General features: G+C 56.7%; 54 protein-coding genes and 2 pseudogenes (1 of these 56 running past the window's edge). 31 read left to right on the forward strand and 25 right to left on the reverse strand.

Annotation, left to right across the window (positions count from 1 at the left end; all coding sequences use genetic code 11):
• The first annotated feature begins 70 nt into the window (after positions 1-70).
• The 3 genes from ACIQV9_RS23420 to ACIQV9_RS23430 all read left to right on the forward strand — a co-directional run bounded on the left by ACIQV9_RS23420 (position 71) and on the right by ACIQV9_RS23430 (position 3,322).
• Positions 71-1,321 (forward strand): lipoprotein-releasing ABC transporter permease subunit, encoded by a 1,251-nt coding sequence (locus tag ACIQV9_RS23420; RefSeq protein ID WP_403106512.1) that lies wholly within the window; start codon positions 71-73, stop codon positions 1,319-1,321.
• 7 nt (positions 1,322-1,328) lie between these two features.
• Positions 1,329-2,012 carry a lipoprotein-releasing ABC transporter ATP-binding protein LolD gene (lolD, locus tag ACIQV9_RS23425; RefSeq protein WP_403106515.1) on the forward strand — a complete coding sequence of 228 codons (684 nt, stop codon included), beginning with the start codon at positions 1,329-1,331 and terminating at the stop codon, positions 2,010-2,012.
• Positions 2,013-2,077: 65 nt separating this feature from the next.
• Entirely contained in the window at positions 2,078-3,322 is a 1,245-nt protein-coding gene (locus ACIQV9_RS23430; protein ID WP_403106518.1) for a lipoprotein-releasing ABC transporter permease subunit, read from the forward strand.
• Positions 3,323-3,366: 44 nt separating this feature from the next.
• Here the strand turns inward: ACIQV9_RS23430 and ACIQV9_RS23435 are convergent, their stop codons facing one another.
• Together ACIQV9_RS23435 and ACIQV9_RS23440 are read right to left on the reverse strand one after the other, a co-directional pair.
• Entirely contained in the window at positions 3,367-4,716 is a 1,350-nt protein-coding gene (locus tag ACIQV9_RS23435) for a heavy metal sensor histidine kinase (protein ID WP_403106520.1), read from the reverse strand.
• Positions 4,716-5,396, reverse strand: a complete 681-nt coding sequence (locus ACIQV9_RS23440) for a heavy metal response regulator transcription factor (RefSeq protein ID WP_403106523.1) — start codon at positions 5,394-5,396, stop codon at positions 4,716-4,718. Before ACIQV9_RS23440 ends, ACIQV9_RS23435 begins: the two co-directional genes overlap by 1 nt.
• A gap of 155 nt (positions 5,397-5,551) precedes the next feature.
• On the opposite strand from ACIQV9_RS23440, the gene ACIQV9_RS23445 reads away from it, so the two are divergent.
• Together ACIQV9_RS23445 and queF are read left to right on the forward strand one after the other, a co-directional pair.
• Entirely contained in the window at positions 5,552-6,076 is a 525-nt protein-coding gene (locus ACIQV9_RS23445; RefSeq protein WP_403106526.1) for a plastocyanin/azurin family copper-binding protein, read from the forward strand.
• Between the two features lie 61 nt (positions 6,077-6,137).
• On the forward strand, positions 6,138-6,968 hold the full coding sequence (gene queF, locus ACIQV9_RS23450) for an NADPH-dependent 7-cyano-7-deazaguanine reductase QueF (protein WP_403106529.1): 831 nt from the start codon (positions 6,138-6,140) through the stop codon (positions 6,966-6,968).
• A gap of 172 nt (positions 6,969-7,140) precedes the next feature.
• Here queF and ACIQV9_RS23455 read toward each other — a convergent pair whose 3' ends face one another.
• Together ACIQV9_RS23455 and ACIQV9_RS23460 are read right to left on the reverse strand one after the other, a co-directional pair.
• Positions 7,141-7,404: a DUF4404 family protein gene (locus ACIQV9_RS23455; protein WP_403106532.1), complete on the reverse strand. Its 264-nt coding sequence runs from the start codon at positions 7,402-7,404 to the stop codon at positions 7,141-7,143.
• Positions 7,405-7,513: 109 nt separating this feature from the next.
• Positions 7,514-8,134 (reverse strand): HAD family phosphatase, encoded by a 621-nt coding sequence (locus ACIQV9_RS23460; RefSeq protein ID WP_403106535.1) that lies wholly within the window; start codon positions 8,132-8,134, stop codon positions 7,514-7,516.
• 201 nt (positions 8,135-8,335) lie between these two features.
• Here ACIQV9_RS23460 and ACIQV9_RS23465 point away from each other — a divergent pair, with 201 nt between their 5' ends.
• Entirely contained in the window at positions 8,336-9,025 is a 690-nt protein-coding gene (locus ACIQV9_RS23465; protein ID WP_403106538.1) for a VacJ family lipoprotein, read from the forward strand.
• 61 nt (positions 9,026-9,086) lie between these two features.
• On the opposite strand, the gene ACIQV9_RS23470 is transcribed toward ACIQV9_RS23465, so the two are convergent.
• Complete coding sequence (locus ACIQV9_RS23470) at positions 9,087-9,386, reverse strand: PilZ domain-containing protein (RefSeq protein ID WP_403106541.1); 300 nt, start codon at positions 9,384-9,386, stop codon at positions 9,087-9,089.
• 276 nt (positions 9,387-9,662) lie between these two features.
• On the opposite strand from ACIQV9_RS23470, the gene rssB reads away from it, so the two are divergent.
• Positions 9,663-10,844 (forward strand): two-component system response regulator RssB, encoded by a 1,182-nt coding sequence (gene rssB / locus ACIQV9_RS23475; RefSeq protein ID WP_010456296.1) that lies wholly within the window; start codon positions 9,663-9,665, stop codon positions 10,842-10,844.
• A complete protein-coding gene (gene rssC / locus ACIQV9_RS23480; RefSeq protein WP_007935262.1) occupies positions 10,844-11,326 on the forward strand; it encodes an anti-sigma factor antagonist RssC in 483 nt (160 codons plus the stop codon). The genes rssB and rssC overlap by 1 nt, the downstream gene beginning before the upstream one ends.
• Positions 11,327-11,399: 73 nt before the next feature.
• Here rssC and tal read toward each other — a convergent pair whose 3' ends face one another.
• The gene (tal, locus tag ACIQV9_RS23485) at positions 11,400-12,326 is read right to left on the reverse strand and encodes a transaldolase (protein ID WP_403106544.1); all 927 of its coding nucleotides are present in this window, start codon (positions 12,324-12,326) and stop codon (positions 11,400-11,402) included.
• Between the two features lie 340 nt (positions 12,327-12,666).
• Here tal and ACIQV9_RS23490 point away from each other — a divergent pair, with 340 nt between their 5' ends.
• A complete protein-coding gene (locus tag ACIQV9_RS23490) occupies positions 12,667-13,050 on the forward strand; it encodes a hypothetical protein (RefSeq protein WP_403106547.1) in 384 nt (127 codons plus the stop codon).
• 25 nt (positions 13,051-13,075) lie between these two features.
• Here ACIQV9_RS23490 and ACIQV9_RS23495 read toward each other — a convergent pair whose 3' ends face one another.
• Positions 13,076-14,041 carry a glycosyl hydrolase family 5 gene (locus ACIQV9_RS23495; protein ID WP_403106550.1) on the reverse strand — a complete coding sequence of 322 codons (966 nt, stop codon included), beginning with the start codon at positions 14,039-14,041 and terminating at the stop codon, positions 13,076-13,078.
• A gap of 308 nt (positions 14,042-14,349) precedes the next feature.
• Between ACIQV9_RS23495 and ACIQV9_RS23500 the strand changes: the two genes are divergently transcribed.
• The 8 genes from ACIQV9_RS23500 to ACIQV9_RS23535 all read left to right on the forward strand — a co-directional run bounded on the left by ACIQV9_RS23500 (position 14,350) and on the right by ACIQV9_RS23535 (position 23,941).
• On the forward strand, positions 14,350-14,790 hold the full coding sequence (locus ACIQV9_RS23500; protein ID WP_403106553.1) for a low molecular weight protein-tyrosine-phosphatase: 441 nt from the start codon (positions 14,350-14,352) through the stop codon (positions 14,788-14,790).
• Between the two features lie 44 nt (positions 14,791-14,834).
• Complete coding sequence (locus ACIQV9_RS23505; protein ID WP_403106678.1) at positions 14,835-17,063, forward strand: polysaccharide biosynthesis tyrosine autokinase; 2,229 nt, start codon at positions 14,835-14,837, stop codon at positions 17,061-17,063.
• Between the two features lie 107 nt (positions 17,064-17,170).
• A complete protein-coding gene (locus ACIQV9_RS23510) occupies positions 17,171-18,253 on the forward strand; it encodes a glycosyltransferase (RefSeq protein WP_403106555.1) in 1,083 nt (360 codons plus the stop codon).
• A gap of 14 nt (positions 18,254-18,267) precedes the next feature.
• Positions 18,268-19,380: a polysaccharide pyruvyl transferase family protein gene (locus ACIQV9_RS23515; protein ID WP_403106558.1), complete on the forward strand. Its 1,113-nt coding sequence runs from the start codon at positions 18,268-18,270 to the stop codon at positions 19,378-19,380.
• The gene (locus ACIQV9_RS23520) at positions 19,377-20,597 is read left to right on the forward strand and encodes a polysaccharide biosynthesis C-terminal domain-containing protein (RefSeq protein WP_403106561.1); all 1,221 of its coding nucleotides are present in this window, start codon (positions 19,377-19,379) and stop codon (positions 20,595-20,597) included. Before ACIQV9_RS23515 ends, ACIQV9_RS23520 begins: the two co-directional genes overlap by 4 nt.
• Positions 20,597-21,694 carry a hypothetical protein gene (locus ACIQV9_RS23525; protein WP_403106563.1) on the forward strand — a complete coding sequence of 366 codons (1,098 nt, stop codon included), beginning with the start codon at positions 20,597-20,599 and terminating at the stop codon, positions 21,692-21,694. The genes ACIQV9_RS23520 and ACIQV9_RS23525 overlap by 1 nt, the downstream gene beginning before the upstream one ends.
• A gap of 18 nt (positions 21,695-21,712) precedes the next feature.
• Positions 21,713-22,750 (forward strand): acyltransferase family protein, encoded by a 1,038-nt coding sequence (locus ACIQV9_RS23530; RefSeq protein ID WP_403106566.1) that lies wholly within the window; start codon positions 21,713-21,715, stop codon positions 22,748-22,750.
• 39 nt (positions 22,751-22,789) lie between these two features.
• Entirely contained in the window at positions 22,790-23,941 is a 1,152-nt protein-coding gene (locus ACIQV9_RS23535) for an SGNH/GDSL hydrolase family protein (RefSeq protein WP_403106681.1), read from the forward strand.
• A 4-nt stretch (positions 23,942-23,945) separates the two neighbouring features.
• Here the strand turns inward: ACIQV9_RS23535 and ACIQV9_RS23540 are convergent, their stop codons facing one another.
• On the reverse strand, positions 23,946-24,353 hold the full coding sequence (locus ACIQV9_RS23540; protein WP_403106568.1) for a mannose-1-phosphate guanylyltransferase: 408 nt from the start codon (positions 24,351-24,353) through the stop codon (positions 23,946-23,948).
• Between the two features lie 27 nt (positions 24,354-24,380).
• Positions 24,381-25,214, reverse strand: coding sequence for a UTP--glucose-1-phosphate uridylyltransferase GalU (gene galU, locus ACIQV9_RS23545; protein ID WP_090182155.1), 834 nt, complete (start codon positions 25,212-25,214; stop codon positions 24,381-24,383).
• Positions 25,215-25,525: 311 nt separating this feature from the next.
• On the opposite strand from galU, the gene galE reads away from it, so the two are divergent.
• The 6 genes from galE to ACIQV9_RS23575 all read left to right on the forward strand — a co-directional run bounded on the left by galE (position 25,526) and on the right by ACIQV9_RS23575 (position 31,633).
• Entirely contained in the window at positions 25,526-26,542 is a 1,017-nt protein-coding gene (galE, locus tag ACIQV9_RS23550; protein WP_403106571.1) for a UDP-glucose 4-epimerase GalE, read from the forward strand.
• Positions 26,543-26,681: 139 nt separating this feature from the next.
• Positions 26,682-26,924, forward strand: a complete 243-nt coding sequence (locus ACIQV9_RS23555; protein WP_403106574.1) for a hypothetical protein — start codon at positions 26,682-26,684, stop codon at positions 26,922-26,924.
• Between the two features lie 140 nt (positions 26,925-27,064).
• Positions 27,065-28,120, forward strand: a complete 1,056-nt coding sequence (locus ACIQV9_RS23560) for a polysaccharide biosynthesis/export family protein (RefSeq protein ID WP_403106684.1) — start codon at positions 27,065-27,067, stop codon at positions 28,118-28,120.
• A 14-nt stretch (positions 28,121-28,134) separates the two neighbouring features.
• Positions 28,135-28,800: a YjbF family lipoprotein gene (locus tag ACIQV9_RS23565; RefSeq protein WP_403106578.1), complete on the forward strand. Its 666-nt coding sequence runs from the start codon at positions 28,135-28,137 to the stop codon at positions 28,798-28,800.
• Between the two features lie 32 nt (positions 28,801-28,832).
• Positions 28,833-29,558 carry a capsule biosynthesis GfcC family protein gene (locus ACIQV9_RS23570; RefSeq protein ID WP_403106687.1) on the forward strand — a complete coding sequence of 242 codons (726 nt, stop codon included), beginning with the start codon at positions 28,833-28,835 and terminating at the stop codon, positions 29,556-29,558.
• Positions 29,555-31,633 (forward strand): YjbH domain-containing protein, encoded by a 2,079-nt coding sequence (locus tag ACIQV9_RS23575; RefSeq protein WP_403106580.1) that lies wholly within the window; start codon positions 29,555-29,557, stop codon positions 31,631-31,633. The genes ACIQV9_RS23570 and ACIQV9_RS23575 overlap by 4 nt, the downstream gene beginning before the upstream one ends.
• A gap of 300 nt (positions 31,634-31,933) precedes the next feature.
• Here ACIQV9_RS23575 and ACIQV9_RS23580 read toward each other — a convergent pair whose 3' ends face one another.
• The 4 genes from ACIQV9_RS23580 to ACIQV9_RS23595 form a co-directional block, all read right to left on the reverse strand.
• Positions 31,934-33,328, reverse strand: a complete 1,395-nt coding sequence (locus tag ACIQV9_RS23580) for an undecaprenyl-phosphate glucose phosphotransferase (RefSeq protein WP_403106582.1) — start codon at positions 33,326-33,328, stop codon at positions 31,934-31,936.
• A gap of 365 nt (positions 33,329-33,693) precedes the next feature.
• Positions 33,694-34,377 carry a transcriptional regulator gene (locus ACIQV9_RS23585; RefSeq protein ID WP_403106585.1) on the reverse strand — a complete coding sequence of 228 codons (684 nt, stop codon included), beginning with the start codon at positions 34,375-34,377 and terminating at the stop codon, positions 33,694-33,696.
• 31 nt (positions 34,378-34,408) lie between these two features.
• A complete protein-coding gene (locus ACIQV9_RS23590) occupies positions 34,409-35,158 on the reverse strand; it encodes an EAL domain-containing protein (protein WP_403106588.1) in 750 nt (249 codons plus the stop codon).
• A 28-nt stretch (positions 35,159-35,186) separates the two neighbouring features.
• Positions 35,187-35,927: a winged helix-turn-helix domain-containing protein gene (locus tag ACIQV9_RS23595; RefSeq protein WP_403106591.1), complete on the reverse strand. Its 741-nt coding sequence runs from the start codon at positions 35,925-35,927 to the stop codon at positions 35,187-35,189.
• A 499-nt stretch (positions 35,928-36,426) separates the two neighbouring features.
• On the opposite strand from ACIQV9_RS23595, the gene ACIQV9_RS23600 reads away from it, so the two are divergent.
• Positions 36,427-37,260, forward strand: coding sequence for an undecaprenyl-diphosphate phosphatase (locus ACIQV9_RS23600; RefSeq protein ID WP_403106594.1), 834 nt, complete (start codon positions 36,427-36,429; stop codon positions 37,258-37,260).
• Positions 37,261-37,313: 53 nt separating this feature from the next.
• Here ACIQV9_RS23600 and dusA read toward each other — a convergent pair whose 3' ends face one another.
• The 10 genes and pseudogenes from dusA to ACIQV9_RS23650 form a co-directional block, all read right to left on the reverse strand.
• Complete coding sequence (dusA, locus tag ACIQV9_RS23605; RefSeq protein ID WP_403106597.1) at positions 37,314-38,309, reverse strand: tRNA dihydrouridine(20/20a) synthase DusA; 996 nt, start codon at positions 38,307-38,309, stop codon at positions 37,314-37,316.
• A 283-nt stretch (positions 38,310-38,592) separates the two neighbouring features.
• Positions 38,593-38,916: pseudogene (locus tag ACIQV9_RS23610) on the reverse strand (ArtI protein); the annotation flags it as partial.
• 154 nt (positions 38,917-39,070) lie between these two features.
• A complete protein-coding gene (locus ACIQV9_RS23615; RefSeq protein WP_403106600.1) occupies positions 39,071-39,340 on the reverse strand; it encodes a heavy-metal-associated domain-containing protein in 270 nt (89 codons plus the stop codon).
• Between the two features lie 99 nt (positions 39,341-39,439).
• Complete coding sequence (locus ACIQV9_RS23620) at positions 39,440-39,841, reverse strand: hypothetical protein (RefSeq protein ID WP_403106603.1); 402 nt, start codon at positions 39,839-39,841, stop codon at positions 39,440-39,442.
• Positions 39,842-39,939: 98 nt separating this feature from the next.
• On the reverse strand, positions 39,940-40,332 hold the full coding sequence (locus ACIQV9_RS23625; protein ID WP_403106605.1) for a hypothetical protein: 393 nt from the start codon (positions 40,330-40,332) through the stop codon (positions 39,940-39,942).
• Positions 40,333-40,418: 86 nt separating this feature from the next.
• Positions 40,419-41,354, reverse strand: coding sequence for a copper homeostasis membrane protein CopD (gene copD, locus ACIQV9_RS23630; RefSeq protein WP_403106608.1), 936 nt, complete (start codon positions 41,352-41,354; stop codon positions 40,419-40,421).
• A 3-nt stretch (positions 41,355-41,357) separates the two neighbouring features.
• A complete protein-coding gene (copC, locus tag ACIQV9_RS23635) occupies positions 41,358-41,729 on the reverse strand; it encodes a copper homeostasis periplasmic binding protein CopC (RefSeq protein ID WP_403106611.1) in 372 nt (123 codons plus the stop codon).
• Positions 41,730-41,783: 54 nt separating this feature from the next.
• Positions 41,784-42,671 (reverse strand): copper resistance protein B, encoded by an 888-nt coding sequence (locus tag ACIQV9_RS23640; protein ID WP_403106614.1) that lies wholly within the window; start codon positions 42,669-42,671, stop codon positions 41,784-41,786.
• Between the two features lie 10 nt (positions 42,672-42,681).
• Positions 42,682-44,382 carry a copper resistance system multicopper oxidase gene (locus tag ACIQV9_RS23645; RefSeq protein WP_403106617.1) on the reverse strand — a complete coding sequence of 567 codons (1,701 nt, stop codon included), beginning with the start codon at positions 44,380-44,382 and terminating at the stop codon, positions 42,682-42,684.
• A 159-nt stretch (positions 44,383-44,541) separates the two neighbouring features.
• The gene (locus ACIQV9_RS23650) at positions 44,542-45,246 is read right to left on the reverse strand and encodes a murein L,D-transpeptidase catalytic domain family protein (RefSeq protein WP_403106620.1); all 705 of its coding nucleotides are present in this window, start codon (positions 45,244-45,246) and stop codon (positions 44,542-44,544) included.
• An 81-nt stretch (positions 45,247-45,327) separates the two neighbouring features.
• Between ACIQV9_RS23650 and ACIQV9_RS23655 the strand changes: the two genes are divergently transcribed.
• A complete protein-coding gene (locus tag ACIQV9_RS23655; RefSeq protein WP_403106622.1) occupies positions 45,328-47,067 on the forward strand; it encodes a murein L,D-transpeptidase in 1,740 nt (579 codons plus the stop codon).
• A gap of 88 nt (positions 47,068-47,155) precedes the next feature.
• On the opposite strand, the gene ACIQV9_RS23660 is transcribed toward ACIQV9_RS23655, so the two are convergent.
• On the reverse strand, positions 47,156-47,926 hold the full coding sequence (locus ACIQV9_RS23660) for a LysR substrate-binding domain-containing protein (protein ID WP_403106625.1): 771 nt from the start codon (positions 47,924-47,926) through the stop codon (positions 47,156-47,158).
• On the opposite strand from ACIQV9_RS23660, the gene ACIQV9_RS23665 reads away from it, so the two are divergent.
• The 3 genes and pseudogenes from ACIQV9_RS23665 to ACIQV9_RS23675 all read left to right on the forward strand — a co-directional run.
• Positions 47,870-48,136 (forward strand): hypothetical protein, encoded by a 267-nt coding sequence (locus ACIQV9_RS23665; RefSeq protein WP_403106628.1) that lies wholly within the window; start codon positions 47,870-47,872, stop codon positions 48,134-48,136. The genes ACIQV9_RS23660 and ACIQV9_RS23665 overlap by 57 nt on opposite strands.
• Positions 48,137-48,222: 86 nt before the next feature.
• Entirely contained in the window at positions 48,223-49,794 is a 1,572-nt protein-coding gene (locus ACIQV9_RS23670) for a sensor domain-containing diguanylate cyclase (RefSeq protein WP_403106631.1), read from the forward strand.
• A 141-nt stretch (positions 49,795-49,935) separates the two neighbouring features.
• Positions 49,936-50,475: pseudogene (locus tag ACIQV9_RS23675) on the forward strand (DUF1254 domain-containing protein); the annotation flags it as partial.
• Between the two features lie 688 nt (positions 50,476-51,163).
• On the opposite strand, the gene ACIQV9_RS23680 reads toward ACIQV9_RS23675, so the two are convergent.
• Positions 51,164-51,748, reverse strand: coding sequence for a GNAT family N-acetyltransferase (locus ACIQV9_RS23680; RefSeq protein WP_403106690.1), 585 nt, complete (start codon positions 51,746-51,748; stop codon positions 51,164-51,166).
• A 149-nt stretch (positions 51,749-51,897) separates the two neighbouring features.
• Here ACIQV9_RS23680 and ACIQV9_RS23685 point away from each other — a divergent pair, with 149 nt between their 5' ends.
• From ACIQV9_RS23685 to ACIQV9_RS23695, 3 genes are all read left to right on the forward strand, one after another.
• Complete coding sequence (locus tag ACIQV9_RS23685; protein ID WP_403106634.1) at positions 51,898-54,468, forward strand: EAL domain-containing protein; 2,571 nt, start codon at positions 51,898-51,900, stop codon at positions 54,466-54,468.
• A 97-nt stretch (positions 54,469-54,565) separates the two neighbouring features.
• A complete protein-coding gene (locus tag ACIQV9_RS23690; protein ID WP_403106637.1) occupies positions 54,566-55,360 on the forward strand; it encodes an exodeoxyribonuclease III in 795 nt (264 codons plus the stop codon).
• Positions 55,361-55,472: 112 nt separating this feature from the next.
• Positions 55,473-56,150 carry the 5' portion of an arylamine N-acetyltransferase gene (locus ACIQV9_RS23695; protein WP_403106640.1) on the forward strand. It continues 150 nt past the right edge of the window, so 678 of the gene's 828 nt are visible here — the first part of the coding sequence; it begins with the start codon at positions 55,473-55,475; its stop codon lies off the right edge, out of view.

The following is a 56,150-nucleotide window of genomic DNA, read 5'->3' on the forward strand; positions in this document are numbered from 1 at the left end:
AAATAAAAGTAAACCACCTAAAACAACACAAACACAAACACTATAAAAATACAACACAAAAATCCCATAAATGTTAATAAAAATCTTCGTATTTATTGGCACGCGTTATACCCGTGCAAAGCGTCGCAATCATTTTGTGTCGTTCATTTCCCTGACCTCGATGATCGGACTCGCCCTCGGCGTGGTCGTGATGATTGTCGTGCTTTCGGTCATGAACGGCTTCGATCATGAGATGCGCACCCGCGTGCTGGGCATGGTGCCCCACGCGACCATCGAGTCCGGTGAACCGATCAGCGACTGGCAAAGCCTGGCCACCAAGGTCAAGCAGAACCCGCAGGTGACGGCCGTGGCGCCGTTCACCCAGATGCAGGGCTTGCTGACCAACAACGGCAAGGTCTCCAAAGTCCTGCTCAATGCCATCGACCCTGCGCTGGAACGCCAGGTCTCGATCATTGATAACTTCATGCAGCAGGGCAAACTCGACGACCTCACGCCGGGCAGTTTCGGCATCGTCATCGGTGACAAGGCGGCCGCTAAACTCGGCGCCGCGGTCGGCGACAAGCTGACGTTCGTGGCACCGGAAGTCACGGTGACCCCGGCCGGGATGTTCCCGCGCATGAAACGCTTTACCGTGGTCGGCATTTTTCATGTCGGCGCTGGTGAGATCGACGGGTATCTGGGCGTGACCAACCTGCAGGACCTGGCGAAGCTGCATCGCTGGAAGCCGGATCAGGTCCAGGGCATCCGCCTGAAGTTCGACGACCTGTTCCAGGCCCCGCGCACGGCGTGGAATATCGCCCAGCAACTCGGCGAAGACCATTTCTACGCCCGCGACTGGACGCGCACCCACGGCAATCTGTATCAGGCGATCCGCATGGAAAAAGCCATGATCGGCCTGCTGTTGCTGCTGATTGTCGCTGTGGCCGCGTTCAACATCATTTCCACGCTGGTGATGGTGGTGAATGACAAGAAGGGCGACATCGCGATTCTGCGCACCCTGGGCTCCACGCCGGGGCAGATCATGGCGATCTTCATGGTCCAGGGCACGGTCATTGGCGTGATCGGCACGTTGATCGGCGCGGTGGTCGGGATCTTCGCCGCGCTGAACGTCAGCGCCGCGATCTCTGCCCTCGAAGGGTTGATCGGCCACAAATTCCTGAACGCCGACGTGTATTTCATCGATTACCTGCCGTCGCAAGTGCAGAGCCAGGACGTATTGATGGTCTGCGCCGCCGCGTTGGTCCTGAGTTTCCTCGCCACCCTGTATCCAGCCTGGCGTGCCGCGCGCACCCAGCCTGCGGAGGCGCTACGTTATGAGTGAGTTGGGTATGAGTGATAAAGCAATCTTGAGCTGCCGCGACCTGGGCAAATCCTACGAGGAAGGCCCGGAGTCGGTAGAAGTGCTGGCCGGTCTGCAACTGGAGTTGCACCCGGGTGAGCGCGTGGCGATTGTCGGCACTTCAGGTTCGGGCAAAAGTACCTTGCTCAACCTGTTGGGCGGTCTCGACACGCCAACCAAGGGCAGCGTCTGGCTCGACGGCGAGGAGTTGTCGGCCCTGAGCGAGAGGAATCGCGGCCTTTTGCGCAACCGGTCACTGGGTTTCGTCTACCAGTTCCACCATTTGCTGCCTGAGTTCACCGCCCTGGAAAACGTCTGCATGCCGCTGCTGATCGGCAAGACCGCGATCCCGGAAGCGCGTCAGCGTGCGACCGCGTTGCTGGAGCGGGTAGGGCTGGGTCATCGCCTTGAGCACAAACCGGCCGAACTGTCCGGCGGCGAACGTCAGCGCGTGGCCATCGCCCGCGCCCTGGTGAACAAGCCAGGCCTGGTGATGCTCGACGAGCCGACCGGCAACCTCGACTCCCATACCGCCCAGGGCATTCAGGATTTGATGCTCGAACTCAGCACCTCGATGCGCACGGCGTTCCTGGTGGTGACTCACGACATGAACCTGGCTCGCCAGATGGATCGCGTCCTGCATTTGCAGGAAGGTTGCCTGACGCCCATCTGATTGGCCGAAACCCGGCGTACTGAACAGTACGCCGGGTCTTTTATTTTTATACGGTGCCCCAGCGAATGTTCAGACCGTTATCGATCTTTATCGGCACGCGCTATACCCGCGCCAAGCGCCGCAATCGCTTTGTTTCCTTCATCTCGATGACCTCGATGATCGGCCTCGCCCTCGGCGTGCTGGCGATGATCGTAGTGCTGTCGGTGATGAACGGCTTCCAGCGCGAAATGAGCTCGCGCATCCTCGGCATGGTGCCGCACGCGACCATCGTCGGCGTGAACCCTATCGACGATTGGCAGCCGGTGGCCGCCGCGGCGATGAACAATCCTGAAGTGACGGCGGCGGTGCCGTTCACCGAGATGGAAGGCATGCTGTCCTACAAGGGCACGATGCAGCCGATCCAGGTCAGCGGTGTCGACCCGGCGCTGGAAGGCAAGGTGTCGATCGTTGCCCAGCACATCGTTCAGGGCCGTCTCGATGCATTGAAGCCGGGCGAGTTCGGCGTGGTAATCGGCGAGATCACCGCGCGACGTTTCCGCTTGAATGTCGGTGACAAGATCACCCTGATCGTGCCGGAAGTCAGCACCGCACCGGGCGGCATTACCCCGCGCATGCAGCGGCTGAACGTGGTGGGCGTGTTCAAGGTCGGTGCCGAGCTGGATGGCTCGATGGCGCTGATCCACGTCGCCGATGCCGCGCAGATGCAGCACTGGGAACCGAACCAGGTGCAGAGCGTGCGTCTGGCCGTGAAGGATTTGTACGCGGCGCCGAAGGTGTCGAGCGATGTGGCTTCGGGTCTTGGCACCGCTTACCGGGCCGACGACTGGACCCACACCCAGGGCAGTCTGTTCAGTGCGATGAAGATGGAAAAAACCATGATCGGCCTGCTGTTGCTGATGATCGTCGCCGTGGCGGCGTTCAACATCATCGCAACGTTGATCATGGTGGTGAACGACAAGGGCGCGGACATCGCGATCCTGCGCACCATCGGCGCGACACCGCGGCAGATCATGGCGATCTTCATGGTGCAGGGCACGGTGATCGGGGTTGTCGGTACCTTGATCGGTGGCGTGCTCGGCGTGATTGCGGCGTTGAACGTCAGTGAGCTGGTGGGGTGGGTGGAGCGGGTCAGTGGCCAGCACATCTTCAGTTCGGATGTGTATTTCGTCAGTAACTTGCCGTCGGAATTGCAGGGTGGGGATGTGTTGTTGATCTGCTCCGCCGGGTTCGTCCTGAGCTTCCTTGCCACGGTTTACCCGGCGTGGCGTGCGGCGAAGATCGAGCCGGCTCACGCGTTGCGGTATTCGTAAGCCGTTACACCGACTTGCCCGCGATGGGGCCAGACCTGCTGGCCTCAATCCCCCTTCGGCAACTCAATCACAAACCTTGTCCATCCTCCATCCGATTCACACCGAATCTGCCCGCCATGGGCACGAATGATCGACTGGGTTATCGCCAATCCCAACCCCGCATGTTCATTGCTGCCTTCCTGACGCGCCGGATCAGCCCGGTAGAAGCGATCAAACACACGCGGTAGCAACGCCTCGTCAATTTCTTCACCACTGTTTTCGACGGTCAGGCTCAAGCCTTTGACCTGATCAACAATCCGCACTCGCACTGCGCCATCGACAGGCGTAAACCGCAACGCGTTATCCAGCAAATTGGACAGCGCCCGCCGCAACATGCTGCGGTCACCCTCCAGTTGCGCGCTGCCCTCACGGCTCAGCGTCACTCGGGCGTCTTCGGCCAGCGGCGCAAAAAACTCCAGCAACACATCCACTTCTGCGGCCAGCTCCAGGGATTCCCGCTTGGGCGTCAGCAACCCATGGTCAGCCTTGGCCAGGTACAGCATGTCGTTGACCAGTTGCGCCATCCATTGCAGTTCTTCGAGGTTGCTGTGCAGCGCTTCGCGGTAGTCCTCGATAGGTCGAGGGCGGGTGAGGGTGACCTGGGTGTGGGTCAGCAGGTTCGACAGCGGCGTGCGCAGTTCATGGGCGATGTCAGCGGAAAACGCCGAGAGTCGCTGAAAAGAGTCGTCGAGGCGTCCGAGCATGGCGTTGAAGCTGTGGGCCAGTTCGGTGAGTTCCGACGGCATATTCTCTTCGGGCAGTCGGGCATTGAGCGATTGCGCCGAAACACCGCTGGCGATCGCACTCATGCGCCGCAACGGACGCAAACCACTGCGCGCCGCCCACGCACCGAGCAACGCGGTGGCCAGGGCTGACAAGCCGACGGTCAGCCAGATCAGGCGCTGCATGCGTTGCAGAAAGTGCTGGTGATGGGTGATGTCCAGCAGCAAGGTCAGTTGCGGTGAGTCTGGCCGGTCGACAAATAACGGCGCATTCAGCACGCGATAATCGGTGCCGTCGTCGTTCATCGTGGATAAGCCGGGTTTTTGCGGGAGCTTTTCCGGCAGGCGTGTCGAGCTGTCATACCAGCGCTGGCCATCGCTGCCGGTGATGCGCAGCGACAGGTCCGCCTGCCGACTCAGTTCATCCGCCAGTCTGACTTCGCTTTCACTCGACTGAACGTCGTGCAGCGCGCGGCGCAAACCCATCAATTTACCGTCCAGCAACTGCTGATCGAGTTCGATGAAATGCGCCTCGCTGCCGCGACTGAACAACACCCCGGCAAACAATGAAACCACGGCGGTACAGGCCGCAAACAGCAGCGCCAGACGACTGCTCAGCGAAAGTCCACGCATCAGACAGGACGCTCTTCAAGGACATAACCCATGCCGCGCACGGTATGAATCAGCTTGTTGGGGAACTCATCGTCGATCTTCAGGCGCAAACGGCGGATCGCGACCTCGATGACATTGGTGTCGCTGTGGAAATTCATGTCCCAGACCTGGGAGGCGATCAGTGATTTGGGCAGCACCTCACCCTGGCGCCGCAGGAGCATTTCCAGCAGCGCGAACTCCTTGGCAGTCAGGTCGATGCGCTGACCGCCGCGTTCCACCCGGCGGCGGATCAAATCCAGGCGCAAATCGGCCAGTTGCAGGCTGGTTTCCTGAGACGAAGCACTGCCGCGTCGCAGCAGACTGCGGACCCGCGCCAGTAACTCGGAGAAGGCGAACGGCTTGACCAGGTAATCGTCGGCGCCGAGTTCGAGGCCGTGGACTCTGTCCTCCACCGCATCTCGCGCCGTCAGAAAAAGGACCGGCGTATCGAGACCGGCGCCCCGCACCGCTTGCAGGATTTGCCAGCCATCGCGACCGGGTAGCATTACATCCAGGATCAACAGCGCGTATTCACCACTCAATGCCAGTTGCTGGCCGGTGTTACCGTCGGCCGCCAGTTCGGTGTTGAAACCGGCCTCGGTCAGGCCCTGGCGCAAGTAGTGGCCGGTTTTCGGTTGGTCTTCGACGATCAGCAGTTTCATGGGCAACTCGAGGCAAGTGGAACGAACGCTTTATACCGTGGGCAGCGTGAATACAAGTCAACCTGACAACGTTGTAATCTGGCTGTCAGGTTGCGGGCAGTGGCGACAGTTTAGAGTTTTCCACAGGCTGAACCTTATCTTGTTGGAGTACGACTATGTTTTTGCGCAAATCTCTGGGGCTGGCCGCGTGTTTGTTGGCGCTAGGCTCGCCGGTGGGGGCAGTGCCGGCGCATACCTACGATTTCGGTCAACCGGCCCCGGCGGCCAAGGCTACCCGCAGTGTCGAGGTGGTGATGGGTGACATGTCGTTTACCCCTAAGGCGATCGATTTCAAGGCCGGTGAGACGGTTCGTTTTGTGCTGGTGAATAAAGGCCAGTTGTTGCACGAATTCAACCTGGGCGATGCGGCGATGCATGCCAGGCATCAACAGGAAATGATGAAGATGCAGCAGAGTGGCATGCTCACGCCTACAGGCATGAAGGAAATGGACCACGGTTCGATGGCTGCCATGGATCACGGCATGATGAAACACGACGACCCGAACAGCGTCCTCGTCGAACCGGGAAAAACGGCCGAGCTGACCTGGACCTTCACCAAGGCCACCAACCTGGAATTTGCCTGCAACATTCCTGGCCATTATCAGGCGGGCATGGTCGGCAAACTGACTGTCAGTCAGTAAGCACTCAAAGGCCGACGCAAAGGCTGGTAGAATCCGCTGATTCTTCAGTCAGGTTTCCGCCATGCATCCCGCAGCCGAACACTCGCCGCTGGGCAAATCCAGCGAATACATCGCCACTTATACGCCGTCCTTGCTGTTCCCGATCCCGCGCACCGCGAAATGGGCCGAGTTGGGCCTGACGGCGCAGACCCTGCCTTACAAGGGTGTGGACTTCTGGAATTGCTTCGAGCTGTCGTGGCTGTTGCCGTCCGGCAAGCCGGTGGTGGCGATTGGCGAATTCAGCATCCCGGCGGATTCGCCGAACATCATCGAATCGAAGTCGTTCAAGCTGTACCTGAACTCGTTGAATCAGACGCCGTTTGCCGATACCGAGACCCTTGAAGCGACGCTGGTGAAAGACCTGTCGGCCGCTGCCGGCAAGCCGGTTGGCGTGCGGATTCGCAGCCTCAAGGATGTCGAAGCTGAAGGCGTCGTGGCGTTGCCGGGTGTATGCATCGACGATCTGGAGATCAGCGTCAGCAACTACGAGCATCCGCGCCCGGAGCTGCTGCGTTGCGATGATTCGCGGATTGTCGAAGAGAGCGTGCACAGCCATCTGCTCAAATCCAACTGCCCGGTCACCAGCCAGCCGGACTGGGGCAGCGTGGCGGTGGAATACCGTGGCGCGGCGCTGGATCACGCGAGTCTGCTGGAATACATCGTGAGCTTCCGCCAGCACTCGGACTTCCATGAACAGTGCGTGGAGCGGATTTTCCTCGACTTGCAGCGGTTGCTGAAACCGGAGAAGTTGACGGTGTATGCGCGGTACGTGCGGCGCGGTGGGTTGGACATCAATCCGTATCGCAGCACTGAAACCGTTCAACTGCCGAACCACCGCCTGGTCCGTCAATGAAGATCTAATGTAGGAGCGAGCCTGCTCGCGATAAGAACGGTACATCCAACATCAATGTTGTCTGATATTCCGCCATCGCGAGCATGCTCACTCCCACAGGTGGATTGCATTTCAAATTGCGGATATGAAAAAGCCCCGCCATCACTGGCGGGGCTTTTTGCATCTGGCGGTTTCAGATCCCCATGTTGGCCAAGGCTTGCACGATGTTGCGCAAGGTGCCAGCAAGGGTAGGGTGTTCAATTTCGAAGCGCTCGACGGCCAGGTTCACATTGTCGGCGAGGTTGGTGTCCTGGGTTTTGGTTTCGAGCTCGAGCTCCAGTTCTATCTGTTGCATCAGCGCGTGCAGGTCTTCGCGCTCGGCTTCGGTCAGCGGTGGATTCTGTTCCAATTGCTCGCGCAGAGTATTGAGCTGTTGTTGCAGTTCGCGGGCAGGCATGGCGTTCTTCCTTTTATCGATAGGCACTGGCATAGACCGCAGCAGCGCGCCAAAGGTCTATGGCTTGCCTTTAGATTAATCCACTCCTGCGTTGCCTGCATGATCTCGATCAGGGCTTTTCGCCCTTGAGCCGGCGCAGGCTGATGTCGGCCAGGCACGTGTCGAGTTCACCCAAATGATCGATCACCGAATGCACGCCCAGACTGAACAGCTGCACCGTCGCTTTGCCGCGCAGGTGTTCGCGCTCCTTTTGACTCAAGGCTTGCCATTCAATGGGCGCCAGGCCGCAGAGCGAGCCGCAGGACGCGAGGCCGATCGTCCACAGCCCGGCATTCAGTCCCGATTGCAGCAATCGCGGTTCGCCGCTGACCAGCACGCAACCATCGAGTTGATCGACATTCAATGCCATCAAGGCTTGCCAGCAGGCGTTCGGCGCCGGCCACGGATTTGTTGTTGCGGGGTGTTGCGAAGGTTTGATCCACGCAGGCAGGGCGCCGGCCAGGGAATGGGTGAGGGCGGGGGGCAACTCGTCGAGCCAGGCACAAGGAATCTGCTGGCGTTGCAAGCTGTTCAGACTGTCCAGCGCGCCGGGCGTGACCTCGGCGTGCTCGGCCGTGCGAGTGTCGTGCTGGCGCATCCGGGCGCCGAAATCCACCAGGCAACCACTGAGCCCGAACAGTACGGCGGTCAGGCTGGGTGCTGCGAGGGGCAAGGCTTCGGCGTGCGGCATATCGACATCCCTGAAATAACGACAAGGCTATAAGCTGCCGGTGACAGTTGAATGACACTGATGTGAAGCGCTCTCAGTCAGGACGAATCATCCGTAGGTCATCACGAGCGAGGCTGCCCTAAACCGGCTTTTCCGTCTTATACTAGCCAGCTTATCGCCTGGGCCAAGCGCCCTCGCCAGTACAATCCAAGGAGTTTCTCTATGCGCTGGAGCAATCGTCTAGCTCAGCTTTGTGTGTGTGCCAGCGTATTGCTGGTTCCGTTCGCAGCCCAGGCTGCCACGGAAGAAGACCCTTGGGAAAGCGTCAACCGTCCAATCTTCCAGTTTAACGACTTCGTCGACACTTACGCACTCAAGCCAATCGCTCAAGGCTACGAGTTCGTGACGCCGCAGTTTCTGGAAGACGGCATTCACAACATGTTCCGCAACGTCGGTGATGTCACCAACCTTGCGAACAACGTCTTGCAGGTCAAACCTGCTGCCGCGGGCGTAGACACTGCGCGTCTGATCTTCAACACCACCTTCGGCCTGCTGGGCTTCTTCGACGTCGGCACTAAAATGGGCCTGAATCGTAGCGACGAAGACTTCGGCCAGACGCTCGGTTACTGGGGCGTGGGCAGCGGCCCGTACGTCATGCTGCCGCTGTTGGGTCCAAGCACGTTGCGTGATGCGCCATCGAAGTACGTCGACGGCTACACCGGCCCGTACCGCTATATCCACGATGTGCCGGTACGTAACTCCATCTTCGGCCTGAACATCGTCGACACCCGCGCCAGCTTGCTGTCGAGCGAGAAATTGATCAGCGGCGACAAATACACCTTCATCCGCAATGCGTATTTGCAGAACCGCGAGTTCAAAGTCAAAGACGGCCAGGTCGAAGACGATTTTTGATCTCGACCGGTAAAATGAAGAAGGCGGCCAATCGGCCGCCTTCTTTCGTTTGGGTCCGGGCTTATTTCATCTTCAAGATTGTAAGCCCGAGTTTCTGACTGCCGCCGTCCTGTTCCCTTACCCATACCACTTCGGTGTCGGCTTCAAGGCCTTTGAGCGCTGCGTGATCGGAATCGATACGCACGCTGAGCCGGTCACCGACCTTGAACAGGCGGGGTGCCTCAACCTGCATGCCACTGCTGGAAAGGTCGATGCAGACGGCTGGCACCTCATCGCCTTCGTGAATCAGCGACACATCGGCATCGACCCGCATGCGGATGAAATCGCGCTTTTCGCTGTAGTCCCGATCGGTTTGGCTCATGGGCTTCATCCTTCCATTGGGTTACGGATTTGCCTGTTCTTATAACTCCCGGTGATTTGACAAGTAAAGACGTCAAGCGACCATCGGCGTGAGCTTGAAACGCCCCGCGGATGGGAGTACCGTCTGCGCCTTAGAAGGGCACCTCTGGTGGACCTGTGTGTAGGGCAAACGCCCGAAAACGGTGCGACAGAGAGGCTAGAAAGCGAATCCAGTAGTGTGAGCCGGGATAAAACCCGTGCCTGCTACGCCAACCTAATTCTGGCGCCGTTTGCCCACATGCCAAAAACCAGTGCCACGCTGCTGATAATCGATGATGACGAAGTAGTGCGCGCGAGCCTCGCGGCCTACTTGGAAGACAGTGGTTTCAGTGTCCTGCAGGCCAGCAATGGCCAACAGGGTCTTCAGGTATTCGAGCAAGACAAGCCCGACTTGGTCATCTGCGATCTGCGCATGCCACAGATGGGCGGACTCGAACTCATTCGCCAGGTCACCGAGCTGTCACCACAAACCCCGGTGATTGTAGTTTCGGGCGCCGGCGTGATGAACGACGCGGTCGAGGCCCTGCGCCTGGGCGCGGCGGACTACCTGATCAAGCCTCTCGAAGATCTGGCTGTGCTCGAGCACTCTGTGCGCCGGGCCCTGGATCGCGCGCGCCTGCTGCTGGAAAACCAGCGCTACCGCGAGAAGCTGGAAAAGGCTAACCGCGAGCTCGCCGCCAGCCTGAACCTGCTCCAGGAAGACCAGAACGCCGGTCGCCAGGTACAGATGAACATGCTGCCGGTCAGCCCCTGGACCATCGACGAGTTCCAGTTTGCTCACCAGATCATCCCGTCGCTGTACCTGTCGGGTGATTTCGTTGACTACTTTCGGGTCGACGAGCGTCGGGTAGCGTTCTACCTGGCGGACGTTTCCGGTCATGGCGCCTCTTCAGCCTTCGTTACCGTGCTGCTGAAGTTCATGACCACGCGCTTGCTGTTCGAATCCAAGCGCAGCGGCACATTGCCGGAATTCAAGCCTTCAGAGGTCCTTGGTCATATCAACCGAGGCCTGATCAGTTGTAAGCTGGGTAAACACGTCACAATGGTCGGTGGAGTCATCGACGAGGAGACAGGTTTGTTGACCTATAGCATCGGCGGTCATTTGCCGTTGCCTGTGTTGTACACGCCGGACAGTGTTCGTTATCTGGAAGGGCGTGGTCTGCCGGTGGGCCTCTTTAATGAGGCCACTTATGAAGACCATGTGCTGGAGTTGCCGCCGACGTTCAGCCTGACGCTGATGTCCGATGGCATTCTGGACCTTTTGCCAGAACCTACACTCAAAGAAAAAGAAGCGGCTTTGCCCCAACGGGTCAAGGCAGCGGGCGGCAGCCTGGATGGTCTGCGGCAGGTTTTTGGATTGGCCACGCTAGGGGAGATGCCGGATGATATCGCCCTGTTGGTGTTGAGCAGGAATCTTTAATGAGTACCGGTAGAATCCAGTTCGCCGAGCAGGATGGCACCTTCGTCCTGAAGTTCGTCGGTGAAGTTCGCCTGACCCTGTGTTCGGCGTTGGATGCGACTATTGAGCGGATCTTCACCGCGTTGAACTTCAACGCGATCGTGATCGACCTGACCGAAACCCGCAGCATCGACAGCACCACCCTTGGCCTGCTGGCCAAACTGTCAATCCTTTCGCGGCAAAAGGTCGGCCTGCTGCCGACTGTCGTCACCACCCACGAAGACATCACCCGTCTGCTGCAGTCCATGGGCTTCGAGCAAGTGTTCAACATCGTTGACCGCCCGATCCCGTGCCCTGAATGCCTGACCGACCTGCCAGACCAGGATCAGTCCGAAGAAGTCGTGCGGATCAAAGTGCTCGAAGCGCACAAGATCCTCATGGGACTGAACGACTCCAATCGTGAAGCGTTTCATGATCTGGTGAATGCCCTGGAGCGTCACTGATTCCATAAGCGACTGCGCACAAAAAAGGGCGAACCTGTGAGGGTTCGCCCTTTTTGCGTTTGCTCTTATTGGATCAGAGCTTGGCTTGCAGCAATGCTTCGAGTTTTTCCTGGTCGCGAGCGAACTGACGAATACCTTCAGCCAGTTTCTCGGTCGCCATTGCGTCCTCGTTGGACAACCAACGGAACTGCGCTTCATTCAGGCTCAAACGAGCTTCACCGGCATGACCCGGGGCCAACTTGCGCTCCAGCTTGCCAGTGTCCGCTGCCAGCTTCTCCAGCAGATCCGGGCTGATGGTCAGGCGATCACACCCGGCCAACTGCTCAATCTGATTCAGGTTGCGGAAGCTCGCACCCATGACCACGGTCTTGTAGTCATTGGCCTTGTAGTAGTTGTAGATGCGCGTCACCGACTGCACGCCCGGATCATCCGCGCCGGTGTAGTCGTTGCCGTTGGCTTTCTTGTACCAGTCGTAGATGCGGCCTACGAACGGCGAAATCAGGAACACCCCGGCGTCAGCACACGCCGCCGCCTGAGCAAACGAGAACAGCAGCGTCAGGTTGGTCTGGATGCCTTCTTTTTCCAGAATTTCGGCAGCGCGGATGCCTTCCCAGGTGGAAGCGATCTTGATCAGCACGCGGTCACGGCCAATGCCAGCCTTGTCGTACAGGTCGATCAGACGGTGCGCACGCTTCAATACGGCGTCAGTGTCGAACGACAGGCGCGCATCCACTTCGGTGGAAATACGGCCAGGGATCACTTTTAGAATTTCTTGCCCTACCGCAACACCAAAACGGTCGCTGGCCAGGCCCACATCGCCTTTGCAGTCGTGAACGCAGGCATTCAGCAGCTCGGCATAACCGGGAATGGCGGCCGCTTTCAGCAGCAGGGAAGGGTTGGTGGTAGCGTCGACGGGTTTTACGCGAGCGATAGCTTCGAAGTCGCCGGTGTCGGCAACGACGGTGGTCATTTGTTTGAGTTGTTCCAGCTTGGAAGTCATGGGCGTGCTCTGTCCTATGGGTCTAATGACATTACCCGAGCGCTGACAGCCACTCAAGGGCGCATGTACGTATCGGTGGCCCCGTTGGCAACAACCGGAAAACGGATGTTTGAAAGGCGGGGCGCGGGTGTCGGTAAATACGATGCCAAAACCGCGCGCAGGTTCAAAGTAACTGACCGTTGACGGCACTCTGGCAACTCTGGCTCCTGAGCTGGCATGCCTGCATTCGGGCACCAACTGGTGTTAAAAATGGTCGAGTTCAGCTGTTATAAGATGTCAATTAGTGCAACTCGGATGGCGTGTAATGTGGCGCGGATAAATGTAGGCATTGGATGGGGAAATGACTTCACAAGGGGAGCGGGTGTCTGCAATTGTGGAGGCCTTTGATGACTTTATTCTCGGTTATGTTCTGAAGAAATTGACCGAAGTGTTTGAAGGGCTGATGGCCGCATCAAAGAAGAACCACCCGGACAATATGACGGGTCTGGTTCAAATGGGAAGGGTTAAAGCCGCAAAGAAAATTCCCGCCTGGCTAAATCGAGTGAAACACAGCATGCCCAGTCAAGTCACTCGTGTGTTGATGGAACAAATGAACGACTCACAAAAATCCAAACATGACCTGCGGTATGAAGCGCAAGCCGTATTGTTCGAGGTGCTTGTTGAGGAGTCGCTGGCAATGGACGCCGCGAGTTATGCGGAGTGGATTAATAAAAGCCCCTGTTAACGGTGCGCGCGGTCATTTGTCAGCGTTACTTCAATAACAGTTTGACGGCAGCTTCCGCAGGTTTTGATTTTCCATCGGACGACTTTAATCCAAAACTTCGCTCGCGATCATTACTGCCAGAATCGCTGTTTTTCCATTCGTAAAGGGAGGTCAGCGGTATGTTCAGTTTTTTGACATCCGAGATGAATCTTGTAATGCGTGATGCTTGTCCGGCGGTGCCTCCGATGGAACTGAGCGATGGCACTCCCCATTCGGTAATGACCCCCGGCACATGGAAGTTATCAAGGATAAACGCTTGAGTACTGCTGATCTCGGTGCCCGACCTGCCATAGGGGTGATACGAAACAGCACTGAGGCATTGGGGGTGTTCCTTCAGGATTTCAGTCAGTGCGATGGTCGCCTTGGAGTCTTTGGTGGGCGCTTTCGCGAATCCAAACCCGATCAGGGGTGTTGAGTGATCCCGCTTTTGTAACGCGCTGCACACTGCGCTCATGAACGGCACAAACGCTACTTCAAAATTCTGGGTAGGCCAGTATTTTGGCAAGTCCGGTTCATTCCAGATTTCAATGGCGACAAGTTGCGTACTGAAGGCGTTTTCCAGACCGATGACCGAGTTCGCGAATGAATCCCCCGCAGCGGTGAGATCACTGCCACTGCTTTGCGTTTTGTGGGTTAACGCTTGGGTTGAGCGAACGGTCATCAATACCGGCAGGTCGGCGGATTTGGCAGCAGCGAAGGCTTCATTGATCTGGTGTTGATACGCGGGGTTACCCAGGCTGTTGGTCCATACGCCAAGGCGCACGAATCCGAACCCTGAGGCTTTGATCTGATGGGCGTCGGTGGTCGAGAAATTCTGAATCTTCACCTGAACGCCTATTGTCTTGTTGTCCTGGGCCAGCGCTGAAAAAGCCTGGCTCGCGTAAACGTGGCTGAAGGCGCCAAGTACACATAGCGTTGAAGTGGCAATCAGTAGGAAACGCGTGGAGGGCATAACGGGGAATTCCTGTTGTCGTCCCGGGCATGGGGCAGGGTGAAAATAGCATTAGTCGGTTGTTACAGCGATATCATCAATCGGCTAGTCCCGGTGCCCATTGTTAATATTGGTCGGATAAATAACTTCCGGATCGCGAGTGTTATTTATGGTCCGGTTTTCTGGTTGGGCGTTTTTTGTGTGTCGTGGTATTTAATACGAAAGTATTTTCATGATGGATCCCTCTCTGAATGCGGGACGGTCTTGTTGGTTCATTTATATCCTCGTTAATACGTGGGCCGATTCGACACTACAGGGGAAGAGTAGCCTTGTTCAGAAAGATTCTTGTGGTCTGCGTCGGCAATATTTGCCGAAGTCCTACCGCTGAACTGTTGCTTCGCCATGCGCTGCAACCTTCAAGTATCTCAGTGACCTCCGCGGGATTGAACGCGCGGGTGGGTGAGGCTATGGAGCCCGACGCACTTCGGGTTCTTGAAGAACGGGGCCACGAAGCCGAAGGGTTTAAAGCGCGGCAGATTACGCCCGCCATTGTCAATGAATCAGATCTCATTCTGGTCATGGAAAAAGAGCATGTACAGGGCGTACTAAAGATTGCATCACACGCCAGGGGCAAAGTGTTTCTTCTGGGGAAGTGGCAGAGTGAACGCGAAATAAAGGACCCGTATCGTCAAGGAAAAGCTGCTTTTGTCCATGCCCATGCATTGATTGAAGATGCCGTTTGCTCATGGGCGCAGCGCCTCGGACGTTGATGGATGATTTTCAGATTAGTAATAATGGTAAAAGAATAGACCTTATGCAGTTACCGTCAGTAATCAGCACCCGGGATAAAGAGAGAGACGAGATTGATCTGCTCGGTTTATTAGGCACATTGATTGACCATAAATGGTTAATAGGTGCCATCACCGGGGCGTTCATGGTGACCGGTGCCGCGTATTCGATTTTATCGCCGCCCGTGTATCTGGCGAACGCCCTGGTCCAGGTCGAGCCGAAAAAGAACGACATGTTAGGGTTCTCGGATATCAGCAGCATGCTCGGTGGACAATCACCGGCGGCTACCGAGATCGGCATCATCAAGTCTCGCGCGGTTATCGGTAAAACGGTCGATGATCTGCGTCTTGATATTGTGATAACGCCCAACACCTTCCCCGTCGTCGGTGGCTTTCTTGCTCGGCGCTATAAAAGCAGCCCCACGGAAAGTGTGTCGCCTCCGCGATTTGGCATGAACAGTTATGCATGGGGAGGCGAGCGTCTTGATATCGAACAACTCGATCTGCCGGCTGAACTGTTGGGCAAGAAGTTGATGCTGGTTGCCGAAGAGCAGAATAGATTCAAACTCTACGATGACAACGGCGGTTTGTTGGCCGATGGCGCTACAGGCAAAGCCATCGCACAGCAGGGTGTCGAGGTCCTTATCGCGAGCATGGTGGCGAATCCGGGCACTAAATTTGAAGTCGTGCGCAATCCACGCATTGTCACCATTCAGAATTACCAGGACGTCCTCGATGTTTCCGAGCAAGGTAAAGAGTCGGGCATCATAAGTCTGGCCCTGGCCAGCACCGACTACACCCTGGCGGTGAAGATTCTCAACAAGATCTCAAGGCTTTATGTGCAGCAGAATGTGCAACGCACTTCTGCCGAGGCTGCCCAGAGTCTGGAGTTCCTGCAGGCACAACTCCCGCAAGTCAAAGACGATCTGGTCAAAGCCAGCAACGCACTGAACAGCTATCAGACCCACGGAAATACAGTCAACATCTCCCTCGAAACCAAGTCTGTCCTGGAACAGATGGTGGTGCTGGATACGCGCATCTCGGACCTGAAACTCCAGCAAGCGGACTTGGATCGAAAGTTCACCCGAGAGCACCCGGCCTACCGCGCCTTGATGGCGCAGATGGGGGATTTGAACAAACAGCGACAAGGGTTGGAAAAGAAAGTCCAGGGGCTTCCGGCCACACAACAGGAGCTGTTGAACCTGACACGTGATGTGGAAGTGGCGACACAAATCTATACCCAGCTGCTGAACAAATCCCAGGAACTCGACATCGTAAGGGCAGGGGCGGTCGGCAATGCGCGGCTGATTGATACGGCGGATGTCGACATCACTACCCCGGTCAAACCTCGCAAGGCCCTGATCGTACTGGTTGCGACTTTGCTGGGTGGGTTTGTCGGTGTAGCGCTGGTGTTAGTGCGTAAATCGCTGAGTAGAGGACTTGAAGGGCCGGAAGCCATCGAGCAACTGGGTCTGCCGGTCTATGCCTCCATTCCTTACAGTACCCTGCAACAAGAAGAGGACACTAAAAAAGTCCGGCTGGGCGACGGCGTCAACAGCCAGTCTTTTCTATTGGCCCTGCGTAACCCCACCGACCTGTCCATCGAATCGATACGCAGCTTGCGAACCTGCCTGCATTTTGCAGGGCTGGATGCGACTAACAATCGAATCATGATTTCCGGCCCGAGCCCCCAGGTCGGCAAGACGTTTGTCTCCTCTAACCTGGCCGCGGTCATTGCTCAAAGCGGGCAGAGGGTCGTACTGATCGATGCCGATATGCGCAAAGGTCATCTGCACAAGACCTTGGCGACTCCGATCAGTAATGGCTTGTCCGATCTGTTGACCAAGCGCTGCAGTATTGAGCAAGCGATCAATAAACTCGAAATCGATAACCTGCATTTCATCAGCCGTGGACAGGTACCGCCCAACCCGTCAGAGCTATTGATGCATGCCAACTTCAGAGAACTACTCGCAGAACTAAGCGAGCTCTACGACGTGGTAATCATCGACACGCCACCTCTTCTAGCCGTGACCGATGCGGCAATCGTTGGTCGTGAAGCCGCCATTAATCTGATCGTGACGCGCTTCGGTGTAAATCCAGCCAAAGAGATCGAATTGACGATTCGTCGGTTTGCTCAAAACGGTATCGAATTGAAAGGCGCGATTTTTAACGGCGTCGAGAAGCGGGCGTCCAGTTATTACGGTAATGGCAGTTATGGCTATTACAACTACGAATACGCCTCTGACAAGTCGTGATGCGAATTCTATCTGCCAGGTAATCAGGTTGAGAGTGGATTAACGGTCGTTAACCACTTTCCGGGTTTCTTTTGCCCTGCGACTACGTTCATGGAATTGGGTGAATTGTGAAAAAAATACTACATGTGGCGGAAACGATTAAAGGTGGCGTTGCGACGGTCATCCGGACGATATCAACCCCTCCCAAGGACGACGACCAGCAGTATGAACTGGTCTATTTGATCCCGTTCGACCAGAAGAAAGAACTGCATGGCATTGATGAAAAAGACATCAGGACGTTCTCTCGGAACAAGAGAGACGTCGTCTCCCTGCTGCGGTTTGCCTGGCAACTCATCCGAGTGATTTTCAAGGAAAAACCGGATGTCGTGCACTTGCACAGTACGTTTTCCGGGGTCATTGGCCGATGTGTGTGTCTGGTCATGCGCCCTTGGCGGGCTCCGAAAATCATCTACTGCCCGCACGCGTTTTCGTTCTTGATGGAAAGTTCTCCGGCCAAACAGAAAGTGTATTCACTGATTGAGCGGCTTTTGCAAAAAGTCACGGATGTCATTATCTGTGTCAGCCAATATGAACTGGATAAAGCGGCCTCGTTCGGTATCGACCGTCACCGCATGAAACTGATCTACAACGGCATTCATTATAAAAACGATGAGAGCCTGTCCGGTCAGTGCACGGATATTCAACTTTTATTTGTGGGGCGACTGGACTATCAGAAGGGCTTTGATGTTTTGCTCAAGGCGTTCACGGAAGTCGAGCGCACCGACTTGAAACTGACGGTGGTCGGCAGTGCCGTGAATGAGGAATCGGTAGAGTGCCCCGTCATTGACGCCGTTGAATACCTGCCTTGGGTAACCCCGGCCGAAGTCAATGCCCTCTATAAAACCGCCGATGCCCTGATTGTCCCCAGCCGCTGGGAAGGTTTTGCCATGGTTCCCCTCGAGGGCATGGCCATGGGCGTGCCCGTTATCGCCAGTGACTGTACTTCGCTGCCTGAGTTGGTCACGCATGACGTGACGGGCTACATATTTTCCGCCGGCGATCACCAAGCGCTCGGCAATATATTAGTGAATATCAAGAAACAAAAGTTACTGGAACTCGGCACCGAAAGCCGCAAGCGGGTGCGCGAACGGTTCAGCGCAACGCTGATGATCCAGAAAACCTATGACGTGTATTCCGCTCAAACTTATTAAGTAGATATCAAGCTATGAACGTAACTATTTTGCACGGCTACAGTGCATCAAATTCGGGTGATGGCCTTCTCGTGGATTTGGCAATCGCCTTGGTGCTGCGAAACTTTGGTGCTGACACATTAATCAATGTCGTTGCGTCAGACCCCCAGTCATTTAGCTACCTTCCCTACAAGCGGTATGACGCGCCGGTCATGGCGGCTAAAGGGCTGGGGCGCGTAAAGGAAGCGGTGTTCCTTAAACAGTCTTACGCGCCGCTCGCTGAACTCTTGGGTACTACCGATCTGATTGTCGGGGTGGGCGGCGGGTACATGCGGTCAAAAAGCGCCTTTGAACACATCAAGCTGAAACTGGGTCATGCCAAACAACTCGAAACGGCGATCTTGAGCAAGGTGCCGTCGGTTTACCTGCCGCAAAGTATTGGCCCGTTCCACGGTGAGAGCAGTGCCATCGTAAAACACTACGCCAGCGCCGATGCGGTGTTTGTCCGTGACAACAGGTCGTCGGCCATTTTCGAATCCAATGAAAATGTCTATCGAGCGCCAGACCTGGCGGTTCAGGCGTTGGCGAAAAAGATACTGGTGCAACCCAAGTTCACCCGCTGTGCGTCATCGCCGGCCGTGGTTTGCGTGGTTTTACGCAAGCCGCCGGAATGGAGCAAAGAGAAGAAAGTTGCCTATGTTGCCAACCTGAAGCTTCTGTTGAAGCGACTAAGGGCGAAGAGCAAAGTGGTCTGCGCTGTCCAGAGCGCCGTCCGTGGCAACGATGACGGGGCGTTCTACCGGGAACTCGGTATTACCGAGGACCTCCTGCCCCTGAAGGCGACACTGGCCAAGTATCAGCCTGATCTGGTCATTTCCGTGAGGCTGCACGGAGCCATTGAATCGCTCCTCGCCGGCGTGCCTGCGTTCCATATCAGCTATGAACGCAAAGGCTTTGGCGCCTATCAGGATATGGGTGTGGAAGACTGGGTGATCAACGGCGGGGACATCAATGTCGACACCATCATCGACACTGTTTACGCGCCGAACGCATTGTCCAGATTCGGTAAAAAACTGACGGACACCTGCAAAGAAATCGAAGCCAAAACGGAGCTGATGGACACCATCATCAAAGGGATTGTTCGATGATATTTCGGCTGTTGCTACGGGGAGGTGCATTAGGCGCAAAGTTCTTGCTGGTGTTGGCCATCACGCATTACCTGGGTTATGAGGCGTTGGGTTTCTACGGGGTGGTGGTGGCCGCTTCGTTGATCGCCTCGAAGTTTTACAGCGTCGGGTTCAGTTCTGAAATCAACCGGCTGATCAGCGTGGGGGGTAGTACGAAGCTTGTTGTTGATAAGGTACTGATTTTGTACCTGGCCGTTGGTTTGTTGTTATCGGTGGTCACGGTCGCACTCTACTCACTGTTCAGCGATGTTGAGGCGAGTGCCACGTTGATCGCGTGCGTCACGCTGTTGCTGCTCACCGAGCATCTTTCCTTCGAAATAAACTCGTTTGTCTTTTCCGCACAAAAAGCCAACTGGGGCGCGTTGTTGTTTTTCATCAAGACCGGCCTCTGGGCGTTCCTTGCCGTTGGCGCACTGATGGCGGGCGTAGTGTCCACCATCGCCAGTGTTCTCTGGTTATGGGTGGCCACCAACTTGCTGGTCATCGTGGCCGGTTACTTCATTGTGGTTAACGTTCATAAGGGCCGGGAAGTCAGTGCCGTCACCACGGTATCGGTCTGGAGGGCAGGGTTGCCCTTTTATCTGGGAGGCGGCCTGATCGCGTTGAGTCAGTACGCTGAGCGTTTTCTGATTCTGGACATTGAACCGTATGCCAGCCTCGGCAAATACGTGTATTCCTGGTCCGCCGCCAATACGTTGCAAGCGCTGTCCTACGCCGTAGTTGCAGTGGTGGGCATTCCCGTACTCGCCAAGCGTTATAAAAATAACCAGCAGGCGCTGACGGTCCGGCAATTGTTCGTGAATCAATGGGTGCTGCGCTCTTTGATTGTTTCCTGCGCGGTGGCTGTGCTGATTTATGCCTTCTTCAACATCCTGCTCGATTATGTGGACGCAGCAGTCCCGCGTCCGGATAACCGGATTTTAGCGATCCTGATTTTGTCTTTTGCCCTGCGCGCTGTCGGCGACATCGTGTGGGGAGGCCTTATTGCCTCAAAGAACAGTCGGGTTTCGTTAGCCAGTGCGGCGATCTGCCTGGTGATTTCACTGCCCGTCAGTTATGTGCTCATCAAGCACTATTCAATTTATGGCGCGGCGTGGGGTAACGTCTTTTCGATTACGGTGCAGTTGGCCGTCATTGCGTTGCTGACCAGGTTTGCCCGGGCGAAGGGGAGCTTGTAATGGCTATCTCTCTACCGTCCATAGAGTTTCGCGGAAGAAAACTCGACTCACCCATTTCATTCCTGATTCTGCTCTGTGGTCTTTTTCTGTCTATTGCGATGCCGCTGCTGATGCACCGCGATCCTGGCCCTGATGCCATGACCTTGTGGACGTCATACGTTCGTTCAGACAACTGCAATTTCTGGAATCCGTTTTCGCCAGACCGGTCTTCTTATGAATGTTCCGCCTACCTGTTGCGTCCCACCGGTATCAACCTGACCAATGCGTGGGCCTACGGGATGTTGTGCAACCTGTTTCTGACCTCCATCCCGATCTTCATCTTCAAAAGAATACCGATAACGATCTTCCTGACCTTGTGCCTGTGGGGGGTGGTCAGGTCGTTTTTCCTCGATAACCTGACCAAGGAAATCATTGTCTCGGTGGCGGTGATCGCCATTCTGTTTTTCTCCTTCTCGAAACGCTACCGAGCGGGCTTTTTCCTTTCTGCGCTTTTTTACGGTGTGCTGATCCGGCCCTACTGGATATTGTTTTCGCTGGTCTGGGTCGGCGTGTGCGTGATGAAGAAGCATGTATCGCGTTTCAGCTTTTTCGTGATGTTGTTCATGTTCTACCTGGTGATCGCGACGGCCATACAGTTACTGGTCGGCTATTCGGTTTCATCCATTCGCGCCAGTAACAATGAACAGCGGACCTTGGGTGAAGAAGGCTCGAAGTCATTGATCGTTTCGTGGATTAACGGCGGTGACTTCGTGTCGCAAGCCGTGGACTCGATGAGCATCTTTTTCAGGCTGTCTTTCCCGGTGGAGTTGATCCTGCTCTCCGGTCTGGGCCAGATCATATTCGTCGTCCTGATGATGATGACCTCGTTGCTGATGTTCAAAATGATGACGTCGAGTCACTACAAGGGCTCAACCATCGAGCCTAAGGTCAAAGAGCTGATCTCTATCCCACTGTCCTTTTTATTGGTGCAGGGTTTGTTCGAGCCTGACTTCGGTTCGTTTGCGCGACATTTCTCCATGGTGGTTCCGGTACTGTTTCTGGGGCTGGGATTGCAGCTGCGCTCAAAGAAACCTGAGTCGGTTGAATCAAGCGTCTAGAGCTGAGGTTTGTGGTCTATGCAAAGCAAGAAAAAATCGTTGGAAATAGAAACGCTCAGAGGGCTGGCTTGCCTGCTGCTGGTGCTCTATCACGTGATAGGTCCGCTGGGTGGCGGACTGAAAATAGACCTGGGCTCGCCATTTCGGATTCTGGCGGATTCGATGGTGTACGTCAGGATGCCGCTGTTCACCTTTATCTCGGGCTATATCTATTCGATTTACAAAATCCGGGGCAATGACTTCTCCGCTTACTGCGTTGGCAAAGTGAGACGGTTGATCGTGCCTTTGTTTTTTGTCGGTATTCCATTTTCGGTGCTGCAGGTTGTAGGCCCTGGCGTTAACAAGGACGTCGGGTTGATCGACGCCTTGTTGTCGTTTTACATACCGGTTAACCATTTCTGGTTTTTGCAGGCCGTCTTCATCATCTTTGTGTTTGTCGGCTTTCTGCAATGGCGCGGCCTGTTGCAGACCGCGACGCGGCTGTATCTGCTGTTCTTGTTTTCGGCGCTGGTGTTCTTGCTGCCGCTGTTTCCGGTTGATGCGTTTGGCATCAATGGCGCGGTCTATTTGCTGCCGTTTTTTGTGACGGGGATGATTTGCCACGAAAAGGTCAGCGCTTTAAAGCAATCGCTGAAAGTGATCGGACCGGTCGTGTTCGTCTTGATATCGGCTGTGTTGCTTTATGTCGCCGCCGTGGATCGCGAACTCATTGTCGATCGCAGAAGCCTTGTCGGTTTGCTCGTTGGCTGTACGTCCTGTGTCGCGCTACTGTCGACTGACATGCGCTCGAAAGCCCTGATCTGGCTGGGTGGATATTCTTACGCCATCTTCCTTTTTCACGTGCTGTTTGCCGCCAGTTCGCGGTTCGTCTTGGGTCGTTTGGGGGTCACGGACGACAGCGTTCTGGTCGCAGGCGGTGTGCTGTGTGGATTGTTGGGGCCCGTGTTGTTGTCGAACGTTTTCAGCCGTTTCAGCCTGACTTCCGTTCTGTTTTTGGGTGAGCGTGTTACCCGTAAAAAGACCCCAGAGGTCGGGTTGACGGTGTCTCAATCCTGAGCACCCATTCAGCCGGCTTCCTGATAGATGGATGAGTCAATGGTAGATGTCGATGATGTGCGCCCCGTTTCTGCTCCGGTTGTCGAAGTGAGAAGTTCACGCGAGCGGCTTGCCGCAATGGCCAAGGGTAAAGCGGGGGAGGTGCTGGCCATCTCGGTGATTGGCGACAGTTACAGCGCGGGGCAGGACTTTTATCTCAATGCCCTCACTCAGCACCTGGCGAAAGATTTTGGTTTCGCCGGGCCTGGTTATGTCGGGTTCAATCACGGTGCCGCGCTCGGCGGTACGAATTTCAAATACACCCGCAGCAGCAAGAAGTATTTCGGTGGGGATTGGGACGTTTCCAGTCTTGGCCAGGCAAGTCCGGACAGCCGCACTGTTACCGGGAAAGTCGGTGCTTATGTTGAGCTGGACGCCAACGAAACGACTGCAATCACTACGTCCATCGCCCATGCCAAATTGCTCTACCTGGGCAATGGCAAAACCAGTGAGATGCGCTATCGGTGGGCACCTTCAGATACCTGGCAGCCTTTGACGATGGCCGGTTCAGGGGTTCAGGAAGTGCAACTTAGCGTCCCCGCCAATGCTGAATGGTCGTTAAGGCTCGAAGTAGTGAAAGGTGCGCCGACGTTGTTTGGTCTGTGGCTGGCCAATACTCAGGGTGGCGTCAGGGTCTCCAAACTCGCTGCTTCCGGCGCCGCTTCAGGTGACTTTTATAAAAACGACCACCAATGGCAAACCCAATGGAAGGCCGTCGTTTCAAAGATACCGGCGGACGTTTACCTGATCATGTTAGGCGGTAATGACCAGGGGTTTGGCGTTAAGCCCAAGGACTATCTGGAGAACATGAAAGGGTTGGTGCGGATGGTCCGTGAAGTTCATCCGGCGGCGAGCATCAACGTCATCCTGCGTCAGGACACAACGCGCTCCAGTGCCTATCCGATGTCGGAGTACGCCCAGGTGCTTGAGCCTTGGGCGCGTTCGGAAAACATTGTGTATTCGAGTTTGCAGTGCACATTCGGTCCCGACTTCAAACGCTACGCCAGTGACGGGCCGACCCCCATGATCGGCCCGGACAAAATACACCCTGTCCCGGGTTCGGGCGGTCGGCTTATCGCCGATTACGTGTATCGCCTGATTGTCGAAGGGGGCAGTGAGGTGCAGGGTAAGTGCGGTTCCGCTTTGAAGTAATCATTCACCGTTCAAAGTGTTCCAGATGGCTCAGCAGCTCTGCGGTTTTCACAGGCATCAAGTCAGGATCACATCGCGTTTCAACATTGATGATGATTGCCGGGTCGCTGTAGCGCACGCGAACCCGGAATCGCCAATCATTGAAAATCACTTTAAGCCCATCGCGTTCATCGATATCCAGGGCCTGGCGGGCGTACAGACTTTTCAGATGGTTCAAGAGTGCAAAAGGGTCCCTGACCGGGCGATGGATATCGCCCGAAGAGGGGAACACCCCGATGCGCTCGACCAACAAGGTTGTGCCAAACCAGGCCGCAGAGGTGGAGGATAACGACGGGGTTTTTGACAGCCAGGCCATCACCCCGATGTTGCCCGCTTTCTGTTCGATCTCTACCGAGCGTTTTGCAGTGGTCATAGTGGCCTGCCTGGGTGAATGAGTGGGTTAAAGACCGTTGAGATAAAGCTGCTCATAGCAAAAGTTGGTGGCGTCGATATAGCCTTCTGCACCGCCGCAATCAAAGCGCAGGCCTTCGAACTTGTAGGCCAGCACGCAGCCATTCTGCGCCTGCTTCATCAGCGCGTCGGTAATCTGGATTTCGCCGCCCTTGCCCGGTTGGGTGTCGGCGATCAAATCAAAGATGTCGGGGGTCAGAATGTAGCGGCCAATGATTGCCAGGTTGGACGGTGCGTCCTCGGGCGCCGGCTTCTCGACCATGCTGTTGACCCGGTAGATGCCCTCGGAAATCAACTCGCCGGCAATCACACCGTATTTGTGCGTCTGATCCCGGGGGACTTCTTGAATGGCCACGATCGAGCAACGGAATTTTTTGTAGAGCTTGATCATCTGCGCCAGTACGCCGTCACCTTGCAGGTTCAGACACAAGTCATCCGCCAGCACCACGGCAAACGGTTCGTCGCCGATCAAGGGACGACCGCTGAGAATCGCATGCCCCAGGCCTTTCATTTCGACCTGACGGGTGTAGGCGAACGTGCAGGTTTCTATCAGCTCTCGCGTGCCGGCCAGAAACTTCTCCTTTTCGGTGCCGCGAATCTGGTGTTCCAGTTCATAGCTGATATCGAAATGGTCTTCCAGCGCACGTTTGCCCCGGCCGGTCACAATTGCCATGTGCTGCAGACCGGCGTCCCGTGCTTCTTCAACGGCGTACTGGATTAAAGGCTTGTTGACGATCGGCAGCATTTCCTTTGGCATGGCTTTAGTCGCAGGTAAGAAGCGCGTGCCATAACCGGCGGCGGGGAACAAGCATTTACGAATCATAGATATATCCTGGAAAGTCATTGTTCACAGCCACACGGAAAACAGTATCGAGCGTGGTAGTGAGTTTTGATGTATTACTGAGGTTGTACTTTAATACCTGAGTGGTGATTTGTTGGCAATTATTAGCAGGTGCAGAGTGGGGTAAATGTTATTAGTTGTCGGGGCTGAGGGTGTTTAGTTAATTTTAGTCGGCGTCTATCAATAGTGTCGGTTGTTCTGAAGTGCTAATAAGTGTTTGGCGTCAATGGGTGATGTGCGTATTTAACATTACCTGTCATTGAGCACTTCAATACCCCACTATGGACCGCTCTATGAAGATTCTGGTAACGGGTGGAACCGGTTATATCGGTTCTCACACCACACTTGCGCTGCTTGAGGCGGGCTTCGACGTGGTTGTACTGGACAACCTGTGCAATAGCTCTGACGCGTCCCTGCACGCCATTGAAGCTATCTGCGGCAAAACCGCGTCAATGATTCGCGGGGATGTGTGCGACCGGGCATTGCTGGACCGGATTTTTCAGGAACATTCCATCGATGCTGTCCTGCATTTTGCCGGGCTCAAAGCCGTAGGCGAAAGCGTGCGCAAGCCGCTTGAGTATTACGAGTCCAATGTTTGCGGGAGCATTACCCTGTGCCAGGCGATGTCCGCGGCCGGCGTATTCCGTCTGGTGTTCAGTTCATCGGCCACGGTGTACGGCGCGCCTGAGCAAATGCCGATTCGTGAAGATTTTCCAACAGGCACGCCGACCAATCCTTACGGGCAATCCAAACTGTTCATCGAAAACGTGCTGCAGGATCTGTGTGCGGCAGAGCCGCGCTGGAGCATCGCGCTGTTGCGTTACTTCAACCCGATCGGCGCTCACGCCAGCGGCCACATGGGTGAAGACCCCAGCGGCATTCCCAATAACCTGGTGCCTTACATCAGCCAGGTGGCCGTCGGCAGTCTGCGGGAACTGTCGATATTTGGTGATGATTACCCCACGGTCGATGGCACCGGCGTGCGCGACTACATTCACGTGTTGGATCTGGCGGACGGGCACTTAAAGGCGTTGCAGTCGATCTCGACGCGCACCGGAATCAATATCTGGAACCTGGGCACGGGCGACGGTTACAGCGTTCTGGAGGTACTGCGGGCATTCGAACAGGCTTCGGGGCGGCCAGTGCCTTATCGCGTAATGCCGCGACGCTCGGGCGACGTCGCCGAGTGTTGGGCCGATCCTTCCAAAGCGGCGAAGGAGCTCGGCTGGAAGGCTACGCGGAACTTGCAGGAGATGATGACGGACACCTGGCGTTGGCAATCGAATCATCCCAGGGGCTACCTCGACTAAGGCTCGTGGGGGCTCCAGCCCCCGGTTTCTCTGCTGAACTGTTATATCAGGGCGTGATGTTAATTATGGTCGGGAAAATTGACTGGAAACACATCCCGCAAGTCCGTAGATATAAAGAACACGCAGGAAGGAGTTTGATATGAAAAAAATGATGGTCATTGCTGTTTTATCGATGATGAGCGGCGGGGTTTTCGCGGTAGAAGTACCTCTTGCTCTGGATACAAAAGTGCTGGGAGATGTAACGGCGGCACAAGCTGCACTGGCCAGCACCGCGCTGGTTTCTGGTGCAGTGGCTGCCTCCAGCAGCGGTGGAAGTTCCAATGGCGGAACAACCGGAAGTACCGGGACTACTGGCACTACCGGGACCACCGGCACGAACTGAGAAATACCGCAGGTGTCACACAAGATTGCCCGGCTAACACTGGGCGATCTTGCTTTGGGTTTGCCCTTGAATAGCGTAGTGCCATTATGATTCGTAGTGTTCCTTTTTTAATGCTGGCAAGTATTGCTTTGCAAGGTTGTATGTTTTCGCCGGGTCAACATATGAGCACCAGCGATATCACTCGCGAAGGCGCCAGCGAAAACAGTCGGGTTGAGCTTATTCCGATTACCCCCAAGCTCATCGCCATGGACAGGGCCACTCAGGTACGTGAGTCATTGCCCCCGGAATTGTTGACCTCGCCGGACGAATACCGCATTGGTAACAACGATGTCTTGTACATCACGGTATGGGATCACCCTGAGTTAACCGCTCCTTCCGGCGCGCAACAGCAGATCGATGCAAACGGTCGTCTTGTTCGTTCCGATGGCACGCTTTACTACCCCTACATCAAAGAAGTACAGGCCGCCGGAAAGACTATTCAGCAACTGCGATCCGACATCGCCGAGAAGTTGTCGACCTTCATCTCGGATCCGCAAGTGGATGTCGCCGTGTTGCGCTTTGCCAGTCAGAAAGTGGTGGTGTCGGGCGCCGTATTGAGAGCTGGCTCTCAAGCGATCTCCACCAACCCGCTCAATGTGATTGAAGCCTTGGGCTCGGCCGGTGTCGACCCGCTGAATGCGGACTTGTCCGGGTTGCTGTTGACGCGAAACGGGCGGGTTTATCCCTTGAATCTCGACGCGCTCAATCAACAGAATGCCGAGTTGCAGAAGGTCTATCTCAGAGGCGGCGACCAGTTGTATTTGCCGTACAACGACAACAAAAAGATCTACGTGATGGGCGAGGTCAATCAGCCGCGCGCGTTGACGTTCAAGACTCGCACCATGAATCTTTCTGACGTCATTGGCTCGGTAGGAGGATTGAACCAGACCACCTCGAACGGCAACGCCGTGTACGTCATTCGGGGCGTGGAAAACCTCGATGTAGAACCCGCCAAAATCTACCAACTGCAAGCCGAATCGCCTTCGGCCATGGCGCTTGCCACTCACTTCGATGTCCGCCCCCAGGACATTGTTTACGTGGGCCCTGCCAACGTTACCCGTTGGAACCGTTTCATCAGTCAATTGGTGCCATCGGCCTCGATTCTCGGCATGGGCGCGGCTGCACAAAACAACTTAAGTGAAGCCAACAGCAGATAAGGTCTGGTCCCACTGTGAGAACGTTGAAAGTTAGCGTCTGCTTGATGGCGGCCTTGCTGTTGTGTGGATGTAATCCACTGATGAGGGCCACGCTGGCGAACTTCAAAGCCGTGGTCACCGGGCCCGACGACCTGGAGTTGACCGCGGCGCAAGTAGCCGAAGTTCAGTATCCCCAACTCAAGCTGACGACCCCTTCCGGCGAAGGGGTGTTGGCGATGGTGCGTCAACGCGGCGACTTGCAGTACTGGGTCGCGTCCGGCAAGCAAGTGCTGTTGATGCGCGACGGCCTGGCGGTGCGCACTGTCGGACTTGGCTTCGAGGGTGACCTGGACGGGACCCGTATCGAAGCGCAATCGCCGTTCAAGCAAGGCCTTCACCGACTGCCCGATGGATACACCAGCCAACGCTGGATCGATCTCTATCGGGGTTACGAAGTGGGTGTTGCCGTGAGCAGTCGCTTCACCCGAAAACCCATGGAAACCCTCAGGATCCTGGACAAGGAATACGCCGTGCTGCGTGTCGATGAGCAGATAGAAGCACCGGCTATTGGCCTGCGCGCGACCAATCATTATTGGGTCGATCCGGATAACGGTTTCATCCTCCAGAGTGAGCAGCAATTGACTGGGCAACTCAGGGTGAAAATCGTGCAGTTGACCTCTGAGCGCAGGGCTGTCCGTTGAAGTTTCCCAAGGTGTTATGGACGTGCCTGTTGATGATCTCCGGTGGCGTGAATGGGGCTGTCAGCGTCAGCGGCGACGTGCGCAATCCGGGGCCGGTCGAGCTGCAACCCGGGGGGCGCGTGCTGGACGTCATTCGTTATGCGCAACCGGATCCTGAAAGCTACTGGCTGGCGGCTGCCTGGCTGCGACAACCATTGATCGAGGAGCAGACTCGGCTCAAAGCCGGGGTCTTGTTCGATTTGAAGGTGCTGCAACGCACCGCATTGCTCTTTGATCGCCCCAGCCGGGCGGCATTGGCGTTGCAGTTGTACGAGCGAGTCAGTCGCATGCCGGTCACCGGGCGCCAGGTGGCTGTGCTGGACCCGATCGCGGTAGAGGTCGGGTTCGCTCGCAACTTTCGCCTCGATGACGGCGACAGCCTGATCTACCCGACGCGTTCCGAGGAGGTTGAAGTGCTGGGCGCTGTCGCCGAACCCTGCCGACTCGCCTATCGCCCGCTGCAAGAGGCGCGGGATTACCTGCAAGGGTGTTCACCGCTGGCCGATGCCGAGGCCGATTACCTCTGGATCGTTCAGCCCGATGGCATCACACGCCGGGTCGGGATCGCGCCGTGGAATCGCGAAAGCGGGCAGGTGCCAGCCGCGGGCAGCAAAATCCTGGTCCCTGTCAAAACCGATGATCTTAATCCGCCTATACCTGAACTGAATCAGCAGTTGGCCGAATTTCTTGCCACGCAACTGGCTGAGGTGGTTCCTTGAATTTACGTTTTGCTGCAGTGCTGTTGTTGCCGTGTGGTTTGGCTCACGCAGAGCCGCGATTGACTCAGAATGATTTCGGCGGCGTGGGCTTGATGCAAACGCCGACCGCCCGAATGGCCCCGGCCGGCGAGTTGAGTGTGAATGCCAGTCGAACCGATCCCTATACCCGTTACAGCGTTTCATTGCAGCCGTTCGAATGGCTGGAAGGCTCGTTTCGCTATACCGCGATCACCAACCGCAGGTATGGCCCCGAGTCGTTGAGTGGCGACCAGAGTTATAAAGACAAGGCCGTGGACCTCAAGGTACGCCTTTGGCAAGAAAGCCACTGGGCGCCTGAACTGGCCCTGGGCTTTCGCGACATCGGCGGTACCGGCCTGTTCTCCAGCGAATTCCTGGTCGCCAACAAACGCTATGACGACTTTGATTTCAGCGCGGGTATTGCCTGGGGATACATCGGCAATCGAGGCGATTTCGACAACCCGTTGGGTTGGGCGGCTGATCGCTTCAACACCCGGCCAGACGGCGAGGGCACCGGTGACGTCAACACCAATGCCTATTTCCGTGGGCGACCTTCATTGTTTGGCGGTGTCACCTACCAGACACCGTGGGAGCCGCTCAGCCTGAAGCTCGAGTACGAAGGCAACGATTACAAAAACGAGCCGAAAGACAACGCCATCAAACAAGACTCGCCCATCAACATCGGCGCTGTGTTCAAGCTGACCGATTCGGTCGATCTCAGCGCGGGTTGGGAGCGCGGCAATACCGCGATGTTCGGCATCACCCTGCACACCAACTTCGTCAGCCGCAAGGCGCCGGCCAAGACTTACGATCCGCCAGCGGAGCGTCTGCCGACACAGGCACCCGCCACACCGCCGGATCAGGTCAACTGGGCCAACGTATCGCAACGCTTGCAGAAAAATGCGGGCTATAAAGTCGAGCGCATCACTCAGCGCGGCCCCGAGTTATTTGTGTACGGCGAGCAGACGAATTATTTCCATTCGGCAAAAGCCGTCGGCCGTGCCAGCCGGATTCTGGACAACAGCGTCAACGACGATATCGACTGGTTCACCCTGGTGAACAAGCGTTACGACATGCCGTTGGAAGAAACCAGCGTGCCTCGCGAGACCTTTCGCGAAGTGGTTAACAACGAGGAACCGCTGCAAACCTTGCACCGCACGACCGAGGTCAACGGGGCGATGCCGCACACCGAGACCACGCTCTATACCGCGAAGCGCGATCCCTTCAACTACGGTATCGGCCTGGGCTACAAACAGAACGTCGGTGGCCCTGACGGTTTGCTCTATCAATTGAGTGCCGATGCGGACGCCGAATATCGCTTCACGCGCAACACCTGGTGGAGCGGCCTGCTCAGCGCCAACCTGGTGAATAACTACGATAACTTTACCTACGACGCGCCGAGTGGCTTGCCCCGGGTGCGGACGGACCTGCGCAAGTACCTCACGACCTCTGACGTCACCATGCCCACGTTCCAGCTCACCCATGCCGAGCAGTTGGATAAAGACCTGTACGGCATGGTCTACGGCGGCTATCTGGAGTCGATGTTTGCCGGTGTGGGCGGTGAGGTGCTGTTCCGTCCTGCGGGCCAGCGTTGGTCGGTGGGTGCAGACCTGAACTACGTGCGTCAGCGCGAGTTCAACCAGGGCTTTGGCCTGCGGGATTACTCGACCGTGACCGGCCACATCACCGGCTATACCGACTTGCCTTTCGATACCCAGGCAGCCGTCAGTGTCGGCCGTTACCTGGCGCGTGATTGGGGCGCCACGATCGACCTGTCACGGGAGTTTCGCAATGGTGTGCGATTCGGTGCCTGGGCCACGCTGACCACCGCGACAAAAGCGGAGTACGGTGAAGGCAGTTTCGACAAGGGTATCTACATCTCCATTCCTTTCGACGAACTGATGAGCATGTCGACCATGCGTCGCGCCAATATCGTCTGGTCGCCGCTGACCCGGGACGGTGGTGCACGGCTCAATCGCAGCTACTGGCTGCACTCGATGACCGATAGCCGTGACAGCGACTTGTTCTACCGTAACTTCGACAAGATCACTGAGTGAAAGCGGGCGATCTGCAGGGCAATTAGCGCTGCAGATCGCGTCGCGGTCGACCGGAAGGGGACTACCTGGAAGGGCTTTTAGTGAACACCATCCTGCGCAGGGTTCTCTGCGTTATCCCGATGCACTTGCAACGATAAGCCGGGGGCTGACATGGTCCCCTGGTGCGACTGCGTTTCCTGTTGGCAGGTTTCCCAAGGGTGTTGGTGAATGCTCTTGAGTAGGTATCAGGGCTCAATTGACGCCCATGAAAAAGGGGACTTGCGTCCCCTTGTCATTTTGCGGTGCCTGATGTTCAAGCCATCAATAAATGTCTTTTGACAGCAAGGTGAAGGGTGTCTTCACCAGGATCTTCAGATCCAGCCACAACGACCAGTTGTTGATGTACTTGAGGTCTATCTCCACACGCTTTTGCATTTTGTCGATGGTGTCGGTCTCGCCGCGGCAACCGTTGATTTGAGCCAGTCCGGTAATCCCCGGTTTGATTCGGTGACGAGCCATGTAAGCGAGAATTTTCCCGGAGTAGTAATCATTGTGCGCAACGGCGTGGGGACGTGGCCCGACCAGGGCCATATGGCCTTGCAGCACATTGATCAACTGCGGCAGTTCATCGAGGGAAGTGCGGCGGATAAAGCGTCCAACCGGAGTGATCCGCGAATCGTTTCGGCTGGCCTGCTTGACCTCAAGATCATCGTGCACGCGCATCGAGCGAAACTTCCAGACCTGGATCACCTTGCCATTCCAACCGTGACGGTCCTGTTTGAAGAACACCGGGCCTGGGGAATTGAGTTTAACGGCCAAGGCAATCAGCAACAGCAGTGGGCTTAGAAGGACAATGGCCAACAGCGCCACGCTCTTTTCCAGCAGGCTTTTACTCAGTGCGGCGGTCGGCTGGCTGGTCAACGGGCTTTCATTCAAGTAGATCGCCGGCAAGCCGTCCACGACCCTTACCGAGTGATTGAGCAGCGTCAGGCTGTTCAAGTCCGGCACCCAGACCACGTCGACGTTGGCACCCAGCAAATCGATATACATGGCTTCGATTTTTGCTGCTTCACTGAGCGGCATCGTGATGTACAACCGTCTGATGTCATGGGCCTTGATCAACTGCAGCAGCTGCTCCTGCGGGCCTACGATCGGCGGCGAACCCATCGCCAGGGGGAGTGTGGTGTCCGTGCTGACCAACCCCACCAGCGGGAAGTGTTCAAGGCTACGCAGCTTCCTGGCGAGTCCCAGCGCCAACTCACCCGTACCGACGATCAGAGTTTTATGCTCGCTTTGAAGTGAGCGTTGATAGTATTGCGAGAAACCGTGCAGCGGAACGTACAACAGTGCCTGCCCGAGGTAACCGCAGGCTGCCCATACCAGGATCAGTTGACGGGAAAACAGTTCATCAGCCTTGCAGATGAACGCCACACAGGCCAATGCCGCCAGGGTCATTGTCCAGCCCATCAACAAACGTCCCAATCCCTCGAGGTAGTTATCCTTCTTCGCATAGACGCCACACCATGTATAGGCGGGCACCGAGGCAAGTACAGCAAGAATTGCGCACACTCGATAATAGAACTCTACCGTTCCGGTCTGGTAATAAACCAATAGAAACAACAGGGCAACAACAAAGCCCTGACCCAGTGCCCATTGTCCCCAAAAGGTCAATCCTTTGAGGTGGGTATTTCGATTGATACGAAGATTGTTAACCATGCGATATCCCCAAAATACGTCCATTCGCGTGTCGACAGACAAGAGCCAAGTTGATGTAACAAACATTATTGTTTTTATAAGAGGGCAAAACATTGACGGTCGAAACGCCACTGTGCGGCGCGCTCGTCAGTGAATAGATTAATTTATTGGGCTGAAAGCTGTCTGACGACTTTTAACGAGTGGTTGTTTTATCTGGCGATTATAGTGAGGAGGCGAGGTGTTAGAAAAAGTCGTTAATGTAAGTTGATTCAAGGGGCGGTGAGGGCGGGGTTTATCTGAGGGGGGGGCGGGAGGCGCTGGAGGGTGGAATCGTGGGGTGCTTTTGTTATTTTTGTATGCACTACCATCGTGGTCATTTCATTGGCTCAGGTGAGGCTTTTTCCTCGTATGATTTTTTGAATCAGGCAATAGCCACGATTTCTGACTGCTCGGAAAAGACGTTCGCCATTACTGGCATTTTTAAACTTTTCCTGTAGCCGGCTCAGGCACATTTCCAAACCTCGATAATGTTCGGGTTCTCTGCCAATGCTCCGAATAAGGTCATCTTTGCTGACTACCCGGTCATCATGGTGCAGCATCTTTTTTACCAGTGTGGCTTCAAGACCAGTCAAGACAATTTCGACATCATCTTTAATCAAAGCGCCATTGACATTGTTCAGTCGCCAGGCTTCGGAATAAGGATAGTGTGGTCTGGCCGGTACATTGGAGAGGGAATCCCGCGTGCTGTCTTCATCTGCACGAGGGGAGAGGTTATTGGAACGCGTGTCGGACTGGGCCGCTCGCCACTCGGATTCGAATGTCGAGAGTATGCGCTGTGTATCATGTCTGATAACAGGAGGGACAATCCTGTCCAGGTGAGGGGAAATAAACTCCATTAGTTTTGGGGCGGAAGAGGGTAGGGCAACACCTTCGACAAACATCTTTGCCTGTGGCGTACCGAATGAGTTATAGCGCTCGCTCGATAGTAGTGCCTCAAGCTCAAGTTGTAATGCCGGACTATGAGTAACGACGACAAAATATTTTCTGGGGAGGGGTGTACTGCTTTCCATGTCTCTCTCCTGAAGGGACTCACTCGGTTTTTTAGTTTAATAGGGTGTCGGCAGGGGAGTAATGGCTCCCTTGAAAGTAATCAAATGGCAACGCGCGTGCCAGTATATGGCTAGCAGCATGCTCGACTCGGTCGGCTATAAAGGCGACTTTGGTGGTGTGAGTCAGCATGGTCATGCGTTCGTGGAGTCGATTGAATAAATCGGGGTTGCCCGTCAGTTTAAGGCTCAAGTCTAGGGCTGAAAGGGGGATCTTTATATAGTCGAAAAGATTCAGAGTTGTAAATATTTCGATACTTTCATCATCGATGTTATAGCCATCGAACGCGATCTCTACGCCGTGATCTTTCAACAGATATACGTTGTTTAGGATTTTCTTTTTATCAATAAAGCTGACCGCTGAAAGGGGTAACTCATTGAAAGCGATAACCAGTGTCTGGCCAAAATCGCGCAGGGCGTCGCTGGACTGTATCAATTCTTCCGTGAGTGCTGAATCGGAGAGGTCTGATTGTCCGACGCAGACAAATCTCCGACTTAAGTATTTGTTTTTAATGGATATATTATGGTCTTTTAGCGAAAAGGCAATCAGCCGGGTCTGCATGAGCACTTCACTGTAAATGCCGTTCATCTCTTGCGGTGCAGCAAAGGATGCATGAGCTTGACTGTCGTCAAACTGAATTCTGATTTCGCTGCCAAATGGGCAGTCGTCACGAGAGAGGATCAATTGTCGAGACAGATAATGACTCGCACGATAGATGTGTGGCGCGCTCATCGTTGCGTTCATAATGCAATAACTCCCTGCATATTTATCATCAGGCGGTCGAGATCAGACCCCTGATAAGACGATATCCATGCCCACGAATACTTTGAATGGCGTTGGTGCCATACATGCCTTTTATCTTTCCGCGAAGGCGGCTGATAGATTTTTCCAAGGCTCTTGGGTCATAAAAAGTTATATTCAGACCCATGATTCTGGCGATTTCATCATGGCTCAATATTTGGTTTCTTGTTTCGGAAAATGCTTCAAGAATTTTCATTTCCGGAAACGATACATCCAGCTTTTTATAGTCTCCAATCAGGCACATACGAGTCGGGTCCAAGAGCAAATTGTGCTGCTTGTGCCATTCTGCGCTACTAAAAAACTCGGAAAGTACGTCCGGGTTATCTTCAGGAAACGTACTGAATTTAATGCAATGGTCGGCGCCGGCAAGATAGTATTTCATCTTGTTGTAGGTGCCTTTGCCGGTGATGGCTACAAAGATAATAAGGGCCTGGTTATCGGCACGCATATTTTCCACCACAGCGATGCTTTCATCAAACGCCTGAGGGCTGTCAATAACAATGAATACTGCACGGTATGAATGGGAGTCCTTATTTTTTCTAAACAAGTTGTTGTAACACATCGTATCAACGGGTATATCATGCGCTACATAACTTGCAACTAATGTCCTGAAACCCTCAGCTAAACTATGGGTCCGCCCAATGGTGAGAATACCTGTCGCCTCCATTGAGTGGCTGTGGCTGGTATTCGTTAATTTCCCTGTAAGCATCATGCTTTGACTCGGCTGGGTGCTGACATTTGGATGTTAAAGCACCAATTCTCATTTGTGACTGACAATTGGTAACATTTCCCGGGTTTTCAAGCAGGCGTCACAATTTTTTTAACATTGTTGGCCAATCTGGCGAGATCCTTTGTACCTCTGATGCTTGGCATGCACGGTGGCAAATGAGCATCATTGTGCCATCTTTTCGCACAATGTCCCGCTTTTCCAGTTCAATAAGCCTGGATGGGTGGCTGAAGCTGCCGTAGTTGGATTTTTAATGAAGGCTTATGAGTTGCCAGAACCAGGCTGTTTTAAGTGCTGGTTTAAGTATGTCTTTAGTTTGGAACTAGCTGATATTTCTTGTTATATAACGTCCTGGTTGATGATGGCAGTCATGGACATTTATTAACGTTGAGTTTTAATGCAGGGCTGAATGCGTTTTACTGGCTCGTTGGCGATAAAGCTGGAAGTTCGCCAGCAGATTTGCTTTTGTGGATGAGGGGGATTAATGGATTTTTGGACTACCATAACGGTACTGATTTTAGGCATGGTGGAAGGGCTGACAGAGTTTTTGCCCATATCAAGTACAGGGCACCAGATCATTGTCGCGGACCTGCTCGACTTCGGCGGTGAGCGAGCGATGGCCTTCAACATCATCATTCAATTGGGTGCCATCCTCGCCGTGGTATGGGAGTTTCGGCGCAAGATCCTCGAGATCGTCACAGGCCTGCCAACCCAACGCAATGCGCAACGTTTTACCTTGAACTTATTGATCGGTTTTATGCCGGCCGTTGTCTTGGGCGTATTGTTCGCCGATAAGATTCATGAGTATCTGTTCAACCCAATCACCGTGGCGATGGCATTGGTTGTGGGCGGCATCATCATGTTGTGGGCTGAGCAGCGGGAACATGTGGTGTATGTCGACCATGTCGACGACATGCGCTGGTCCGACGCGTTAAAGGTCGGTTTCGCTCAATGCCTGGCGATGATACCGGGCACCTCACGCTCTGGATCGACCATTATCGGTGGGTTGCTGTTCGGACTGTCGCGCAAGGCGGCCACCGAGTTCTCGTTCTTCCTGGCCATGCCAACCATGGTCGGTGCCGCCGTCTACTCAGGCTACAAGTATGGGGATGTGTTCCAGGCCGGCGACCTGCCAGTCTTCGCCTTGGGCTTCGTCACCGCGTTCTTTTTTGCCATGATCGCGGTGCGCGGATTGCTCAAGTTTATCGCCAGCCACAGCTACGCCACATTCGCCTGGTACCGAATTGCATTCGGTCTGGTGATCCTGGCCACATGGGCATTCGGTTGGGTTAACTGGACTGAAGCAGCAGCGCTCTGACACTTGAACCAGGCTGCGGACCCACCAGCCTGGTATTTAAAAGTTAAAACGGATTAACGCCCTTCAAGCAACTCAGCCGCCTGATCCAGCAACGCCAAAGGCTCTTTAGCCTTGTGGATATCCACCGACAACAACTGCCGAAACTTGCGCGCCCCCGGGAACCCGGTGCCCAGCCCCAGCACATGCCGGGTGATATGGTGCATCGAACCGCCCGCATCAATATGCGCCGCTATATAAGGCCGCAACTGCGCCAGCGCCTCCGCCCGGCTGATCACCGGCGCCGTGCTGCCAAACAACTGCTGATCCACCTCGGCCATCACATAAGGATTGTGATAAGCCTCACGGCCCAGCATCACACCGTCAAACGTCTGCAAATGCGCATGACAGGCCTCCAGCGTCTTGATCCCGCCGTTAAGCACAATCTCCAACTCCGGAAAATCCGCCTTCAACCGCGCCGCCACGTCATAACGCAGGGGCGGAATGTCACGGTTCTCCTTCGGCGACAACCCCTCCAGAATCGCGATCCGCGCATGCACCGTAAAACTCGTGCACCCCGCATCTCGAACCGTCCCGACGAAATCAACCAACTCCTCGTAACTGTCCCGCCCATTAATCCCGATCCGATGCTTCACCGTCACCGGAATCGACACCGCATCCCGCATCGCCTTCACACAATCCGCCACCAACTGCGGATGCCCCATCAGGCACGCGCCGATCATATTGTTCTGCACCCGATCACTCGGACAGCCTACATTCAGATTCACCTCGTCGTAACCGTGGTCCTGGGCCATGCGGGCGCAGGCGGCCAGGTCCAACGGAACACTGCCGCCGAGTTGCAGGGCGAGCGGGTGTTCGGCTTCGTTGTGACGGAGGAAACGGTCGTGATCGCCGTTGAGGAGCGCGCCGGTGGTGACCATTTCGGTGTAGAGGAGGGCGTTTTTCGATAATAGGCGTAGGAAAAAACGGCAGTGGCGATCGGTCCAATCCATCATCGGGGCGACGGAGAAGCGGCGGGAGAGCGGGGCGGGTGTGGCGGTGATTGGGGGCATCGGGGCGTCTGGAAATAGGTGGGGCGAAGGGCGGGAGTTTATCAGGAATGGGCCTGGCGGGGGCAGGCGAGTCTTGTTTCTCAGAAAGCGTGGGCAAAGAATTCGGCAGTCGTGTAGGACACGACTCTTTTGAACGTTTGTCTGGCGCAATACCCTTTTTTTGCATCCAAAAAACCGCAGTAGCTGAACCCATCCGGTCACCCAGCCAAGTTACCGCGAGTGCTGAATGGGCGACTGCTTCGCTGCCGGACGCAGGTTGCTACATGGAGCGTCTGCGTGGCGGTTATTTGGGGGAGGGCGTTGCGATCCATTGGCTCAGGACTTTCTGGTAGTTGCCGGTCACCTTGGCGAGGTGCAGCCATTGGTCGACGTATAACTTCCAGGTCATGTCGTCGCGGGGCAGCAAGTAGGCCTTCTCACCGTATTGCATGAACTGGCTCGGGTTAACCGCGCACAACCCGGGTTTAAGTTTCTGCTGATTCAGCGCTTCCGACGCGTCCGTAATCATCACATCGGCCTTCTTATCCAACCGTTCCTGAAAGATGATTACGTTGTCGTGAAGGCTCAATTGCGCCTTGGGCAAAAACGCGTGAACAAACGCTTCGTTGGGCTTTTATGACGGTGGGTTTGAAGAAAATGGAGTGTAGTGAAACAGTTTCTCGGCTGCTATCCACGACGAAAATGGGCGCTCATTGTGGGAACGCCCATTTTTGTATTTGCAATATGCGGTCTGGCCTCGATGTCATCCTGACCGTTCGGATTCAGTGACAGCAGCAACTGGAACCGCCGCACCCCGACTTTTTCTTGATGCTGTCGGTGCTTTCTCCCGTCAACACGCTTGCCGGATACCCTGCCTCATTCAGTGCCGATAACAGGACATTGCTGTCGGTTTCCCCGGTCACTTTGACTCGGCCGGACGGCAGATCGACAGTCACTTCACCAACCCCGGCCAGTGGCTGCAACGCCGCGTTGACGTGTTTGACGCAGCTGCCGCAGCTCATGCCTTCGACTTGCAGTTCAGTACTGTTCATTGCGAGAACCTCTTTTACTGTGAGTGGCAGGTGGTGTGATGACATCAATCGATGGTTGACCTTGCCACGATGGCAAGGTCAAGCGCTTCTTTCAGGCGGTTACTGCGCCATCGGCATCTTCATCATGCTCGACTGCTGATCCATCATTTTCATCATCATGCCCATCATCTGTTCTGAGTGGTCCTTGTCGCCGGACATGCCTTTGCCCATGCCCATGCCTTCGCAGTGTTTGTGCATCATGCCCATGCTGTCCTTCATCGTGGTCATGCCTTCCTGCATGGCGAGCTGGCGTTCGGCCGGGGTTTTGGCGGTGGCCATTTTTTCGTGGGCCGTTTGCATTTTTTGCATCTGTTCGCTCATGGCCTTGTTCTGTTCAGGCTGGGCTTGGGTGGTGGCCGGTGCGGTGGTTGGTGTATCGGGGTGATGTTCGTCGGCGGCCAGGGCAACCAATGGGTTGCTGATGAGCAGTGCGGCAACGAGTGATTTAAGGTGCTTGTGCATGGCAATCTCCAGGGAATCAGGTACGTGCAGGAAACTGGCCGCGCTACAGAGGCGCAGCCAAAACGTGCGGCCGGAGATCCGGCACGCGCAGGCGGGTTTTAATCGTTGAAACGAACGAAGCGCAGGCGGGCGGGTGGTCTGGGCGGCGCTGGACGGTGTAGGGCGAGGAACGCGAACGGCGTCGGGGAGTGGGCACTCAGAAACACGATGGGCAACAGAAGCAGGGCGGCCCAAAGGGCGTGTTCGAAGGTGGGCAGGGTCAGTGTAGGGCTCAACGCGTTGGCGCTGTTTTCGCAGTATTGCAGGCAGCCGCTGGCATGCTGCTCATGGCTGTCGTGATGGCCAGCGCTGCTGGTATTTTCATGGGCGGCGGTCAGATCGTGGGGAGGCAGGCTCAGACAGCCCTGGCTCGCCGCTACCGCAATGGCCAATAACCACAGGGCGAGCACTTGGCGGATCAGCAGCGGTAGATGGGTGCGGAGCCCGTTCATGTCGTGTACCCGGTCTGAGGGTTGTCTTGAGCTTAGCCCCGTGTAGGGGGCCATCCTTGATCTATATCAAGTGGCACTCCTTTACGTTACTCCGCGCCCATTTCCAACGCTGGACTCAACGTCCCCAACCAGGCCACCAGCGCCATGATCAACACAGCCGCCGCCAACTCAACGACAACGCTGCGTCGCAGTGCATTCGCCGCCACCTGAAATTGCCCCTTGCGCAACGCCCGCTGCAAAACCGGCCCAAGGTGAAACCGGTTCAACGCGGCGAGCATCAGCATCCCCGCAAACAAGGTGATTTTGATAAACAGCAAAATCCCGTAGGTGCTTAGAAATACTTCGTCAAGCTTCAGCCCGACGATGAAGAGATAGTTCACAACACCCGTGACGGTGATGACGACCACAATCAACGCGCCCACCGATTCAAACCGTGTCACCACGCGGGCCAGCAACCGGATGCGCTCTTCGGTTTGCAGAACATTGGCTTTCGCCATCAACGCAAACGCCACCAGCGCTCCCAGCCACACTCCCGCAGCCAGCAAATGCAGGATGTCGGTAGTGAAATGCCAGACACGGCGCAAGCCTTCATCCATCGCCCCATGTCCGTTCCAGGCAAGAGAAGCGAGGGCGATACCGCCAGCTATCGCCGCGACCAGCAAGCCAAAGCCAGGGGTACGCTGGTTTAGCATCACCGCAAATCCGCCAACAACCAGTGCGACCATACGCACGACCCAGGCCAGGCCCACATCCGTTTCCAACACCATCATCTCGATGTGTGGACGCAACTCGGCAAAGTCCGTTTCACCGCTCATGGCGCTCGCCATCACCACCATGCTAGCTAAAGACAACAGCACCCCAAGCGCCGCCGTCCCCGTCAGCATCAACCGAAATGGCAGCACAGCGCCCGATACGCGCTCCCGCCCTTTAAGGCTGTACAACCCAAACAGCGGCAAGCCCAACAGCAGCATCAAATCCACATACAAGCCAAACCGCAGAGCAATGCCGATCGTGTCGATCATTAATCACTTCACTTTGAACGTAACGTTACCGGTAATCGGGTGAGTGTCCGAAGACACCGCGCGCCATTCGACTTTGTAGGTGCCGATGGGCAGTGGCGAGAGTGGGGTGATGACCATGGTTTTCGGGTCGCTGCCGCCGGAGACTTTGGCTTTCATCGGCATGGGGGCGTGGGCCATGCCGGGCATTTCGGTCATGACCAGTTTCGCGCCGGAAAACTGGGTCATGAGGTTTTCGGAAAAGTGCAGTTCGATTTTCGCGGGTGCTGCGCCATCTGCGCCTTCAGCGGGGGTGGAGGACAGCAGTTTCGGATGGGCTTGAGCAAATGCGCTCATCAGCAGCCCCAGAGCAACAACGGTGGTTTTGATCATGCGCATGCGAGGCCTCTTACCGCTTTAAGCGGTTGGTTTTTGGTGTTTGAGTTGAAGCGTTTAAAACCACAGCCGAACGCCGAGGACCAGGCGCGCTTCGCTGCGATCCTCACCCTCATCGTTAGCGTAGTCGGCGGTTTTGCCGTAGGTGCGATTCCAGGTCACGCCGATATAGGGCGCGAATTCCCGGCGGATTTCGTAGCGCAGTCGCAGGCCGGCCTCGGTGTTGGATAACCCGGAACCGATACCCCGTTGCGGGTCATTTTTGCCGTAGAAGTTGAGTTCGGCGGTCGGCTGCAGAATCAGCCGATTGGTCAGCAGGATGTCGTAGTCGCCTTCCAGTCGTACAGCGGTTTGGCCACCTTCACCGATGAAGGCCGTGGCTTCGGTTTCAAAGTTATACAGCGCCATGCCTTGCACGCCGAACGCGGCCCAGGTTTGTGGGTTGCCGGGTTTGAAGTCCTGGCGCACGCCGCTCACCACGTCCCACCACGGGGAGATCGCGTGGCCCCACAGGGCCTGGATTTCGGCGTGCTCGGTCTTGCCGTTAGTGCGTTCGCCTTCGGAACGCAGCCACAGACGGTCGATGTCACCGCCGATCCAGCCTGATAAATCCCAGGCCAGGGCACTGCCGTCGTCCGCGTCCTGCCATTCGAGTTTGTCGGCGAGGAAGTAATAGTTGAGTGCGGTGTCATGCACGCCGTGGCCGGTCGGGCTGGCGTACACGGCGGCGCGGTCGGCATCGGTCAGCGCCGGGATCGGCGTGCGGCTTTCGGTCGGCGCGGCGGGCTGCATCTGGCCGTCATCCATGCTTTGCATCTGGCTGTGGTCCATGCCGGTCATCTGGCTATGGTCCATGCCCTGCATGTCGTCAGTGGCGGCCATTGCCGAAGAAAGCGTCAGGCCCGCGGTCACGAGCGCTAAAGAGATTGGAGTAAATCTGGTCATGGGATGCGCCTCATTCTTCCACGCGAACTTCACGGAACATGCCCATTTCCATGTGGTACAGGAGATGGCAGTGATAGGCCCAGCGGCCGAGCGCATCGGCGGTGACTCGATAGCTGCGCCGGGTGCCCGGCGGCATGTCGATGGTGTGTTTGCGCACCATGAACTCGCCGTTCTCGTCTTCGAGGTCGCTCCACATGCCGTGCAGGTGGATGGGGTGAGTCATCATCGTGTCGTTGACCAGCACCACTCGGACCCGCTCGCCGTACTTGAGGCGCAGCGGCTCGGCGTCGGAGAATTTCACGCCGTTGAACGACCAGGCGAATTTCTCCATGTGGCCGGTGAGGTGCAGCTCAATCGTGCGGCCGGGTTCGCGGCCGTCCGGGTCTTCGAAGGTGCTGCGCAGGTCGGAGTAGGTCAGGACTCGGCGCCCGTTGTTGCGCAGGCCCAGTCCGGGATCGTCGAGCTTGGGCGAGGTGGTCATGGCTTGCATGTCCACCAGCGGGTTGTCTTTTTCGGTGTCCGGATGAGATTGCATGCCGGCCATGCTGCTGTGATCCATGCCCGCCATATCGCCCATGCTGCCGTGGTCCATCCCGCCCATGCCCATGTCATCCATGGTCACCAACGGTCGAGGGGCCAGCGCAGGGATCGGCGCGGACAAACCAGACGTCGTTGTCAGCGTGCCCCGTGCAAACCCCGTGCGATCCATCGATTGCGCGAACAGTGTGTAAGCCGCTTCGGTCGGCTCGACAATCACGTCAAACGTCTCTGCCACTGCGATGCGAAACTCGTCGACGCTTACCGGTTTGATATGCAGGCCGTCGGCTGCGACCACCGTCATTTTCAGCCCGGGAATGCGCACGTCGAAGTAGCTCATGGCGGAGCCATTGATAAACCGCAGCCGCAGCTTCTCGCCGGGGCGGAATACACCGGTCCAGTTCATGTCCGGTGCCTGGCCGTTCATCAGGTAGGTGTAAGTGGCGCCGCTGACGTCGGCGATGTCCGTGGGGTTCATTTTCATCTCGGCCCACATCGTTCGATCCGCGACCGTGGACCCCCAACCTTTTTCGCTGACGTCGTGGATGAAATCACCCACGGTGCGTTTGTTGTAGTTGTAGTAATCCGACTGCTTTTTCAGAGTCTTCATCAGGTCGACGGCGTCTTCGTCGGTCCAGTCGGTCAGCATCACCACGTAATCGCGGTCGTACTGGAACGGCTCTGGCTCCTTCGCGTCGATGACCAACGGGCCGTAAACGCCGGACTGTTCCTGAAAGCCCGAATGGCTGTGATACCAGTAAGTGCCGTTCTGCCGGACTTTGAACTGGTAGACGTACACGCCGCCCGGTTCGATGCCGTGAAAACTCAGGCCCGGTACGCCGTCCATGTTGGCCGGCAGCAAGATGCCGTGCCAGTGAATGGACGTGTCGACCTTGAGTTTGTTCCTCACCCGCAACGTCACCGTATCGCCTTCGCGCCAGCGCAGCAGTGGGCCGGGAATGCCACCGTTGATGGCCATGGCGGTGCGCGGGTTGCCGGTAATGTTGACCGGGGTTTCGCCGATCGACAGATCGAAGTCGGTGCCCGCCAACACCTGAGGTTCACCAGGGCTGGTGATTGCCCAGACTGGCGTGCGCCATAAGCCGAGGCCGCCAAGCAGCCCGCCCGCGGCGAGCCCTTTCACGAAGGTGCGTCTTGTAGTGTTGGAATGCATGCCGTTGTGTTCCCCGTCGGTCAGCTTGGAGCTAGCTTGACGACTAGGCTAACGAGCGGTGCCTTTCAGAAGGCTGAGGCCAGGATTACAGTTTTGACAGTTTCGCCGGTGTAGGCGCGGTGCAGCAGGAGAGAGGCGCCACTGAGCGGGCGCCTTTTCTTAAAGGTGTTTTTTGGGCCCGGCTGTATCTGCCACGGTGCCGCTGCCACAATTGATATACGAAGAAGACTTCAGCCAGCGTTGATCTGGATAATAAGAAAACAACAACTGCCCATCTTTCATCGAATCAATCAGCCGGCGAGCAACCGCCGGTCTGACCGCCGGACACCCGAGGCTTCTGCCAATCCGCCCGTTCGCACGGGCCAGGACCGGACTCACATAAGGCGCCCCGTGAATCACGATGGCCCGGTCAAACGCGTTGTCATTGAAACCCGGTTCCAGGCCTTCCATGCGCAGCGAGTAACCGTTCTGCCCGACATAACTTGACTGTGTACGGTACAAGCCGAGACTGGTAGCGAAGCTTTCGTTCTGATTGGAAAAGTTGACCGCCATGTTCTCGCCGCTGTTGCGTCCATGGGCGACCAGTTCATGAAACAGCAACTTGCGCTTCTTTAAATCGAACACCCAGAGGCGCTGTTCGGTCGAAGGCAGGGAATAATCGATGACCGCAAGTCTTTGGACAGGTGCTTTGCCTTGAGCAATGCGGCATTGCGAGGCGCGAACGGCGAGGTTGATGACGTTGGCGTTAGCTTTCGGGGCCGCTTTGATGAGGGCGGCCGCGAGCGAATCGGCGTAGGCTGACGGTACGGACATTGCAGTCAGTAGCAGGGCCGAGAGTAGATAGCCAAAACGTAGTGGCGCCATATAGATGTCTCATCATGTTAAGTTCGAGTCTAGCAGGGCGTTGCGAGCCGGGCGTTGAATGCGGGGGATTAAGGATTATTCATGGTGCTTTTAACAAGGTTATTCGTCATAAGCCGCGTATTTTTTATGGGCTTTCTGATAAACGGCACGGCACTCGCGGAAACGTCGTCGATTGAGCCGCTAAATGCGCCTAGCTCCATGATCGAGGCCGCAGTGGACGATAACGTCGGTCAAGCGATCCAGGCCTCGCTTGAGCCGCTGAAAACCGCATTTCCGCCGTTGCTCACTGGACCGCGCCACCGGCGAGTGGATGTCAGCCGTCTGGTCATGGATTTTTATACGCATCGTGCCTTTCGCGCGGCGTGGACGAATGACAGCGATGTTGCGCAATTGATTGCCAGCCTGAAGGCGACTGAGGCCGATGGCTTGACCCCGGCGGATTTTCATATTGATGAATTGATCCGGTCGCAGGCCACTATGCAGACGACACCAGTCACACCCGAGCAGCGGGCAGCTTTTGATTTGGCGACCACGCACACTTTTGTCACCGCGCTGCTGCAATTGCGGCGGGGCAAGGTTGACCCTTCGCGGCTCGACATTCACTGGAATTTTGATTCGAATGGCGTCGATCCACGGGACGACGTCAATGCTTTCTTCGCGGCGCTCGACAATCACGATGTGGCGAAGGCTTTTGCTCAGGCGCCGCCGCAAGAAGCGGTGTACGTCGGTTTGCGTCAGGCCCTGGCACAACTGCGCGGCATTCGGGACCGAGGCGGTTGGTCGAAAGTGGTTGTCGACCATTCGCTCAAACCTGGCATGGACGAACCAGCGGTCGCGCAGTTGCGCGCGAGGATGGTCGCGGCCGGTTTTCTCGATCCGCGATTGATCCATGGCACCAAGTACGACGGTGCCGTCACCGCAGCGGTGAAAAAGTATCAAAACGAGCAATACCTTGGCGCGGACGGCATGGCAGGGGCGACCACACTGGCGGCGCTGAACGTGCCCGTTGACGCGCGCATTGATCAGGTACGAGTGAACATGGAGCGCGCTCGCTGGCTGCTCTACAAACTCCAGGGTACGTTCGTCATCGTCGATATCGCCGGCTACAAAGTGGCGATGTACCGCGATGGCCTGCCGATCTGGCGATCCCGGGTGCAGGTCGGTAAAACGGCTCGCAATACGCCAATCTTCCAGGCGCAGATTACCTACATCACGTTTAACCCGACCTGGACCGTACCGCCGACGATCCTTAAGGAAGATATGTTGCCGAAGGTTCAGAGCGATCCCGGATACCTCGCTGCCAACCACATTCGAGTGCTGGATCGCGAAGGCAATGTGCTCGATCCGTCGACCGTCGACTGGACCAACCCGCGCGGCCTCACCCTGCGCCAGGACGCCGGGCCTGAAAGCTCCCTCGGCCAGGTGGTGATCCGCTTTCCCAACGACTATGCGATTTACCTCCACGACACACCGCATCGCGAGTTGTTTGCCAAAACCATCCGCGCGACCAGCTCGGGCTGCATTCGGGTAGAGAATCCGCTGCAGCTTGTGGAGTTGTTGTTCAACGACCCGGTCCGGTGGAACAGCGAAGGTATTCAAAAGCAGTTGGCCAACGGCAAGACCGAGAACATTCGGCTTCCGGTGAAAGTGCCGGTGTTGCTGGCGTACTGGACCGTGGATTTAGGCAGTGACGGGCGAGTGGCGTTCAAGCCTGATGTGTATGGCTACGATGCGCCGGTGTTGCGGGCGCTGAACCGGCCTTCGCCGATGCCTGTGCTGGACTTACATGCGGCGACGGCCTCGGCGAGAACTGGACAGTAGGAAGGTGGACTCAAATATACACGTCCGCCCCCTTACAACAGTTCGAGCCCTTCCTGCACCGCCATCAGAAGGTTTTGCTCGGTCAGTGCTACCGCATCCGCTTGCTCGCCAACTCCCCCCGCAAAAACTTCACCAGATCCCGCTGCAACCCTGTCAATGCGCCCTCGCGGCTTATCAACGCCAGCTCCGTCGGCGGCAACTCCGGCAAATCGGTGCACACGCTGTGTTCCGGCAAAACCGCCGAAGCTGGCAGCACGGACACCCCCAGCCCCGAAGCCACCGCCGCCTGAATCCCGGTCAAACTATGGCTGCCAAACGCAACACGCCAAGGGCGCTGTGCCACATCCAGCAAACGGATCGCCCGCTGTCGATAAATGCATCCCTGCGGGAACAACGCCAATGGCAACACGCCGTTGGCCGAGTCCACCCCCGCACCTTTGACCCACACCAATACTTCCGGCCACGCCGCCCAGCACGGTCCGCTGTCCGGTTCGCGTTTGACCAGGGCGATGTCGATCTCACCCGATGCGAGTTTCTGCTTCAGATCCGTGCTCATGCCGCTGACGGTTTCCAGCCGGGCTTGCGGGCGGGCGCGATTGAAGCCGGCGAGGATCAGCGCCATGCGCCGCGCATCAAAGTCCTCCGGTACGCCGATGCGCAAGATCTCCAGATCCAGATCGCTGGCCAGCGCTTCAACGGCTTCAGAGGACAGGGCCAGCAAGCGTCGGGCGTAGTGAATCAGCAGTTCGCCATGCTCGGTGACGTTGACGTTCTGGCCGGTGCGGTCACGCAGGAGCAGGGGATGGCCGACCAACTCTGCGTTGAAGCCGATCGCCTCATCGAGGTCTACGACCGGCATGAACATCGGCTGGAGCAGATTCCGCCGCATCGCTCGTTTCGCCAACTGAGCACGCTCGGGTTGCAACTCGCCCTGGAGGAGTTGGGGTTGGCGAGCTTGTCCGAAGACAGTCAGCGCCTGGCCGGGGCCATCCCGCGGATGCCGCCTTTCCCTGAGGTGATCGAGACACTCGAGAAACTCAAGGCGATGCGGCGGCTATCCAAAGGATAATTGCCCCTCACCCCCGCGTAGACTAAGCTCACAAAAAATAAGGGCTTTGGGCCTTTGCCCATGCCTTGCCCTTACAGGACGAGCTTTTGCCTATCCTCACTCAAGACCCGCAGCAAATCCCGGGCGGCGCTTTGAAACGGTTATCTCTGCTCAAGGCCGCGGTGCTGTTTATCGCGACGGTGTGCCTGTGTCTCTGTGGTCTGCTTTATCTGCAACTGGAGCAATCGCGGCGCCACACGCTGAACGTGGCGCAAGTCGCGTCTTCGAACCTGGCTCGCGCCATGGCACAGCAGGCCGAAGACACCTTCATGAAAGCCGATCTGGTGTTGACCAGTCTGGTGGACTGGATTCAGGTCGATGGCTACGGCGCGGCACAAAAACCACGCTTGCAGAAAACCTTCGCCCGGCGGGTGCAGGCACTGGGTCAATTGCACGGGATCTTTCTGTTCGACAAACAAGGGCAGTGGGTCGTGACTTCGTTCGATGATTTGACCCGCGGTCCGGGCGTGTCGGATCGAGAGTACTTCACGTTCCACCAGCAGAACGCATCCACCCTCGCGCACATCGGGCCGGCGCTTCGCAGTCGGGAGAATGGCGAGTGGATCATTCCGGTGTCCAAACGGGTGAACGACAAGAACGGCAACTTCCAGGGCGTGGTGTTGGCCGGAATCAAAATGGCCTACTTCGATCAGTTCTTCAAAAGCTTCAGCATCGATGACAACGGCTCGATGTTTTTGGCGTTGACCGATGGCACGTTGCTGGCGCGCAGGCCGTTTGTGGAATCGCAGATCGGCACATCCCTGGCCAAAGGCGAAATCTTTCAGAAGCACTTGCCCAACGCGCCTGCCGGCAACGCGATGATCAGTTCGGTGGTCGATGGCGTTGTGCGATTGTATGGCTACCGGCAACTCGACGCCTATCCGCTAGTGGTCTCGGCGGCATCGTCCAGGGATTCGATTCTCAAGGAGTGGTACGGCACCGCGGTTCAGTCCTGCGTCATCGTTGCCCTGGTGGTGTTGGGTGTGGGCCTGTTCGGTTGGGTGTTCGTTCGCCAGGTGCGCGTCGGCGTGCGGGTCGAGGCCGATTTGCGCAAGGCCAAGGAAGCACTGAAGCTGATCGCAACCCACGACAGCCTTACGGGCCTGGCCAATCGTCGACTGTTCGAGCAGGCGCTGGACATCGAGTTTGGCCGAGGCGCCCGGCAGTCGAGTTCGCTGAGCCTGATCATGCTCGATATCGATTACTTCAAACGCTACAACGATGCTTACGGCCACGTGGCAGGGGACCACTGCCTGGCTGAAGTGGCGCGGGCAATCAAGAGTTGCTGTCACCGCAAAGCCGATCTGGCGGTGCGTTATGGCGGTGAGGAGTTTGCGGTGTTGCTGCCTGACACCGACCTTCATGGCGCGCTGGTGATTGCCGAACAGATCCGCCGCAGCGTCATGGACAAGAACATCACCCACAGCGGTTCACCCACGGGTTACGTGACGGTCAGTCTTGGCTGTTACGCGTTTGTGCCGACCGGGCGCGACAGCATCGAAGTGTTCATCGAGCGAGCGGATGCGGCGTTGTATCAGGCCAAGCACTCGGGTCGAAACCGTGCGGCTGTATTGTCGCTGGAGGGCGGCGTGGAGGCGTTGATGCGCTCCGATCGTTGAGACAGTTGTGCCGTTGTTTCAGTGCTGAAACAGTCGCTCGTCCGTCTGTCTACCTGTCAGATCCGTCTGATTTGATAGTCTAGAGTTCCGGTAGCCCTGTCGAACCCGGCAGGTCTCCCCATAGCACGGACGATCGCCAAAATGTTGATACCTCAAGCATTGACAGCCGTTGCTCTAACCCTCGCAGCCTGCGCCGTCTTTCCGCTGGTCAGTCAGGCTCAATCGAAAGTTACGCCGCAAGAAACCAACGCCTTTGTGACTGTGCCGCAGTACCCGTCTGAAGATTTCAAAGCCGTGGTGCATTCGAACGTCGACACGTTGTATTCGATCGCCTGGCTCGATTTAACCAAAGAGCCGCTGGTGATTACCGCGCCGGATACCGCCGGGCGTTTTTACGTGTTGCCAATGCTCGACATGTGGAGCGATGTGTTCGCCTCGCCGGGTGGATATGCGACGGGCACACCGTCCAGTGAGTTTCTGGTGACGCCTCCGGGATGGACCGGAACGCTGCCGGCAGGGCTGAATCATTTGCCGGCGCCCACGCCCTTCGTCTGGGTCATCGGTCGCACCGAGGTCAGCGGGGCGGTGGACTATGCGACGGTGAACAGGATTCAGGCTGGCTACACCGTGACGCCGTTGTCGCAGATCGGCAAAAGAACCGAGCCGGTCGACCCGGAGATTGCAATCCACGCTGGTGTGGTCACGGCGGGTCGATGAGCGCCGACACCATGGCGGTCCGTGGCAACTACGTTAAGAACACTGAATAGAAAGGATCCGACGATTTCCCGTCATTGGCCGCTCCTGCGCGTCCAGCTGCCCGTCCCGCCTCCTGCTCCGCCGGTGCCCCCACCGGCAGCGCCCGTGCCACCGCCCGCACCCGAGCCGCTGGCCCCGGCATTGCCACCATTGCCCTCTCTCGATGAACCGTATCCGCCTTGGCCCCGGTCAGGGGTATATCGACCTGAGGGTTGGTCGGGATAGTTGTTGGGCGCCATGATTGAGCCGCCGCTAGACCAGGTCCTGGTCTCGGTCGCGTCAGCGTTATCGCCGGAGGCTGCGAAAGTGGTGCCTATTGCTGCGGTCAGCAAACCGAGCAACAACAGCGTGGTGATCTTGATGTTCATCAGCGCACGTCTCCAAAGATGAGTCGTTACTTGCTGATGGTGTGACGGGGAGGGCGGTGGGTGGTGGCGGGATGACGAATGGTCGAAGCGTTGATCTTAGGGTTGGTGCGCCGATCACTGAAAGTGCGTGCAACAAATATCACTGTGGGAGCGAGCCTGCTCGCGATAGCGTCCGTCCAGCCGATTCATGGGGGGCAGGACTACCGCAATCGCGAGCAGGCTCGCTCCTACAGTGGCTTAAGGTGTCAGCGAAGGCTGTATTCAGTCAGTTTCTTCTCAAGATTCTCCCGCACCAACGGCCACTCCTCATCAATGATGCTGAACCGCACCGAGTTGCGTTTGCGGCCATCCGGCATGATCCGCTCGTGGCGCACGATGCCTTCCTGTTGCGCGCCGAGCCGCAAGATCGCGTTGCGTGACTTCTGGTTGTTTTCATCGGTGGTGAATTGCACCCGCACGCAGTCCAGCACGCAGAAGGCGTAACGCAGCATCAGGTATTTGGCCTCCGTGTTGACGAACGTTTTCTGCCAGCGTGCAGAGATCCAGCTGCTGCCGATTTCGAGTTTGCGGTTGAGGCGGTCGATTTTCCAGAAGCGCGTCGAACCAATGACCTCGCCGGTTTCCTTGAGCACGATGACGAAGGGCAGGACCGTTCCCGCCTCGCGCCCGTCGAGGGCTTTCTTCAAGTAGCTGTCGACGGTGGTCGGGGAGGGCACGACGGTGACCGTCAAGTTCCACAGTTCGCCATCTCGCGCGGCATTCACCAGTGCATCGGCATCGCTGGGTTGCAGGGCGCGCAGGGTGATTCGTTGACCGTCCAGGGTGTCCATGAGCGAGAGGTTCTCGGTATAAAAAGGTTCGCGGGTGATGCGCGCCATTACAGGGGAGCGGCCGTCGGTTGGCAATAGTCGTGGCGCGATGACCGGCCTTGGCTGCTATGGTCAATGGACGCAGGTAATCGATTGACAGGATCCCATGCATGGAATTGACCGCCACGACCACTGCCGCACCAGCACGCCATACGCCGATCACACGGAACCTGGTCTGGGCCGTCGGCCTGGTATTTTCGCTTGGGGTGTTGATCGCCCTGGTTGCCTTGTTCAACATTGCCGGCCGGCTTGATGCCCAAGACCTGGCCAAGACCACGTTCTACACCCAGCGCGCGCTGGAAAACCGCATCTCAGCCTCGAAAAACTACGTCGCCAGTTATGCAACCTGGACGACCGCCTACGATCATTTGAATGGCGAAGTCGATGCGCGGTGGGCTTACGTTGAGCAGAACATGGGTAAAACCCTGTTCACCATGGATCATTACGAAGGCGTCTTGGTGGTCGACCATCAGCGAACCAAATACGCCGTGGTGCGTGGCCTTCAGGTGCAGGACGACGCGGCGGCCCGGCTGTCGATAGCGATGGCGGCACTGATCAAGGAAGTGCAGGGGCAGGAAAGCCTGCTTGTCCCCATCAGCCGGTTCACGCTCTTCGAGGGCCAGCCCGCGCTGTTGACGGCCGCGGCGATCGTGCCCAATGACGAAAGGCCGGCGGTTGATCCCCAAAGCACGTCGGTGCTGGTGTTCGTCGATCAATTGAGTCTGGAAAAGCTCAGCGCCTTGAGCGCCGACTACGGTCTGCATGACTTGAGTCTCGCGCCCGACAATACCCTAACTCCCGATCAGCCCGCGGTGGCACTCACGGGCACCGGTTATAGCCTGGTGTCGCGGCTCGAGCAGCCAGGTCATCAACTGCTCTGGTCGTTGCTGCCGCCGCTGGGTGGCGCATTGTTGATTCTGGCGTTGTTGACGGCTTGGTTCTTTCGTTATGTGTTGCGTACGTCCGGGCACGTGGATGCCAGTTACATCAACCTGGATTTATCCAACCAGGCGCTGGAGGCCAGTGAAGAGCGTTTTCGTGCAGTGGCCGAGGCCGCTTCCGACTGGATCTGGGAAATAGATGACCAGCATCGCATTACGTACCTGTCGGGGCGTTTCGGCGCCGTCACCGGTTTTTCCGATCAGCAATGGCTGGGCCAGGACATCGAGCAGTTGTTGTATTGCGATACCACACCGTTGTCGCTGTGGCTGAACAAGCTTGACGAGGAGTACAGCGTCAGTCACCTGCGTTGTTCCTATCGCGACCAGTCGGGGCAGCAACGTGTCTGCCGGGTGTCGGCACGACCGATCCATAGCAAAGGCGCGGTGCTGGGTTACCGCGGCACGGCCAGCGACATCACCGATGAAGTCGCCGCCCATGCGCAGATCCAGCATTTGTCGTTGCACGACGCGCTGACCGGTCTGCCCAATCGCAACAAACTGGCGCGTTACCTCGAAGAGGCTTTAGTGCTTAAGGAACATTCGGCGCCGCTGACGTTGTTGATGCTCGACCTGGACAACTTCAAGCCGATCAATGATTCCCTCGGCCACCCGGCCGGCGATGCGGTATTGCTGGAGGTGGCCACCCGTTTGCGTGAGTGCACACGGGACATTGACCTGGTCGCACGATTGGGCGGCGACGAGTTTGTGCTGGTGCTCAATGGCATGGACATCCACACGGAAATCGACCGGATTTGCGAACGTATCCTCGAAAGTCTGCACCAGCCGATCCACTATGACCAGCACACGCTGCACATCGGCGCGAGCATCGGCATCGCCTTGAGCCGGCGTCAGGGGCACATGCCGGAGGAGCTGATCCGGTGTGCCGACATCGCGTTGTATCAGGCCAAATCCGACGGCAAGCAAACCTGGTGCTACTTTGCGCCGCACATGAACGATCAGATCCAGCATCGCCGCAAACTCGAAAACGACCTGCGCCAGGCGATCAAGAACAACGAGTTCGTGATGCACTATCAGCCGCGTTATCACGTCGATGGCAAGCAGATTGTCTCGGTCGAGGCGTTGCTGCGCTGGCAGCATCCGGTGCAGGGGTTGCTGAGCCCCGACTCGTTTATTCCGTTGGCCGAGCAGACCGATCTGATCGTGCCCTTGGGGCGCTGGGTTTTACGCGAAGCGTGCGAGACGGCACTGACCTGGCCGGGTGAGCTGATGGTGTCGGTCAACCTGTCGCCCGTGCAATTTGTGCGCAGTGATGTGGTGGAGGATGTCAGGGAGGCGTTGATCCAGAGCCGTTTGCCGGCCAGTCGACTGGAGCTGGAGATCACCGAAAACGTCATGCTCAACGATGTCGACGGCGCGCTCGCGACCATGAACGCACTGAAGGAATTGGGTGTGCGGCTGAACATGGACGACTTTGGCACCGGTTACTCTTCGCTGGGTTACCTGCGCACGTATCCGTTCGACGGGATCAAGATCGACAAGCGTTTCATCTCGTCCATGAGCGGTACCGGTAACGACCGTGCGGTGGTGCAGGCGATCATCAACCTGGGCAAGGCCATGGGCCTGACCGTGACTGCGGAAGGCGTCGAGACGCTGGAGCAACTGGATTTCCTGATCTCGGACGAGTGCCATGAGGTGCAGGGTTTCTACCTCAGCCGGCCGATGGAAAACCAGGCGCTGCTGCCATTGCTCAAGGCATCGCGTGACGAGCATCCGTTGTAAGGGGGACCTTTAGTCGCCTGTTTCGTTTGTCGTCGCAACTGCCATGACACACTTCGGTCACAACTGGATATTGTCCATCCGTTGTGAGCCCCGGCCCATGAAAAACCTGAAAATCGCCACTTTCAACGTCAACGGCATGCGTGCCCGGCTGCCGAATCTGCTGGCCTGGCTTGAGCGAGAAAAACCGGACATTGCCTGTTTACAGGAGCTCAAGTCGGTCGACAGCGCATTCCCCGCCGCCGAGCTTGAGGCCATTGGCTACGGTGCAATCTGGCAAGGCCAGTCGTCGTGGAACGGGGTGGCGATTCTGGCCCGTGATGCGCAACCTTTGGAGAGCCGACGCGGTCTGCCGGGTGACGACGCCGACATCCATAGCCGCTACCTGGAGGCCGCAGTGCACGGGATTCTGGTGGGTTGTCTGTATTTGCCCAACGGCAATCCGCAACCCGGGCCGAAGTTCGACTACAAACTGGCGTGGTTCGAGCGGCTGATCGCCTATGCCACGGACCTGCAAAGCAGCGAACACCCGGTGGTGCTGGCCGGCGACTACAACGTGGTGCCCACCGACCTCGACATTTACAATCCGCGTTCGTGGCTCAAGGACGCCTTGCTGCAACCGGAGAGTCGCGAGTGTTTCCAGCGCTTGCTGGAGCAGGGCTGGACCGATTCCCTGCGTCATCTGTACCCGGAGGATCGGCTCTACACTTTCTGGGATTATTTTCGGCAGCACTGGCAGAAGAACTCGGGGTTGCGCATCGATCACCTGCTACTCAACCCGGCGCTGAGCCCCTATCTGCACGAGGCCGGGGTCGATGCCTGGGTGCGCAACGAACCGCACGCCAGTGACCATGCGCCGACGTGGATTCGCTTGAGTTCGCGCAAACGGCGTTGATGTTCAGAGGGTGAGCGATTGGCTAAATCAATTGTCAGTCGAACCGCTTTATCCCTTATACATGGCGGCCATCGGCGGAGAGATCCGCGGCCCCATGCAGAAGGACCGAGCAATGAGCGAGCCACGCCTGACGAACCGTGCGTTATACCTGCAACGCCTGGGTTTCGACGCGCCCCCGGCGCCGACCCTGGACACCTTGCGCCAACTTCAGCTGCGCCACACCGGGGCCTTCCCGTTTGAAAACCTCAACACGCTGTCTGGCGAACCGGTACGCATCGACCTGCCATCCATCGAACAGAAAATCCTGCACGAAGGGCGCGGCGGTTATTGCTACGAGCTCAACTACGCGTTTCTGGCGTTGCTTCAGGAATTGGGTTTCGACGCACGGGGCATCACCGGTCGAGTGGTCATGGGCCAACCCGAAGGCGCCTGGACCGCCCGCACGCACCGCTTGAGCCTGGTCACTCTGGACGGCGTGCGCTACATCACCGACGTCGGCTTCGGCGGCATGGTGCCCACCGCTCCGTTGATGCTCGACACCGATGTTGCCCAGCGCACTCCTCACGAGCCGTATCGCATCGAGCGCCATGCAGACGGCTACACCTTGCGTGCCAACGTCAGCGGCGAGTGGCGGCCGATGTACATCTTCGACCTGCAACGCCAGGAAGACATCGATTACACCGTTGGTAACTGGTACGTCTCGACCCATCCCGAATCGTCGTTTACCAAGCAACTGATGGTCGCGCGCACCGGGGATGGCTGGAGGCGCACGCTGAACAACGGCAGTTTT

The sequence above is a fragment of the Pseudomonas sp. NPDC099000 genome (genome assembly GCF_044759925.1).
In the GTDB taxonomy this organism is placed as follows: Bacteria; Pseudomonadota; Gammaproteobacteria; order Pseudomonadales; family Pseudomonadaceae; genus Aquipseudomonas.

Excerpts from the sequence above, each read along its gene's own strand:
- ACIQV9_RS23420 (WP_403106512.1), top strand. The coding sequence starts at position 71 with ATGTTAATAAAAATCTTCGTATTTATTGGCACGCGTTATACCCGTGCA.
- lolD (WP_403106515.1), top strand. The coding sequence starts at position 1,329 with ATGAGTGATAAAGCAATCTTGAGCTGCCGCGACCTGGGCAAATCCTAC.
- ACIQV9_RS23430 (WP_403106518.1), top strand. The coding sequence starts at position 2,078 with ATGTTCAGACCGTTATCGATCTTTATCGGCACGCGCTATACCCGCGCC.
- ACIQV9_RS23435 (WP_403106520.1), bottom strand. The coding sequence starts at position 4,716 with ATGCGTGGACTTTCGCTGAGCAGTCGTCTGGCGCTGCTGTTTGCGGCC.
- ACIQV9_RS23440 (WP_403106523.1), bottom strand. The coding sequence starts at position 5,396 with ATGAAACTGCTGATCGTCGAAGACCAACCGAAAACCGGCCACTACTTG.
- ACIQV9_RS23445 (WP_403106526.1), top strand. The coding sequence starts at position 5,552 with ATGTTTTTGCGCAAATCTCTGGGGCTGGCCGCGTGTTTGTTGGCGCTA.
- queF (WP_403106529.1), top strand. The coding sequence starts at position 6,138 with ATGCATCCCGCAGCCGAACACTCGCCGCTGGGCAAATCCAGCGAATAC.
- ACIQV9_RS23455 (WP_403106532.1), bottom strand. The coding sequence starts at position 7,404 with ATGCCTGCCCGCGAACTGCAACAACAGCTCAATACTCTGCGCGAGCAA.
- ACIQV9_RS23460 (WP_403106535.1), bottom strand. The coding sequence starts at position 8,134 with ATGCCGCACGCCGAAGCCTTGCCCCTCGCAGCACCCAGCCTGACCGCC.
- ACIQV9_RS23465 (WP_403106538.1), top strand. The coding sequence starts at position 8,336 with ATGCGCTGGAGCAATCGTCTAGCTCAGCTTTGTGTGTGTGCCAGCGTA.
- ACIQV9_RS23470 (WP_403106541.1), bottom strand. The coding sequence starts at position 9,386 with ATGAGCCAAACCGATCGGGACTACAGCGAAAAGCGCGATTTCATCCGC.
- rssB (WP_010456296.1), top strand. The coding sequence starts at position 9,663 with ATGCCAAAAACCAGTGCCACGCTGCTGATAATCGATGATGACGAAGTA.
- rssC (WP_007935262.1), top strand. The coding sequence starts at position 10,844 with ATGAGTACCGGTAGAATCCAGTTCGCCGAGCAGGATGGCACCTTCGTC.
- tal (WP_403106544.1), bottom strand. The coding sequence starts at position 12,326 with ATGACTTCCAAGCTGGAACAACTCAAACAAATGACCACCGTCGTTGCC.
- ACIQV9_RS23490 (WP_403106547.1), top strand. The coding sequence starts at position 12,667 with ATGACTTCACAAGGGGAGCGGGTGTCTGCAATTGTGGAGGCCTTTGAT.
- ACIQV9_RS23495 (WP_403106550.1), bottom strand. The coding sequence starts at position 14,041 with ATGCCCTCCACGCGTTTCCTACTGATTGCCACTTCAACGCTATGTGTA.
- ACIQV9_RS23505 (WP_403106678.1), top strand. The coding sequence starts at position 14,835 with ATGCAGTTACCGTCAGTAATCAGCACCCGGGATAAAGAGAGAGACGAG.
- ACIQV9_RS23515 (WP_403106558.1), top strand. The coding sequence starts at position 18,268 with ATGAACGTAACTATTTTGCACGGCTACAGTGCATCAAATTCGGGTGAT.
- ACIQV9_RS23520 (WP_403106561.1), top strand. The coding sequence starts at position 19,377 with ATGATATTTCGGCTGTTGCTACGGGGAGGTGCATTAGGCGCAAAGTTC.
- ACIQV9_RS23525 (WP_403106563.1), top strand. The coding sequence starts at position 20,597 with ATGGCTATCTCTCTACCGTCCATAGAGTTTCGCGGAAGAAAACTCGAC.
- ACIQV9_RS23530 (WP_403106566.1), top strand. The coding sequence starts at position 21,713 with ATGCAAAGCAAGAAAAAATCGTTGGAAATAGAAACGCTCAGAGGGCTG.
- ACIQV9_RS23535 (WP_403106681.1), top strand. The coding sequence starts at position 22,790 with ATGGTAGATGTCGATGATGTGCGCCCCGTTTCTGCTCCGGTTGTCGAA.
- ACIQV9_RS23540 (WP_403106568.1), bottom strand. The coding sequence starts at position 24,353 with ATGACCACTGCAAAACGCTCGGTAGAGATCGAACAGAAAGCGGGCAAC.
- galU (WP_090182155.1), bottom strand. The coding sequence starts at position 25,214 with ATGATTCGTAAATGCTTGTTCCCCGCCGCCGGTTATGGCACGCGCTTC.
- galE (WP_403106571.1), top strand. The coding sequence starts at position 25,526 with ATGAAGATTCTGGTAACGGGTGGAACCGGTTATATCGGTTCTCACACC.
- ACIQV9_RS23555 (WP_403106574.1), top strand. The coding sequence starts at position 26,682 with ATGAAAAAAATGATGGTCATTGCTGTTTTATCGATGATGAGCGGCGGG.
- ACIQV9_RS23560 (WP_403106684.1), top strand. The coding sequence starts at position 27,065 with ATGTTTTCGCCGGGTCAACATATGAGCACCAGCGATATCACTCGCGAA.
- ACIQV9_RS23570 (WP_403106687.1), top strand. The coding sequence starts at position 28,833 with ATGATCTCCGGTGGCGTGAATGGGGCTGTCAGCGTCAGCGGCGACGTG.
- ACIQV9_RS23580 (WP_403106582.1), bottom strand. The coding sequence starts at position 33,328 with ATGGTTAACAATCTTCGTATCAATCGAAATACCCACCTCAAAGGATTG.
- ACIQV9_RS23585 (WP_403106585.1), bottom strand. The coding sequence starts at position 34,377 with ATGGAAAGCAGTACACCCCTCCCCAGAAAATATTTTGTCGTCGTTACT.
- ACIQV9_RS23590 (WP_403106588.1), bottom strand. The coding sequence starts at position 35,158 with ATGAACGCAACGATGAGCGCGCCACACATCTATCGTGCGAGTCATTAT.
- ACIQV9_RS23595 (WP_403106591.1), bottom strand. The coding sequence starts at position 35,927 with ATGATGCTTACAGGGAAATTAACGAATACCAGCCACAGCCACTCAATG.
- ACIQV9_RS23600 (WP_403106594.1), top strand. The coding sequence starts at position 36,427 with ATGGATTTTTGGACTACCATAACGGTACTGATTTTAGGCATGGTGGAA.
- dusA (WP_403106597.1), bottom strand. The coding sequence starts at position 38,309 with ATGCCCCCAATCACCGCCACACCCGCCCCGCTCTCCCGCCGCTTCTCC.
- ACIQV9_RS23615 (WP_403106600.1), bottom strand. The coding sequence starts at position 39,340 with ATGAACAGTACTGAACTGCAAGTCGAAGGCATGAGCTGCGGCAGCTGC.
- ACIQV9_RS23620 (WP_403106603.1), bottom strand. The coding sequence starts at position 39,841 with ATGCACAAGCACCTTAAATCACTCGTTGCCGCACTGCTCATCAGCAAC.
- ACIQV9_RS23625 (WP_403106605.1), bottom strand. The coding sequence starts at position 40,332 with ATGAACGGGCTCCGCACCCATCTACCGCTGCTGATCCGCCAAGTGCTC.
- copD (WP_403106608.1), bottom strand. The coding sequence starts at position 41,354 with ATGATCGACACGATCGGCATTGCTCTGCGGTTTGGCTTGTATGTGGAT.
- copC (WP_403106611.1), bottom strand. The coding sequence starts at position 41,729 with ATGCGCATGATCAAAACCACCGTTGTTGCTCTGGGGCTGCTGATGAGC.
- ACIQV9_RS23640 (WP_403106614.1), bottom strand. The coding sequence starts at position 42,671 with ATGACCAGATTTACTCCAATCTCTTTAGCGCTCGTGACCGCGGGCCTG.
- ACIQV9_RS23645 (WP_403106617.1), bottom strand. The coding sequence starts at position 44,382 with ATGCATTCCAACACTACAAGACGCACCTTCGTGAAAGGGCTCGCCGCG.
- ACIQV9_RS23650 (WP_403106620.1), bottom strand. The coding sequence starts at position 45,246 with ATGGCGCCACTACGTTTTGGCTATCTACTCTCGGCCCTGCTACTGACT.
- ACIQV9_RS23655 (WP_403106622.1), top strand. The coding sequence starts at position 45,328 with ATGGTGCTTTTAACAAGGTTATTCGTCATAAGCCGCGTATTTTTTATG.
- ACIQV9_RS23665 (WP_403106628.1), top strand. The coding sequence starts at position 47,870 with ATGGCCGACCAACTCTGCGTTGAAGCCGATCGCCTCATCGAGGTCTAC.
- ACIQV9_RS23660 (WP_403106625.1), bottom strand. The coding sequence starts at position 47,926 with ATGCCGGTCGTAGACCTCGATGAGGCGATCGGCTTCAACGCAGAGTTG.
- ACIQV9_RS23680 (WP_403106690.1), bottom strand. The coding sequence starts at position 51,748 with ATGGACACCCTGGACGGTCAACGAATCACCCTGCGCGCCCTGCAACCC.
- ACIQV9_RS23685 (WP_403106634.1), top strand. The coding sequence starts at position 51,898 with ATGGAATTGACCGCCACGACCACTGCCGCACCAGCACGCCATACGCCG.
- ACIQV9_RS23690 (WP_403106637.1), top strand. The coding sequence starts at position 54,566 with ATGAAAAACCTGAAAATCGCCACTTTCAACGTCAACGGCATGCGTGCC.